Consider the following 57671-nt stretch of genomic DNA (forward strand, 5'->3'; position numbering starts at 1 on the left):
CCGTCGCGGCGCCAGTGTGGTAAGGCGCAATGCCGTCACACCGCGCACGTGTTGCGGGCGGCATGCTGCGCAAACCAGGCAAACAATGAGGCGCAATGCCATACGTTTGATGTCCCCTGCCATTGCCCGCGCCGCGCCTGCTTCCTACACTGTGCTTACTTTCAACGCAAGTTACCAGGAGCATGGGAATGAGTCAGATCGTATGTGTGGCAGGGGTCGGCATGGTGCCATTCACCAAACCGGGCGCCAACGAACCGTATCCGGACATGGCCGCCAAGGCCGTGCGGGCCGCCTTGCAGGATGCCGGCATCGGCTATGACGCCATCCAGCAGGCGTATGCAGGCTACGTCTATGGCGATTCGACGGCGGGCCAGCGCGCGCTGTATGAAGTGGGCATGACGGGCATCCCCGTCATCAACGTCAACAACAATTGCTCGACCGGCTCCACCGCCCTGTTCCTGGCGCGCCAGGCCGTGCAATCGGGCGCGGCCGACTGCGTGCTGGCGCTGGGCTTCGAGCAAATGAGCCCGGGCGCGCTGGGCACGCATTTCCCCGACCGCCCCAGCCCGTTCGACAAATTCGAAGCCATGGCCGATGAACTGGTCGGCAATGGCGACATCCCGCTGGCGCTGCGTTACTTCGGCGGCGCCGGCCTGGCGCACATGAAGGAATTCGGCACGCCGTTGAACACCTTCGCCAAGATCCGCGCCAAGGCCAGCCGCCACGCGGCCAACAACCCGCTGGCGCTGTTCCGTACCGTGGTGACGGAGGAAGACGTCATGAACGCGCCGGTGGTGTGGCCGGGCGTGATGACGCGCCTGATGGCGTGCCCGCCCACGTGCGGCGCGGCGGCAGCCATCATCTGCTCTGAAGCATTCGCGAAAAAGCATGGCTTGAAGAGCGACGTGGTGATCCTGGCGCAAGCGATGACGACCGACAAGCCGGTGGCGTTCGACGCGCGCGACATGCGCGAAGTGGTGGGCTTTTCCATGACGCAGGCGGCCGCCGGCCAGGTCTATGAAGCGGCCGGCATCGGCCCGCAGGACATCGACGTGGTGGAATTGCACGACTGCTTCGCCCACAACGAATTGCTGACCTACGAGGCGCTCAACCTGTGCCCGCGCGGCGGCGCGCAACAGTTCGTCGACGATGGCGACAACACCTATGGCGGCAAGGTCGTCACCAACCCGTCCGGCGGCCTGCTGTCGAAGGGCCATCCGCTGGGCGCCACCGGGCTGGCGCAGTGCACGGAACTGGTCCAGCAATTGCGCGGCCAGGCCGGCAAGCGCCAGGTGGAAGGCGCCCGCCTCGCGCTGCAGCACAACCTGGGGCTGGGCGGCGCCTGCGTCGTCACGCTGTACGGCAAAAACTAAGACTTTTTCAGGAGACAGGCAATGGGCAACAACAAGCTGGAAGGCAAAGTAGCACTGGTAACGGGTTCGGGCCGCGGCATCGGCCGCAGCGTGGCGTTGCAACTGGCGGCGCAAGGGGCGCGCGTCGTCGTCAACGACCTCGACGCCGATCCCGCGCACGCGGTGGTGGAGGAAATCAAGGCGGCCGGCGGCGACGCCGTGGCGTGCTTCGGCAGCGTCACCGCGACCGACTTCGCGGAACGCTTCATCAAGACCGCCGTCGACCAGTACCAGGGCATCGACATCATCGTCAACAACGCGGGCTACACGTGGGACAACGTGATCCAGAAAATGACGGACGAGCAGTGGTACGCCATCATCGATTGCCACCTGACTGCGCCGTTCCGCATCCTGCGCGCCGCCTACCCTGTGCTGTCGGCCCAGGCCAAACAGGACGCGGCCGAAGGCCGTGAAGTGTTCCGCAAGGTCGTCAACGTGTCGTCGATTGCCGCCAACGGCAACGCGGGCCAGGCCAATTATTCAGCCGCCAAGGCGGGTATCGTCGGCCTGACCAAGACCTTGTCGAAGGAATGGGGCCGGCTGAAGGTCAACGTCAATTGCGTGGCGTTCGGCCATATCGAGACCCGCCTGACGGAACCGCTGTCCGGCAACGAAAGCAAGACCGTCAACATCGAAGGCCGCGAAATCAAGGTCGGCATCGGCGAGCAGGTGGTGGAAATGTCGAAGAAGATGATCCCGCTGGGCCGTCCCGGCAAGCCGGACGAAGCGGCGGGCTCGATCCTGATGCTGTGCGGTCCGGAGTCCGATTACGTTTCCGGCCAGTTGCTGGTGTGCGGCGGCGGCCTGGCCGGCCTGTAACAGGGGGACCGCATCATGCTGCCACAACTGCATCAACACGCGTGGATGGACGCGGACATCGAAGCGTTCCGCAATCAGGTCCGCCGCTACGTGCGCGCGGAAATGGTCCCGCACCTGGACGGCTGGCGCAAGCAGGGCTATATCCCGCGCGACGTCTGGCGCCCGTTCGGCGCACTGGGTTTCATGCTGCCGGAACTGGGCGAGGAATATGAAGGGCCGGGCGCCACCGTGGCATACCAGCTGGTGGTCCAGGATGAACTGGCCAGGGCGGAAGTGCCGGCCAACACGGCCGTGCACACGATTGCCGCCCATTACATCATGGACTATGGCACCGAAGAACAGAAACGCCGCTGGCTGCCGAAAATGGCCAGCGGCGAGATCCTGGCCGGTATCGCGATGACGGAGCCGGGCTGCGGATCTGACCTGAAAGCCATCCGCACCCGCGCCCGCCGCGATGGCGACCATTACGTGGTCGATGGCGCCAAGACGTTCATCACCAACGGCTACACCGCCAACCTGCTGGTCGTGGTGGTGCGCACCGGCGACGCGGGCGCGAAGGGCATTTCCCTGCTGGTGATCGAGACGGAAAACCTGCCGGGCTTCTCCGTGGGCCGCCGCCTGGAAAAAATCGGCATGCACGCGTCGGACACGGCCGAACTGGCGTTTGAATCCATGCGGATTCCGGCAGCGAACCTGCTGGGCGGCGAAGAGGGCCAGGGCTTTGCCCAACTGATGAGCCAACTGGCCTACGAACGCATGCTGCTGTGCGTCCCGGCGGCGGCCGTCATCGAACGCGCGGTGGAACTGACGGTGGAATACACCAAGGAGCGCAAGGCGTTCGGCAAGTCCATCGCCGACTTCCAGAACACGCAATTCAAGCTGGCCGAATGCGCCACCATGGCGCACGTGGTGCGCACCTTCGTCAACGATTGCGTACAGCGCCTGCTGGACGGCAAGCTCGATCCGGAAGCCGCCTACATGGCCAAGTGGTGGTGCACGGAACAGCAGTGCAAAGTGACGGACGAATGCCTGCAACTGTTCGGCGGTTATGGCTACATGGCCGAATATCCGATTGCGCGGCTGTATGCGGATTCCCGCATCCAGAAGATCTACGGCGGCACCAACGAGATCATGAAGGACTTGATTGCCCGTAAAGTGCTGGACTGACCTCGTCCCTGCGCGGTAAGGATTCGGCTTGCCTTTGCCGAGGCGGTATGCGTTAATTCGTATACTTTATTTAATTGGTTTACCGCGCATGAGCCTCGTCGTCCAGACCCTTTCCGAACAAATTTTCACCTTGGTCCGCGACCGCATCATTGCCGGCCACATCCCGTCGGAAACGCCGATCCGGCAGGATGCGCTGGCCGCCGAACTGGGCGTCAGCAAAATTCCCCTGCGCGAAGCGCTGGCCCGGCTGGAACAGGAACGGCTGCTGGTGTCGCATGCCAACCGCGGCTTCTTCGTGCGGCCGCTGAGCGCCGCCGAGGCGGAGGAAGTGTTTGCACTGCGGTTGAAGCTGGAACCTGACGCGGTGGGCGAAGCGTGCAAGGTCGCCACGCCGGAAGACCAGGCGGCGGCCCGGTTGGCGCTGGAAGCGCTGGATAAGGTCATGGTCACCAACAAGGACCTGGTGGGCGGCCACAACCGCACCTTCCACATGTCGCTGGTACAGCCGCTGGCGCGCCCGCTGACGATCCAGATCATCGAGCGCCTGCACCTCATTTCCGAACGCTACGTGCGCAAGCACCTGGAACCGGCCGGCCGCGACGACCGCGCCCACAAGGAACACCTGGCGATGCTGGAACTGTGGTCGAAGGGACAGGCCAAGGCCGTGGCGGGCATGATGCATGACCACATCGCGTCGACCCTGGAAGATTTGCGGCGGGAATTCAAGAACTGACAAGAAAAAAGGCGGGGCTTGTGGCCCCGCCCCTTTCACACTAGAACTACACTACAACGACAACGGTTGTACCGTTTATTTCAGTTTCAGGCTGGGGCGCGTCGCCGCAGCTTTTTCCACCATGGCCGTCACTTGCGCGCGGCGCTCGCCGGTCAGCGGCAGGCGCGGCATGCGCACGCGCTCCGAACCACGGCCCATGATCTGTTCCGCCAGCTTGATGGACTGCACCAGGTCATGTTCCGCATCGAGGTGCAGCAGCGGCAGGAACCAGCGGTAGATATCGCGCGCGGTGGCGATGTCGCCCGCTTCCAGCGCTTCCACCAGCATCACGGATTCTTTCGGGAAGGCCGACGTCAGGCCGGAAACCCAGCCTTGCGCGCCCAGCAGCAAGCCTTCGAACGCAACGTCGTCCAGGCCCGCGAACACCACGTAGCGGTCGCCAAAGGCGTTGATCAGGTCGGTGAAACGGCGGGTGTCCGGCGTCGATTCCTTGATCGCCACGATGTTCTTGATCGGACGCAGCGCTTCCAGCACGTCATTGGTGATGGTGACGCGGTAGGCCGGCGGATTGTTGTACAGCATGATCGGCAACTCGGTGGCCTGCGCCACGGCGGTCAGGTGCGCCACCAGTTCTTCCGCCTTCGGCACGTACACCATGGCCGGCAGCACCATCAAGCCGTCCGCGCCGATGGCTTGCGCATCGCGCACCCATGCCTGCGCCAGCGGCGTCGTCAGTTCCGACACGCCGGTTACGACCGGCACGCGGCCCTTGACCACCTCGACAATCGCTTTCAGCAGCAAGCGTTTTTCTTCCGCCGTCAGGGAATTGTTTTCCCCGCAGGTACCCATGGCGATGATGCCGGTCACACCATCGCGTATCAGATCATCCACCACACGCTGGGTCTCAGCGTAGTCGATCGACAGGTCTTCCTTGAATTGCGTCGTTACGGCAGGGAAAACACCGCGCCAGTTAATTGCCATTGTTGCCTCCTTTTAAATTCATCAAACTCAACCAATACGTATATCGTATACGATTTTAGATAAAACGCCAAGCTGCATTTCACGCTGATTTACGAATAGCAGTCGTTCTTCGCCTTGCCGGAGGCGTCCAAGGTGATGCGCGCGGCGTCCATGCGGGCCGCATGCATGTAAAACACGTCGGCCGCGATATGGTGGTTGTCGCCATACACTTCCGCCAGCAGCGCGTAGATGTCCGGGTCGCGGGCCTTCAAGTCCTGGTCATTGACCACGGTGACGGTGTCCGTGATGTACGCCTTGTTGGAGTTGAACCAGTATTGCGTACCTTCCGCCCAATACTCTTCCAGCGTATTGACCATATAAGCGCCCTGCCACAGGCGTTTTTCCCTGGCGCGCGCATAGGCCGCTTCCAGGCGGGCGATCAGGCCCGGATCGGTGGTGCGCAGCGCCCACATGATGTTGTGCGAGAACTCGTGCACCATGATGTTTTCGCCGTAGTAGCGCGTCTTCGGCACGCCCATGATGTTTTCCGCGGCGCCCGTGGTGAACAGGCCGCCCATGCCGCGCGCCCGCGCATTCCAGTATTCGCGGTCGGTCATCAGGCCGATGGTCTTGGCATAGTCGCGCACTTCGCACTTGGTCAGGCGGGGATCGTCGATGGCCGGCTTTTTCCAGTCGCGCTGTTCCGGCAAGTCCGTCGTCCCTTCCGAGATCGCCATCACGCCGACGCGGGCGCCCTGGCGCACCAGTTCGTCGCGCACGTCGGGACGGTGCGCCAGCATGGCGATCACGATGTCGCGCGCCGCCAGGATCGCCTCGTCGGGAACCTGGCTGGAACCCGTAACGGGGATGCCCTGGGCATTGGCATACTTGGCGTAGAACGGATCGAGGCCGAGGCGGGCCGGCGGCGTGGTGATGCCGCCCGCCTGCGGGGCGACATTGGCGCAGGCCGACAGGCCGACCGCCAGTGCGGTGGCGGCCAGTGCGGCGGCAGGACTGAATTTGGTCATTTTTTTCATCAGAATTTGTGGGTCAAACGAACGTAGTAGGCGCGGCCGATCGGGTCGGACAGGCGCGGGTCATAGCCGGTCTGCGGGTTGGCATTCTGGTTGGAGAACGGCGGGTTGGTGTTCAGCAGGTTCTTGACGCCGGCCGTGATGGTGGTGTTCTTGAAGCCGGTATACGCCGCCGACAGCGCCCACACGGAATTGGGCGACACGTCGCGCACGTATTGCGCCGCCACCGCGTTCTGGTCCGTGTAGCCAGACGTATAGCGCTGCGACAGGGTCGCGCTTAACGGCCCGTTCATCCAGCGCAACGAGAAGTTGTGCTTCCAGCGCGTGGCGCCGTTGTACACGCCGATGCTTTCGAACGGCTCACTGTCCGGCGTGGTCTGCCACACATTGCTGGTGACGTAAGTGCCGTTGAACCACGTGTCGAACCAGCCGACCGGCGTGTGCGGGAAGCGGTATTGCAAGGTCAGGTCGATGCCGCTGCTCTTGCGGATACCCAGGTTGGCCAGAGACGACAGGTTGACGTAGTCCAGCGCGGTGCCATTCGCGTTGTAATGGAAGCGGTCGCGGTACTTGTCGAATTCGGAAAACATTTCCGCTTCGGTCAGCGCCGAGCCGATGCCGTCGGTGACCTTGATGTGCCAGTAGTCGACCGACGCGGTCAAATCCTTGACCGGTTCGATCACGACGCCGTACGAATACGAGCGCGACTTCTCCGGCTGCAGGCCGGGATTGCCGCCGCTCTTGCCCGGCTGGACCGAGTGGCACGCCGTCAGCGGATTGACGCCGGCCTTGGCCACGCCGTTCGGGCACAGCAGCGGGTCGTCATAGGCGCCCACGGTATTGGTATCGAACAGCGGCGAGTGCAATTCATACAGCGTCGGTGCGCGGAAGCCGGTGCTGGCCGATGCGCGGAACATCACCTGTTTCGCCGGCTGGAAGCGGATGCCGATCTTCGGATTGAAGGTGCTGCCGGCGTCGCTGTACTTGTCGGAGCGCGCCGCCAGCGTCACTTCCAGCGTCTTGTGCAGCGGCGCCGCCAGTTCCGCGTACACTGCCGACAGCTTGCGCGACGTATCCTTGTCCTTCACGCCAAACAGGCCGGTGGCGCGGTAGATCGACGCCTGGTCCACGACCGGATGGTTGACGGTATAGCTGGAATGCTCGGTGCGGTGCTCGGCGCCGACCGCCAGCGCCAGCGCGCCGCCCGGCAGCGCCATCAACTCGCGCGACGCGCGCACGTCGACGCCGACGTTGCGCGCCCGGGCCGTCAGCGCATTGCCGATCAACAGCGCGTCTTTCAGGTACGCCGCCCCTTGCGCATCCTGCACGCCGAACGGATTGAGCGTGCCGGCATCGATGCCCGGCTGGATCAGCGCATCCTTCACGTAGCCGCCGATGAAGTCTTGCGTGACCTTGGTTTGCGCATAGCTGGCGCCACCCACCAGGTCCCAGCCAAAGGCCGAACCTTCGACGTTGAACACCATGCGGTCGGACACGCCGAGGTTTTCCGACGTGCGCTGCCCCGCTTCCAGCGGACGCCAGTTGACCGTCAAGTCTTCGCCCGTCAGGCCGCTGACGGCGGGATTGCCCCCTGCCCCGCCCGGATACCATTTGTTGGACGCGCGCATTTTCAGGCCGGTCAGCGGCGGCGGCGCGATGCGGCTGATGTTGGTGCTTTCCGAGTGCAGGTAATCCAGCGTGGCCAGGCCGTATTCGCCGAAACGCAGCGCGCCCTTCACGTACGCCGTGACCTGTTTGGTGTCGGGGATATCGTCGACCAGGCGCGCATAATCCTGGCGGCACGTGCCCTTGTCCTTCACACCGTTACCAGCCTGCGGAACCGTATCCGGCGCAAAACAGCCGGTGGCGAAGCGCGGGTTGCCGGTGATGCCGTTGGCGGAAAAGAAGTTGGCGGGGAACGTGGTGCCGCTGGTCTTGTTGATGCCGTGATCGGGCTGGATGCCGGTCGACGAATATGGCCGGTCGATGGAGCGCACGCGGGACTGGTCGTGGAAATCGAGCACGCCGAACACGTTGTAGCCGTCTTTTTCCAGGTCGCCGAAACCGCCCAGCACGTTGGCGCGTTTTTCGCGGCCGCCGGTCTGCTGCGGCACGATGGCCTCGGCGGTGACCGATACACCGTGGAATGAACGCTTGGTGATGAAGTTGATGACCCCGGCCACCGCATCGGTGCCGTAGAGGTGGGACGCGCCGTCGCGCAGCACTTCCACACGGTCCAGCGCCGCGAACGGGATCGCATACAGGTCGACGCTGCTGCCGTCGAACGGGTGATTGGCCAGGCGGCGGCCATTGAGCAGCACCAGCGTGCGGTCGTCGCCCAGGCCGCGCAGGTTGGCGGACGATTTGCCGCCGCCATCGAAGCCGATGCTGGTGCTGCTGACCGTCACCTGCTGGTTGGCGGCCACCGAATTCAATACTTCCTCGACCGTGGTCATGCCCTTGCTGGCGAATTCCTCGGCCTTCATCACCGTGACCGGCAATGCGGATTCGCCGTCGATGCGCTTGATCGACGAACCGGTCACGGTCACGCGCTGGACCGCCTGTTCCTGCGCCAGCGCGGCGCCACTGCATGCCAGCAGTACCGCAAGATGGATACGTTTTTTCTGCAACATGATGTCTCCCTGTGATTTGACGTCTTATAAAAACTGCTGGGTTCCATCTTGAAATGTTCAAGGAAACCCTTCGCGTCAAATCCTGCGGAAGGAGCACAAAACCGCTTCAGCGTATCCTCATGCTGCCATCATGTCGTCCGGCGCATGGCGCGCCAGTTGCCGGAATGCCGCCGGCGCAATGCCATAGCGGCGCGCAAAGGCGCGCGCGAAATGGCTGGCATTGGTGAAACCCAGTTCCATGGCGACGTCGATCACGCGCGCATCGCTGTCGAGCAGGGTTTCGCGCGCCCGTTCGAGGCGCAGCTTCATCAGGTATTGGTGGGGCGGCAGGCCGACGGATTTCGAAAACTCGCGCGAAAAGTGCGACTGGCTCATGGCGCACGCATCGGCCAGCTCGACGACGGAGATCTCGTCCGCCAGCCGCTCCGCGATATAGGCCAATATTTTTTGCAGGCGCGAACCCGCCAGGCTGCCGGTGGCCGATGCGGCGGGCAATTGCGCATGCTGCTGCAGCAGGTAGGCCACCAGCGCCGACGTCAAATGGTCGCGGAATTGCGGCGCCCAGCTGCCGGCCAGCGTATCCGCCTCCAGCAGCTTCATGGTCAAGTCCATCACCACGCGGTCCGGCGCGAACCAGTTGTTGGCCAGCGTGGACAAATCCTGCCCGCTGGCCGCCACCATCGCGTGCACCGTCGCGGTCGGGATAAAGATGTTGACGATGTCGCAGCCGCTCAGGCGGTGCCAGCGCCCTTTCGCGCCCGGCATGCAGACGCGAAAGCGGTTGGCGCCGATCACGCCGCTCCACACCGGCGCGTTATCTTTCCAGATTTCGGACTGCACAGGCTCGAGCTGGATGGCGACGCGGTAACTGTCGGGATGCGGCACCAGCGTGCGGACCTCGGTATCCGGCCGGTCCGCGGTCCAGCGCACGATCACCGCGCCAGACCCGGGCAGCGGCCCGATGCAGGCGCGCAGCGGGTCCGTGGCGCCGCTGAGGCGAAACCATTCCTGGAGCGCGCGGGGGTCGTCCCAGCGGCAAGCGTCTGTGAGCTGAGCCATGATTTGCCACCTCTAAAATCGTATACCGTATAATAAGGTAACAATTCAGCTGGAACAAGACACACCTGTTGCAAAAAAACATGCTCAAGCGCGGTCAAGCATAATTAATGGGAAAAGTCCGACAACAGCCTGCGCAAGGCGCGACCATCGCCGCGGAATACATGCAGCGCGTTGGCCGGCAGCGAAAACGCCACGGTCTGCCCTGCCCGCAAACTTTCGTTCTGCGTCTTGGCGACCAGCATGGACGATACGCCCGGCCATTGCAGGTGTACATAACTGTGTTCTCCAAGCGCCTCGACATGCACGATCTTCGCTTGCCACGCCCCTTGTCCCAGCACCAGGTGTTCAGGGCGAATACCCAAGGTCAGCGCGGCGCCCGGCGCCAGGTCCGAGCCATCGACGGCGGCGGCGCAGGCGCGGCCCTGCAACATAACGGTAATACCTTGCGGTTCGACGGCAATCAGGCTGGCGTCAAGGAAATTCATCGCCGGAGTGCCAATGAAACCCGCCGCGAACACATTGGCGGGATGATGATACAGCTCCAGCGGTGTGCCGATCTGCGCCACGTTGGACTGGCCCGGCGCCTCGGCGGCAGGCCGCAGCAGGACGATCTTGTCGGCCAGCGTCATGGCTTCCACCTGGTCGTGCGTAACGTAGATCATACTGGCCGAATTCAGGTCGCGATGCAGGCGCGCGATTTCCAGTCGGGTTTGTGCCCGCAGCGAGGCGTCCAGGTTGGACAGCGGCTCGTCGAACAGGAAGACCTTGGGCTTCTTGACGATGGCGCGGCCGATCGCCACCCGTTGACGCTGGCCGCCGGACAGCGCGCCCGGCTTGCGCTCCAGCAGCGTATCGAGCTGCAGGATGCGCGACGCATCCGCCACGCGGCGCTTGATCTCGGCCTTGTCCAGCCGCTGCCTGGTCAGGCCGAACGCCATGTTGTCGTATACCGTCATGTGCGGGTATAGCGCGTAGCTCTGAAACACCATGGCGATGTTCCGCTCGGCCGGCGCCACGTCGTTGATGGTTTGACCGTCAATGCTCAGAGTGCCCGAGCTGACCGGTTCCAGTCCGGCGATCAGCCGCAGCAGACTGGACTTGCCACAGCCCGAGGGGCCGATGAAAACGCAGAATTCACCGGGTGCGATGCTCAGGTTGATGTCGTGCAGAACGTGCTGGCCGTTGTAGGCCAGCGCGATATTGTGGAGGCTAACTTGCGTCATAGGGTTCTCTTTTACTTGATGCCGCTGGACTGGTCGTTGATGCTCAGGAAGCGCCGGTTCAGCACGATGTATATGAACAGGATCGGCAGGATGGAGATCACCGAGCCCGCCATGACCAGGTTCCACGACGACGACTTGGCATACTGCTTGGCCACCGCGTTCAGCCCCTGCGTCAGCAGATAACGGTCGACGCTGGAAATGAACAGCAGCGGTTTCATGAACTCGTTCCAGATGCTCATGAAGACAAAGATCGCCTGCGTCGCCAGCGCAGGTTTGGCCATCGGCAAAACAATGCGGAAGAAGCGGTCGAATGGTCCTGAACCATCCAACGTGGCGGCCTCCTCGATCTCAACCGGGAAGTTGATGAAGAACTGGCGCATCATGAAAATATAGGCAATCGACACCGCCGAAGTCAGAATCACCGACAGGTGGGTATCGACCAGGCCCATACGCGCTACGATCATGTAGGCCGGGATCATGGTCACCTGGCTCGGCACCATCACCAGCAGCATCAGCGTCTGGAACAGCAGGCCCCGGCCACGGAAGCGAAAACGCGCGAGCGCATAACCTGCCATGGTGTTGAACACGAGATTGAGCAGCGTGACGGCGAGCGCCACCGAGAACGAATTCCACAGCCACTGGTAGAACGGGCCGCGCAGGATAGCCTCATAGGCCGCCAGCGTCGGCGCCTGTGGCCAGATGCTTCCGGCGACAGCGATTTCGAGAGGGCTCTTGAGCGAGGTCAGGATCGCCCAAGCAAAGGGCGCCAGTGTCAGCAAGCTGTAACCGGCCAGCACCGCGTACAGCGCGCCGGCAGCGTATGAAGGACGTTTCATCGGTTCACTCCATCCGGCCGCACAAACCGGTTCAGTATCAGTGTGGCGCAGAATATGATCACGGTCAGCACCACCGCCAGCGCGCAGGCCAGCCCCATGGTGTTGTAATTCTTGAAGGCGAAGTGGTAGATCAGCAGCGTAAAAGTCAGCGTCGCGTTCTCCGGCCCGCCCTCGCCACCGGACAAGATGAAAGCCTGGTCGAACACCTGGAAGCAACCGATCAGCCCCATGGTCAGCACATAGCAGGTGATAGGCGTCAACTGCGGCACGCTGATTTCCCAGTGGCGGCTGACAGGGCCGGCGCCATCCAGCAGCGCCGCCTCGTACAGCGAGGCAGGTATTTCCTGCAACCCAGCCAGGAACACCACCATGAAGTGGGGGATGGTGGAGAACACATTCATCAGCATGATGATGCCCAGCGCCCACTGAGGATCGCCCAGGAAGTTGATGCTGTGGCCGAACTGCTCTTGCAGGAACCTCACCACCAGCCCGTTGTTATTGAACAACCACATGAAGATCATCGTCATCGCCGCCGATGAAGTCAGCGTCGGCAGGAACAGCAGCGTGACGAAGCCGCGCTTGAAACGGATCTTGCCATTGATGGCGCACGCCAGCGCCAGCGCGATCATTGTCTGCAGCGGCACCACCACCGCCACATAGACCATGGTGTTGCGGCACGCCGCCCAAAACTTGTCATCCTCGACCAGGTAGGCCAGGTTGCGCAAACCGACAAAGGTATGGCGGCCCGACACCAGGTCCATCTTCTGTACCGAGACGAACAATGCATAGGCGATCGGCATCAGCGTGAACAGGCCGACCACCAGCAGCGCCGGCAGCAGGAAGGCATAAGCGCCGAGGGTCGCGCCGCGCGGCAGGCGCGCGCGCCACGGCCGGGGTGTCTCAGCGCCCGGCATATTGGGGATGGCGGATGTCATCGCTGGCGCTCGATTTCGCGGTTGGAAACGGTTTCGGCCTTCTCCAGTGCCTGCCGCAGCGGCTTGTTGCCGTTAAAGGCGGCCAGGAACTGGTTACCGAAGTTGGTGTTCAGAACAGGCAGTTCGATGCCGCGCGACCAGACTGTCGCATAGGCGGCGCCGGCCACGTGGGCCGCCAACGCGGGAGCGTTGCGCACCTGCATGGCAGTCTCCACGCTGCGCCGTGTCGGCAACGTACCTGACGCGGTGGCCCAAAGCCGCATGCCGGGTCCGGTCATGTAGCGCGCGAAACGCACGCCGGCCGCCTTGTTCCTGGCGCCTCGCGGTACCGCATAACCAACCACGAAGGCCATCGTCTGCTTGTGCTGGTTCACGGTCGGCATCTCGCGCGCGATAAACGGGATGCCGCCGTAATCATGCTGAAGCGCGGCTTGCACCCAGTTCCCCTCCATCATCATGACGGTCCGCTGCGTGCCGAAGGCGGCGCCCGGCCAGTCGGCCCCCAGGTCATCCTTAGGCGAGTACAGGTACTTCTGCGCGTGGCCGGCGACCAGCTGGTTCAAGTAATCATAGGCAGCCGCATTGCCGGTGAAGTGGGCATGGCCGTCGGCGCCGATCAGCGGCTGGCCCGAGGTTTCCAGCGCCGCCAGATGGCGTGCCAGATCCTTCTCGACGATCATGGCCGCCACCCCGCGCGGCAGCCTGGCCTGCAGCGACCGGGCAAAACGCATCAGGCCATTGAAGTCGCCAGGCACATCGTCCGGACGGTAACCGGCTTGCTTCAGCAAGCGCGGGTTCAGGTACAACGCCAGTGTCGAATAATCTTTGGGCAGGCCATACAACCTGCCATCGCCGCCGCGGAACGCCTGCAGGAACTGTGGGTAGAAATCAGCCTGGTCGGCGGGGCCAAGGTCCAGCGGCTCCAGCACGCCGCTTTCAATCAGGACCGGCGCTTCGGCCGCGTCCAGGTAACACACGTCGGGTGGATTACCTGCCGCAAAACGCGACTTCAGCACGTCCGGATACTTGTCTTCGATGACCTGCTTGCGCACCGCGATGCCGGTGCTGCTGGTGAAAGCGGCGGCGGCCAGGTCAAAGGCCGCCACCTCGGCGGGCGACGAACCCCATACCGCCACGGTGACCGCCTCGGCTGGCCATGCCCGCGCCGCCATGGCCAGCGCGATGCTCAGTACGGCCACGCGCAGGCGGCGTGATTGATCGTTCATTGCTTGGTCTCCTGATACTGCGATGGCCGTGATCGGCACATTATGTTGGTTGTCATCGGGAGGCGGGGCTACGAGGGCATTGTAGTCGCAGCCGCTGGCGCTTGAACCGCCAGGTAGACGGTACTCCACAACTGGGCGGCGTTCGATTCGTCGGCGGTGGCGGCGCCCGGCCCGAATGGCAGCATGCGGTAGCAACCGTCGGTCCAGGTCCAGGACCATAGTTCGCAATTGCTTTGTGACTGGGTCGGCAGAATGACCTCCCACAACGCCTGCCGCGCCTCGGCCAGCAGCGCGCGGGTGCTGGCGGGCAGATCGCGGCGGGCCAGTTGCTGTGCCAGGCCAGCTGCCAGCAGCGCCTGTTGCCACGACCACACCACGGCGCCGTGGTAGCGGTCAGGCCCGAACAGTGGCTGCAGCGCGGTATCGGCGTAGGCGCCATTGGCCACCAGCAGGCCGATGCCGGTCATCAATCCGGCCGGGAACGGACGCATGATGGCGGCCAGTTCGCGCTCGATCAATGCCGCCGGAGGCTGTTGCAGCAACAGTGCGAACCCGAGATCGGAATGCTGCACCGGTATCGGCAAACCATGGGCATCCAGCGCGATGGCGCTAAAGACCAGCTCCTCGTTGCCCAGGCTGGCCAGGGCCGGCGCCGCGTCAATGCCGAGTTGATCCGCATAGCTGCGCACACTGTCGCGCGCCGCCGCCGCGCTGCGCCGCACGGCAAAGTAGCCAGGCACCTGTTGCTCCCATACCTGCGCCAATCCGGCCGCCACCGCGTCATCCCGCAGGTAGGGCGCCAGCAGGCCGCTGGCGTGCAGCGCCGCGATGGCGCGCAGCGCGGCGGGAACCAGGATGGCGTTGACGTTATACGAGACCACTCCGCCGCCGAGCCCGTCGGCGCTGTCGCGCCAGTCGCCGGTCACCTGCCCCGGCTTCAGATGGATCAGCGTGTCGATGCCAGGCCGCTGCGCATAGGCGTCGGCCAATCGCTGCACAAGGCTGAAGTTGCGGCACAGCGCAACCCCGCGCGGCTGGCCATCGGCGCCGGGTCCGGCCAGCCATTGCGCCGCGCGCGCCCCGCCGCCGGCATGCTCCAGCAAATATGCCATGGCCGCCGGCGCCAGCATGAAATCGTCGTCGACCATCTTGTAGTCGTAGACCGGCGCGCCGCCGCTGCCGTGCAGCAGAGCGAACTCGCCGATGTCTTCCTCATGCGCGACGGCGCCATGGATATCGAGCCGGTCCAGCACCGATGCCAGACCAGCCTCGGTGGCCTGTCGGGTCAACGCCGGCATCAGCAACAGCAGCGACATCAGGGTATCCCGCCCAAAATAGGTATTGAAGCGCCACGAGCCAGCCAGCAGCTTGTCGCCATAGCTGAGGAAGGTCAGGCTCTGGCGCGCGCGCAGCGTACCGGCGGCGGGATCGCGCAGCAGCCAGGCAGGCTGCACGGGCGCCGGCGCCGCTTCAGCCGACAGTGTGGTCAGCCGCAGCCGCAGCGTCTGCCCGGGCTGCGCGCGCAGGGTGATGCGGCCATGCGCGTCGGTGTCGACGCTGCCGTTCAGCACCTGCAGCACGATGGCGTAGCCGGCCGTGCCATCGAGGCGGTCTCGCGACCAGCGCACGCTGTCGGTCGTGAAACTGACCCGGTTGTGTATACCTGGCGGCAAACTGCGATCGTGTTGATAGTCGCGCAGGACGCGGGCCGAGCTGAGCACGGCTCCGCTTACCGTCAGCACGGCGCAGTCGGCACCGATATCGGTGGCGATGCCATACAGCGGGCGCCCCTGGTCATCGCCGCCTTGCACGGCTTGCATCTGCTCGGCGCCGCTCCAGTGCACCGGAGCGGCGTCCGGCTTGAACCACAAGCCGGTAGCGCTATTTCCGGCCGGGAACGCGGTCAGCAGGCGTGGCGCCGGGCCGGACGTCAGCAGCAAGTGGGCGGCAACCGGCCCCTGGCGCAGGAATTCATTGGCAACCAGCCCTTCCGGCAGCGAGAAACGCAGGGCTGGTTCGGCAGGAGCAGGCAGCGGGTAAATCGGATCCATCGAAGAGTTCCCAAAAACAGGTGTAAAAAGACTGACGGCGCGATCGCCGGCCAGCATGAATAACATGGTAAAAAGGTGCAGGCTGTTCACCTGCCCGGTGGCGCGGTCATACGCTGCTGAAAAAAAACCGGCCGGCACAGGGGACGGGCGCCGACCGGCAAAGACCACGACACTTAGAACGATGCTGTCAGGCTAAACTGCATGTTGCGCCCCAGGATGGCGCGCGCGAAGAAGTACTTGCCGCTGGCGACTTCGGTGAACCCCGCGCGCGGATTACCTTCGGTCAGGCCGATGGTGTTGGTCAGGTTCTGCACGTTGAAGTTCAGCGATAGCGCTGGCGACAGCTGGTAACTGGCGCCCACATCCAACGTATGGTAAGCCGGCAGTACGAAGGAATTGGCGGCGTCGGCATAGCGCTTGCCAACCTGGTGATACGACAGGTAAAGCTCACCCTTGTTATCCGGCAGCAGCAGGGTCGGCGTGATGGTGTAGTTCTGGTCCGGTGAGCGCTCCGGATGCGAACCCAGGCTGGCGGTATTGACGGTGGCGGCCGATGGACCGTTGACGCTCTTGATGTTCATCGACGATTTCTGGACCACGCCGCTCAGGTTGATGCGGGCATAGCGCAACGGCTTCCATTGCAGTTCGTATTCCAGGCCATTGACGATGATATCGCCGCCAACGCGGGTTTCCAGCGTATCGCCCTCGAGCAGGCGGCTGAACTGGTAGTCCTTGAAATTGGTGCGGAACGCCGTCAGCGAGGCGGAGAAGCCGCGCCGCTGGTAGCGCGCGCCGAGTTCACCGAAGCCGATGCGGGTCACCGGATTTTCATTGTTGGCCTGGTAGCTTTTCGAATATCGTGCGTAAACGGCCAGGTTGTCATTGATCAGGTAATTGCCGCCGGCGGTGACCGAACTGTGGTTGCTGGAGCCGTTGTCGACGTAATCATATTGGCCATTGAAAGCCGGCATGGTGTTGTTGACCATGATATTGTCGGCATCGCCGCCATCCGGCCTGGTCGAGCCGGGGATCGTCACGACCGAGCCCTGCGGACGCCACGCCCGGTATCGGAAGTGCTCAAGGCGCGCGCCGGCGTCGAGGCGCAGGCGTTCGTTGACCTGATACTCGTCGTTCAGATAGAGGTTCGACGACGACAGCGAGGAGCGGCTCAGGCCGACACCCCACGGGTTGTATTCCAGTACGCTCTTATCGGTCAACTGGCCGACCACCTTGCCAGCGGCATCGATGGCGACTATGTCGAGACGGGCCGGGTTGTTCTTCACCTCGCCCAGGAAACGCGTATTGCCATCGTTGCCATTCTGTTCATTCTGGTCAACGGTCAGCAAACCGGCGGTCAGGCTGTTACCGGCCGTGGTCCAGGTCAGACTGAGGTCGTTGACGAAATTCTGGCGGTAGGCGCGGTTCTTGGCAGAGATGTTGTCGGTCAGCAGGCCGTTACCACTGACATCAGCCAATTTAGCGCCGGAGTAGATGACGCCGCTGGCCACGCCGCGGATGGCCGGCGTGGTCCCTGGGAAGCGCTTGAGCATGGCCTGGATGTCGGCGTTGGACGCCGGATTCAAGCGGTCCGCAGCCGTGCGCAGGCTGTTGTTATCGAAGGTGAAAATGGAGTTGAACTCGTTCTTGAAATCGGTGTAGCGCCCTTTGGAGCGCACCGTGAAAGCGTCGTTCAGGCGCTTTTCGAAGTTGTAGCCGATCGAAGTCGACTTGGTGGCGATGCCATCGTTCAAATCGTTGGTCTGAAGGCCATTGGTATTGCGCCCGTACTGCACGCCGTTGTCGGCGCTCAGCAAGGTGCCGTAGTTGCCGTTGAAACCGGGAACGGGTTGCGGGTTGGACGGGTTCTGGAACGGGGTCGGCAACAGGAAGGTGTTATGGTCGTTGACCACTTTGACGTTGACGCTGAATTCGCCATCGCCCCATTTGCGGCCCACGTAGGCGCGCAGCAATCCGCCATGATCGGCGGTAAAGCCGATGTCGCGCACCGAGTCGGAGGTGCGGTAAAAACCACCGAAGCCGGCGTACCAGCCGTTGCCGATCGCTCCGCCGTAGCGCAAGTCGATCCGCTTGGTGCCATAGTCGGAACCGGTCAGGCGCAGAGCGCCTTCCGGTTCTTCCTTGGAACGCACCGTAATGAAATTGACGGTGGCGCCGGCGCCATTGACGGTCAGGATACCCGAAGTGCCGCCGCGCACGGCCTCCATGCGGTCGATTGACAGTTCCTGCTTGAGTATGGTGTCGGCCAGGCCGGGATGGTAGAACACCGGCAGTCCGTCCTCGGAGAGCTGGACAAAGTTCTGGCCGCCGCCCGCCAGCCCGCGCACCGTGTAGTTGTTGGACACTTCGCCGCCGGAGTCCTCCACCATCATGCCCGGAATCAGTTCAAGCGCACTGGCCGTGCTGCGCGGTGATTTGCGATCGAGATCGGCCCGGTCGGCGCTGGTGACGGCCACCGAGCTTTCGCGCACCGTGCGCTTGAGCGAGGTACTGCCGGTGACCACCACCTTATTCAGTTTGTCGTCCGCGGTACCTTGATCGGTGCCGCTGGCACTGCTATCAGGCGATGGGACGGCTGCGCCATCCTGCGCCTGCACCTGCTGGGTCAACGCCCAGACGGCCAAGGTGATGGCGGACAGCAAAAAGCGTTTGTGATTCTTCATTTGATCTCCGTTTATTGTCTTTTTTGGCGACTACTTTATCTATGAGGCAATCCGATGCAAATCGGAATCGATTCTGACCAACCTATGCATTTTCTCCGAATTTCCAGCTGGGCAACCGGTTGTCTAATTTTGAGCAACCGGTTGCTCAACAATTTCATTATGCAACGGCGCAGGTTTGTTTGCAATTTTTTCCTATTTTGCAGCGCAACATCGCGGCACTTGCAGCGGCACGGACAAATGGCGGTATCATGCCGCTTTGGGATGACCCGCCAAGGCCAGGGAGAACAGTAGTGAAGATGACGTTGGACCAACTTGCATTGAATCTCGGCGTGTCGAAGGGCACGGTGAGCCGGGCCCTGAACGGCAAAGGACGCATGGCGGAGGAAACCCGCCAGCGCATCCTGGCCGCGATGGACGCATCCGGCTACACCCCGGACCCGACCGCACGCGAGCTGAGTCGGCGTTCGGGTCACAGCGTTGGCATCTCATTGAACAAGGGCGGCTTCGGCCCCTACTTCACCTCGTTCTGGCGTGCCTTGGTGCAAGTGGCCGGCGAACGCGGCACCCGCTTTGTCGAGATGAGCGCGCCGCTGGAAAGTTATGCCCGCCTGCCGGACGCGGTACTGTTGCATAACACGGACGAAGTGCAAGAGCGTCTGGCGCTGCTGGCCCGCCGCAAGGTGCCGGCGGTGGTGCTGGGGCACCAGCCTGATGCCGCTTATGTGGTGCCAGACGATGCCGGCGGTGGCGCGGCCGCCACCCGCTGCCTGCTGGAATTGGGACACCGGACGATCGGATTCGTCGGCATGCAGACTGCGCAGCAGTCCGATGTTGATCGCCGCCACGGCTACCGCACCGCGCTGGCGGAAGCCGGTATCGCGCCGCGCCCGGAATTGGAATTGGACGGGCAATTTTCAGTGCTGGGCGGCTATCGCGCGGTGCGGCGCGCGTGTGAGGGCGGATTGCGCTTCACGGCCTTGTTCTGCGCCAGCGACGAAATGGCCGTCGGCGCCATCGGCGCGCTGGAGGACCTGGGTCTGAAGGTGCCAGAGCAAGTATCGGTAGTTGGCTTCGATGGCCTGCCTGGTATGCCATACGAATTGACCACGGTGGTGCAGGATATCGAACGCATCGCCGTGGAAGCCATTACCCTGGCCGAACAGCTGATTGACGGTGGACCACGACGCGAGATCGTGGTGCCGGTGACGCTGCGTCCAGGCACTACCACTGCGGTTTGCATGCCGACCGTATGACGCGGGGCAGTATTATGACCCAGCCGTATCCAACAGCGCTTCCACTGCACCTGCACTACTTTTTACTGGCCAGGAGTTCCGGTGAGTATTCATACTGGAGCATTTTTCCCAGTTTCAGGGATTTGACATAGGTGGACAGGGCGCCTTAGTTCAGCCATTCCCGAAGCAATCGCAACTGACTTTCCACCTGCTGAGAAATGTCGTCCAGCATCCGCCTTGATTTAATCATCGCCAATGCCAGGCGGTCGAAATCCCGGTCAATGATGTGCCTGAGCAGCTCGATGGTTTCGTCACTGGCCAGCCGCACCATATCTTTGCCTAGCAGCGCAATCCCGGCCCGTACAGGATCATAGTCCACCGCCTCGATGATGGCCGCTTCCTCATAGATGCGATCGGCGTTTCCAGCATCGACGTAATGCGTCATCAGATGAAAGAGATCAATCGCATCCTTGGCGTTCTCCTTACCCCGCTCAGACCATGCCACCAATTTCAACACGGCCAGGCCTGGAAGCGACACCACTTTGCCAGTGCAGTCCTGCGCAAAGTTGACTTCCTCGGCTGCAGCAATCGCGTCGGTGTATCCCGCCACATTCATCATGACCTGCATGTCAGGTGGCCATGCGATTTCATTGCCTTGTGCGACGCCGCCAAACGGCACCAGGTCGACAGGCACGCCAGGACGCCCCGACTCGCCCTGATAAACCAGGCATTGCGGCGCCTTGCCCGCACTGAATTGGGCAGTCGCCAGCAATCTCTGTCTAAGCGCCTCGAATTGCTGCCAATCCTTGACGGCCACGGCGAAGTCCACGTCGCGGGTCGCGCGGTCCGGCGCCAAGCCAAATACATGCTTGAGCAGGATATCGCGCCCCGTTGCGCCTACCAGCATGTAATCGATACCTGCCGCCTGGGCGCTGGCCGCGACCGCACGCAGGATCTCGATGGTGATCGCGTCGATCGGGAACTCTGGTTTAACCGAACGTGGGGTCAATCCATTTCTCCTTGATGAGGTCGGCAGTCTCGTACGTCCTCGGGTCCAGCAGCGCCAGCAACTCCGCATAAACGACGATAGGCGGTGCGATTCCCGGCCTGGTTTCCAGGTCAGAATGCCAGAATTTTTCAAGCAATTCGACACTCCCGTTGGGGTCGGGCCTGAGCCGATGATGCTTGACCAGTTGACGGGTGGTGTCGTCCACCTTGTCAGCGCGGACATAGATGGCTTGCGTGGCAGGTTTCAGGTAGTTGGTCAAGGCATGCGCGGCGACCTCCCCTCCCCATACGGCCGCGCAATCCGCCAGGCTTTCTTGCATCCACCACTCGCGGTCGGGTGGACTGAAGCGGCGGCGCAACAATTTGGGGCGCAGCACGGATGGGTAGTTGATTGCCCATTCGTCGAGCAAACGCATGGGCTCCAACAGTTTCCGTTGCTGAGCGCTACCTTTGTTGATCAGGTAGCCACGGCGCGCCAACTCATCAATGGTGTTGTTGGCCGTTCCCAACGACACACCTGCCGCGGCGGCGATGTTCTTGAACGTCGCATTGACGAGATGCGGCGCCCCGAGCAAAGCCAGGGCCACGCGCAAACTGGCCGCATTGGCGATGCCTTTGGACGCCCGTGGCGTCCGCTGTTTGTCTTCTTGCCGTTCACCGCTGACAAATACAAACAAGCCCGGGCCACGAAGGTAGGCATTGCCATGCGTGTCGATGAACTGCTGGCCAATCTTGCGACAATACTCGGCAAGTTCCCGGCTGAGGTAAGGCGCGACCAACACGCCCTCAGTGCCAAGGTCGCTAAATTGCCGCCGGACCTGCTCGACCTGGGCCTTGCGGTCGATGAAGGATTTGCACTCGACCAGGTAGTGGTGTGTTTCGTTTTCGACGTGCAGGTCGATCCGCGCGTCCACGACATAGGATCTGCCAGGAAGAACCTCGACGGCATTGGTAACGCCACCGATACCGGTATGGGCCTGCAGCGCCGCCAAGGCTTCCTCAACCTGCTTACGATCGCGTTCCAGGGTATGTCCGAGAGTGTTCATCTTGACTTGAATTTCAATTTTTTTTATTTTTCACGGATCGTGAATAAGTACATTTTATGAAAATCCATGGAAATTTTCAATCAATGTAAATATTCACGTCCCGTGAAAATCAAACATAAATGAATTTCAACTCAAATGCCATGTTCATCAAGCAATAAACGAGTACATCCCAGCGAGTACGTTTTGCCGAGTGCGCCTCGCCCCTCAATGGTGCAGCCCGCACATTGTCGGTGCAACCGAACGGGGCATCGGTATCCGAACGTGCACCGAAATAGCCGGAATTGAGCCCAAATTAGCCGCTTCCTGGATGGCACACATCCTGCTTATAGGTAGGCAAGCGAGAGGCGCGGCAGACTTTGCCAGTAGCGCTTCTTGAGCATGGACGCTAGGGTTCCGGTCGCCACCGCGCGATGTCTGGACCGAGAGCATCCGGCTTCGAAAGCAGTTGGTTCGGAGCTCCACGGAGGGATAAAAGCCCGGGAGGTCGTCACATTCGCAATGTGATGCTCGCCTCTCGTCCTTTTAATTTCCTCGGAGGTTTGCTCATGCGATTCGCCTTTTCTCCGCGCGTTCTGCGCAATCTACTCTCTTCCCTCCTCAGTGTGACCTTGACGCTGGGCGCGCTTGCCCCGGCTGCGGCAGAAGTCAAAGTGGGCGTCTCCGATTGGCCTGGCTGGGTGGCCTGGTACGTCGCCGAACAGAAAGGCTTCTTTGCCGCGCATGGCGCCAAGGTCAAGCTGGTGTGGTTTGCCAATTACAGCGATTCCATCTCGGCGCTGTCCACCGGCCAGCTCGATGCCAACTCGCAGACCTGGTCCGATACCATGACGCCGTTGGCCAAGAAGGTCAAAGTCAAAGCCATCCTGGTCAACGATAACTCGGCCGGCAATGACGCCCTGATGGTCGGCCCGAAGACCCGCAGCATCGCCGACCTGAAAGGCAAATCCATCGCACTGGAACAGTTCAGCATTTCCCACTTCGTACTGGCCAATGCGCTGAGCCGAAACGGCCTGTCGGTCGGCGACGTCAAGATCGTCAATCTCTCCGCAGGCGATGCGGCGGCAGCGTTCATGTCGGGCCGCGTCGATGCGGCAGTGGTGTGGAATCCGTGGGTGTCGCGGATTGAAAGCAGCGGCAAGGGCCGCGCGCTGTTCACGTCCAGGGACATGCCCGGCCTGGTGCCGGATTTACTGGTCGCGCAGGATAAAGCCCTGGCGGACAAAGCCCGGCGCGCGGAACTCGTGGGCATGATCAAGGCGTGGTTCGACACCGAGGATTTCATCCGCAACCACCCGGCGGAAGCATTGCAGATCATGTCCAAAGTCGTGAGCATGAAACCCGCGGAATACCAGGTGTTCCTGCCCGGGACGCGCTTCTTCAACCCGGCGGACAACCTGGCGGCCATGGACCCGGCCAATCCCAAATCGCTGGTGGCGGTGGGCCCGACCATCCACCAATTCCTCAGTGCGAACAAGCTGGTCGAAGGCGCGGTCGACTTCGGCGGCGGCATCGACAAGTCCTTGCTGCTGGACGCCCTGAAAAAATAAGAGGCTGCCATGTCGAACATGAATGACCGCCCGGCCCAGGCGCAGGAGCCGGTGCGCGTGCGCAACCGGCGTTCCCCGTGGGCAGTGGGTGGGGAGTTGCCGCGCGGCGTGCTGCTGGCCCTTGCCGCCACGGGTTTTCTGCTGCCGTGCGCCGCCTGGGTGCTGATCTCATCCAACGGCTGGGTTGACGCGGTGTTCTTGCCGACCTTGCAGCAAGTCCTCGCCAGCGTACAGACGTGGGCGCTGGACGGCGACCTGGCAGCCGACGTGGGCATCAGCATCAGCCGCGTGTACGGCGGCTTTGCGCTGTCGGTCCTGCTCGCGCTTCCGCTCGGCATACTGCTGGGCGCTTTTCCGCCCGCCCGCGCACTGCTGGAACCGGTCATCGACTTCAGCCGTTATTTGCCCGCGGTGGCGTTCATTCCCCTGATCATGCTGTGGGTCGGCATCGACGAGAGCGCCAAGGTGACAGTGATTTTCATCGGCACCTTCTGCCAGATGATCCTGCTGATTGCCGGCGACATCATGCGGGTGCCGACGGCCCCCATCGAAGCGGCCAGGACCATGGGGGCCACCAACCAGGAAGTGATCCAGCACGTGCTGATTCCAGCCGCGTGGCCGGCAATGTTCGACACGCTGCGCGCCATGATGGGGCTCTCCTGGACGTACCTGGTGGTGGCGGAACTGGTCGCGGCCAGTTCCGGCCTGGGCTTTTCCATCCTGAAGGCGCAGCGCTTCCTGCAGACCGACAAGATCTTCGCCGGCATCTTGCTGATCGGCCTGGCCGGCCTGTTGACCGATCAAGCCTTCCGTTGGCTGCATCGCAGGGCGTTTCCCTGGCATCACTTGCGGACCTGAACCATGACAAACCCTGTGAACAAAATCAGCATCCGCCATCTGGACAAGCATTACGGCGCCGGTGCGCGCCGCACCCAGGCACTACACAACATTAACCTCGATATTGCTGCCGGTGAATTCATCACGCTGGTCGGCGCCTCCGGTTGCGGCAAGTCGACCTTGCTGCGCACGCTCGGCGGCCTGGAGGAATATTCGATTGGCAGCCTGGCATGCAACGGGCGGCCGGTGGATGGCCCGGGACCTGACCGCGCGATGGTATTTCAAAGCTACAGCCTGTACCCATGGCTGACGGTGATGGAAAACATCCGTTTTTGCCGGAAGTTGCACTTTCATCGCGATAACACGACGTCCGCCGACGTGGAGCAGGCCTCCGGCCGCAGCGACGCGCTGCTGGCGCTGATGGGACTGTCGCACGTCAAGCACGCTTATCCGGCGGAGCTGTCGGGCGGGATGCAGCAGCGGGTCGCCATCGCGCGCGCCCTGATGGTGCGCCCCGACGTGCTGCTCATGGACGAGCCGTTCGGCGCGCTCGACGCGCAGACACGCGAAGTCATGCACGACCTGATGCGCTACCTCTATTTGCTGGAAAAGACCACCGTGGTCTTCGTCACGCACGACGTGGAAGAAGCGATCTACCTGGGACAACGCGTGGTGGTAATGGCGCCGCGTCCAGGCCGTATCGATTCGGTGTTCGACGTGCCCTTCGGCCCCGACAGGCATCAGGACTTGAAGCTGGCCCCGGAATTTACCGAACTCAAACGCCGGATCCTGGACCGCATCCGCGAAACATCCGGCATGAAGACCGACCTCGAACAATTGAAGAAACTCACGGAGCATCAACATGGAAATTAAGACGCCGCATCCCGACGCTTCGGCATTGCTGTGGAGTGAGGACGTTCCCGGCGGAAGCCACCTGTCGTTTTGCGTCAAGCGCGGCACCACGCTGCGCTTTACCGACCAGGAAGGCGCCGCGAACGTTGCCCTGCTGCTGTACCGCGCCGATGAACGGCTGGAGCGCCTCAACCTGCCGGATACGCTGAAGGCGCAGCATACCGCCCACCTGACGGCAGGCCACGTGCTGTACTCGGACATGGGCCGGATTCTCGCCGCCATCACCAGCGATACCGTGGGCTGGCACGATCCCCTGTGCGGCTTTTCCGACGCCGCACAGGTACGGGAAAAATACGGCGAGGGCCGCTACCAGGAACGGCGCAACGCCATGTACCGCAACGGCAGGGACAGCCTGCTGATCGAGCTCGGCAAGTGGGGCCTGGGTTGGCGCGACCTGATGCCCAGCCTGAACCTGTTCTCGAAAGTCAGCGTGGACCAGGACGGCCGCTTCGTCCATGCCCCCAACCATTCCAGCGCCGGCAGCCACGTCGAGCTGCGCTTCGAGATGGACACCCTGGTCGTCCTGTCGACCGCGCCGCACCCATTGTCGCCATCACGTGAGTACGCCCCGGGCGGCGTTGCCATCGTTGCGTGGCACTCCGGCGTCGCGGGGCCTGACGACAAGTGCCGCCTGTCCTGCCCTGAAAACCAGCGCGGCTATACCAATACCGAACGCGTCTACCGCTAGGAAAATCACCATGCACACACTGCAGACCAGCACCTTCGATCCCGCCCACGCGGTGTTCGACTATACCCACGCGGCCGGCGAGCCCTGGACCCACGTGGTCAAGCGCGGCCAGACATTGCGCATCATCGACCTCGAAGGCAACCAGGCGGTCGATACGCTGTTTTACAACGAGCACGATACGACCGAGAGCTACAGCGCCACCGATACGCTGCAACGGCAAGGCAGCGTCTACCTCGGCGCCGGCTCGGTGCTGCGTTCCAATCGCGGCAACGCGATGCTCACCATCACCGCCGACACCTGCGGCAGGCACGATACGCTGGGGGGCGCTTGCGCGTCCGAGAGCAACAGCGTGCGCTACGCCGCGGACAAGAAATACATGCACAGCTGCCGCGACAACTTCCTGATCGCCCTGACGCGGCTGGACCGTGGCATGGGCAAGCGCGACCTGGCGCCCAATATCAATTTCTTCATGAACGTGCCGGTCACGCCGGAGGGCGGGCTGACGTTCGAGGATGGCTTGTCCGCACCGGGCAAGTATGTCGAGATGCGCGCCGAGATGGACGTGCTGGTGCTGGTCTCCAATTGCCCGCAACTGAACAACCCCTGTAACGCTTACAACCCGACGCCGGTGCGCTTCGTGGTGTGGGATGCGGAGGCCTAAGCGATGTTCACAAAAATCCTGATCGCCAACCGTGGCGAGATCGCCTGCCGCGTAATCCGTACCGCCCGTCAAATGGGCATCAAGACGGTGGCCATTTATTCCGAAGCGGATCTGGAGTCATTGCACGTGCGCCTGGCCGACGAAGCCGTTTGCGTGGGCCCCGCCGCCGCAAGCGACAGTTACCTGAACGCCACCGCCGTATTGAACGCGGCGCGCAGTACCGGCGCGCAAGCCATCCACCCTGGCTACGGTTTCATGAGCGAGAACGCAGGCTTTGCGGAAGCTTGTGCCGAGGCCGGGATCGTCTTCATCGGCCCGCGCCCGGGCCAGATGCGTGAATTCGGCCTCAAGCACACCGCCCGCGCGCTGGCGCAGCAAGCCAGCGTGCCGCTGCTGCCGGGCACCGAACTGTTGCCGGACCTGGAAACCGCGCTCGACAGCGCCCGGCGCATCGGCTACCCGGTCATGCTGAAGAGTACCGCCGGCGGTGGCGGCATCGGCATGCGCCTGTGCGCCGATGTCGAGGAATTGACATCCGCTTATGCGTCGGTGAAGCACCTGTCGGAAAACAATTTCAAGAACAGCGGCATGTACCTTGAAAAGTTCGTCCGCAATGCGCGCCATGTCGAAGTGCAGATCTTTGGCGATGGACGCGGCAACGTGGTCTCGCTGGGCGAGCGCGATTGCTCGGTGCAGCGCCGCCATCAGAAGGTGATCGAGGAAACGCCCGCCCCCGGCATCAGCGCGGCCACCCGCGCGGCGCTGGCCGACACCGCCGTGCGGCTGGCGCGCTCGATCGCCTATCTTTCCGCGGGCACCGTGGAATATGTGCTGGACGCGGACAGTGGTGAATTCTACTTCCTGGAGGTGAACACGCGCCTGCAGGTCGAGCATGGCGTGACCGAACTGGTATTCGGCGTGGACCTGGTCGAATGGATGATACGCGCGGCAACCGCCGGTTTCGAACTGCCTCCCCAGGAAAGCTTGCGCAGCAACGGCCACGCGATGCAGCTGCGGGTGTACGCCGAGGATCCGGCCAAGAACTTCCAGCCGTCATCCGGCGTGCTGACCGAGGTGCAATTCGCGCCGGGACTGCGCGTCGATACATGGGTGGAACGCGGCGTGACCGTCAGTCCGTATTACGATCCGCTGGTGGCCAAGCTGCTGATCCACAGCGCCAGCCGCGCGGAATCCATCGCCACGCTGCGCAGCGCGCTCGATACCACGCGCATCGACGGCATCGAGACCAACCTGGCCTATCTGGCCACGATCCTGGACTATCCGCTGTTCCAGCAAGGGCGCCAGACCACGCAATTCCTGGCTTCCATGCCCTACCAGCCGCGCACCATCGACGTGCTGGACGGCGGCATCCAGTCCACGCTGCAAGACTATCCCGGCCGCGTGGGCCTGTGGGCGGTCGGCATTCCGCCGTCCGGCCCGATGGATGCCTACGCGCACCGCTACGCCAACCACCTGCTCGGCAACGCCGCCACCGCCGCCGCGATGGAGATGACGCTAAAGGGCACGACGCTGCGCTTCAACTGCGCCACCCACATCGCGCTGGCCGGCGCCGACATGCGCGCCACGCTGACCGGCGCCGGCGGCGAACGTCCACTCGCCAACTGGCAGGCGCACAGCGTGCAGGCCGGCGACACGGTGCGGCTGGCGGGGATCAGGGGCGCGGGATTGCGCGCCTACCTGGCCGTCAGCGGCGGCTTCGATACGCCGCAGTATCTGGACAGCCGCTCCACTTTCACGCTCGGCAATTTCGGCGGCCACGGCGGCCGCGCGTTGCGCAGCGGCGATGTGCTGAAGCTGCACGCGGCGCACGACCTGCCGCCGCAACGACCGGCCCACGCCGTGCAGGAATACAGCCACCACTGGGACATCGCCGTTCACTACGGCCCGCACGGCGCGCCGGACTTCTTCACCGATGACGATATCGCCATGTTCTTCGGCACGGACTGGGAAGTGCACTTCAACTCCAGCCGCACCGGCGTGCGCCTGATCGGTCCAAAACCGCGCTGGGCGCGCACCGATGGCGGCGAAGCCGGCCTGCATCCATCGAACATCCATGACAACGCCTACGCCATCGGCTCCATCGACTTTACCGGCGACATGCCGGTGATCCTCGGGCCGGACGGCCCGAGCCTGGGCGGCTTCGTCTGCCCCGCGGTCATCGTCTCGGCGGACCTGTGGAAAATGGGCCAGTTGAAACCGGGCGACAAAGTCCGCTTCATCCGCGTTACGCCGGAACAGGCGGTGACGATGCGCGCGGCGCTGGAAAGCAGTTTGGAGCTCGGCACCGCGCTGCCCGCGCCGGTGCGCACCGGCGAAGGTGACAACTGTCCCGCCATCGCCGGCCAGGGCGCCTACAGCGACGGCACGCGCGTACTGTACCGCCGCGCAGGGGACGACTACCTGCTGGCCGAATTCGGCGACATGGTGCTGGACATCACGCTGCGCTTCAAGGTGCACGCGCTGATGCAGGCCATCGAGCGCGCCGCGCCGGCTGGCGTGATCGACCTGACGCCGGGCATACGCTCGCTGCAAATCCACTTCGACCACCGCAAGCTGCCGGCAGCAAGGCTGATCGGCCTGATCGACGGCGTGCTCCGGGATGCGCCCTCGGTCGATGAAATCGTGGTGCCATCGCGCATCGTGCACCTGCCACTGGCATGGAACGACTCGCAAACCCAGCTGGCAATCCAGAAATACCAGACCACGGTACGGCCGGACGCGCCCTGGTGTCCCAGCAATATCGAATTCATCCGCCGCATCAACGGCCTGGCCAGCGAGCAGGATGTCTACGACGTGGTGTTCGGCGCCAGCTACATGGTCCTGGGCCTGGGCGACGTCTACCTCGGCGCGCCGGTGGCGACGCCGGTCGATCCGCGCCATCGCCTCGTCACCACCAAGTACAACCCGGCGCGCACGTGGACGCCGGAAAACGCGGTCGGCATCGGCGGCGCCTACATGTGCGTGTACGGCATGGAAGGCCCGGGCGGCTACCAGTTCGTCGGCCGCACCGTGCAGATGTGGAACCGCTACCGCCAGACCGACAGCTTCCGCGACGGCCATCCGTGGCTGCTGAGGCTGTTCGACCAGATCCGCTTCTACGAAGTCAGCGAAGAACAGCTGCTGCGCCACCGGCAAGACTTCCCGCTTGGCCGCTTCGACATCCGCATCGAGGAAACCACGTTCTCGCTGGCCGACTACAACCGCTTCCTGGCGCGGGAACAAGAGACCATCACCGTCTTCAAGGAGCGCCAGCAGGCGGCCTTCAACGCCGAGCGCGAACGCTGGATCGCCAACGGCCAGGCCGACTTCGTGGGGGAGGAAGCCGCCGGCGGCGACAGCGAAGGCGCCGAGCTCCCTGTCGGTTGCGAATACCTGACGGCGGAGGTACCGGGCAGCGTCTGGCAAATCCTCGCGGAGCCGGGCCAGGCGCTCGCAAGCGGCGATCCCATCGCCATTTTCGAGTCCATGAAGATGGAAATTTCCCTCAGGGCCGGCGCCGCGGGCGTCGTCACCGAATGGCTGGTCGCCAAAGGCACGCCGGTCAATGCCGGCCAACGTATCGCAGTTTTCAAACCTCACGCAGCAGACTAATAGGAGCGTTACATGCTTTATCGCCAAATCACTGTTTCCGCTGTTACCGCCATGATCGTCACGTGCACCAGCGTTGCACTGGCGGAGGATACGGTCCCTGCCCCGGCCTGGACCGGCCACGTCGACCTGGTCAGCCGCTATGTCCTGCGGGGCGTCACCGAAACCTACGGTCCCGGCGCGCCGCTGGGCAACCCGGGCGCGGATGCGCCGGAATCGCGCCGTCCGGCGCTGCAATGGGGCGCCGACTGGTCCGATCCTTCCGGCTTGTATGCGGGCTATTTTGGCAGCATGATCAATTATTCGTACAAGCAGCTGGGCGAGTCGTACAGCAACCGCAGCATCACCGATTTCCAGCATAAGAAATCCGTGGAGAACGATCTCTACGGGGGCTACAACGGCAAGGCCGGCGATTTTTCGTACACGGTCGGCGTCACCGGCTATGTCTATGTCAACGGCAAGCATTCGAATGCGCTGGAGACCAAACTGGCGGCCAGCTATGGCGAATTCACGCTGGGCGCACAGACCTTGCTCAGCGACGTCGTGTGGGGCAACAAGGGCGATACCTACTGGACACTCAACCTGACCCACCCGCTGCCGTATGCGCTGACGCTGAACGCATCGCTGGGCTATTACACGTATCGCAAGCAAGGCAAATTCCTTGGCTCGACGGATACCGCGCTGGGCGTGGCCTGCCCTGCCGGCCAGAGCTTCTTCGACAACGGCTGCCTGCCGGGCGGCGCACCGGTATCGGGTGGATTCCGCCACCTGATCGTGGGCGTCAGCCAGCCGATCGGCGAAACCGGCGTGACGTGGACCCTGCAGGGCATCCTCGGTGGCGACAACCGGTTCGGCGTCAAACAAAAGAATCAATTGCTGGCATCCGTCAGCTACGCCTTCTAAGCCGGGGACCGCATGAACATCGCACAAGAATTGCTGCGCTGGTGCTGGAAAACGTTGCTCTTGATTGCGGCGCATCCGCGCGGCGCTTGCGGGCCCCGCTATGGCGCCAACACGGAAAACCGGCGACATCTGCCTTGAACAACACAGGATATCCATATGAATTCCACTGCCCCTACCACCCAGGCCTCGCCCGAATGGATCATCAAGTTCGATACGCCGATATATACCGACGCCAATGCCGATGCCGTGCCGTCCAGGCCCTTGCCTTTGGCGGGGCTGCGGTTCGCCGTCAAGGATAATATCGACGTCGCTTCTGTCCCCACGACCGCCGCCTGCCCCGCTTATTCGTATACGCCTGCCAGTCATGCCCACGTCGTCGAGCGCTTGCTCCAGGCGGGGGCCGGCATCGTTGGCAAGACCAACCTGGACCAGTTTGCGTGCGGCCTGAATGGCTCGCGTTCACCCTATGGCGCGGTCCCCAACAGCTTTAATGCCGATTACGTCAGCGGCGGTTCCAGTTCCGGATCCGCATACGCTGTCGCGACCGGCCAGGTGGACTTCTCGCTGGGTACCGATACCGCGGGCTCCGGCCGCGTGCCCGCCGGCCTGAATAATATCGTGGGCATCAAGCCATCGCGAGGCCTGTTAAGCGCGCGCGGTGTCGTGCCCGCCGCGCCCAGCGCGGACTGTGTGTCGATCTTCGCCCGCACCGTCGCCACCGCCGTGCAGGTGCTGCAAGTGGCCCGCGGATACGACGCCGCAGACCCGTATTCGCGCCAACTGGACGTGTCGCAAAGCCCCTTCCCGCCCCGCTTCCGTTTCGGTGTGCCGGATGTCCTGAACTTTTTTGGCGACGCCGCAGCGGAAAGTGCCTTCGAGGACGCGGTAAGCCGGCTGGTTTCGCTGGGTGGCGTCCAGGTGACGATTGCCTACGCCCCCCTGGCGCAGGCGGCAAGCCTGCTGTACGACAGCGCACTGGTTGCGGAACGCTATGCGGCCTTGCGCGAATTCGTCGATGCGCACGATGCCGACATCATCGAGCCGGTGCGCGGCATCCTGACGGGTGGCCGGAAGTTCAGCGCGGCGGACCTGGTCGATGCGCAGCGCCGCTTGCGGGAACTGGCGCAACGGGTGACGCCGATGTGGGACGACATCGACGTCTTGCTTGTCCCGACGGCACCGACGCACTACACCATCGCAGAAATGCAGGCGGACCCGGTAGCCCTCAACCGCAACCTGGGCGCATACACCAACTTCGTCAACCTGCTCGACTATGCCGCCATTTCCGTCCCCAGCAGCATCCGCGCCGACGGACTGCCGTTCGGCGTCACCTTCATTGGACCTTGTGGATCCGACCTGCGCATCGCCGACCTCGGCCAGCGCTACCACCACGCGACGGGCCTCGGCATGGGCGCCACCGGAAGGCCGCTGCCGCCGGCAGTCCCCCTGTTTGACGCGCCCGCACCGGCCACCGTGCGGGTGGCGGTCGTCGGCGCCCATCTCTCCGGCATGCCGCTCAACAAGCAGTTGACCGAGCGCCACGCGGTGCTGGTCGCCGAGACGCGCACCGCGCCGGACTACCGCTTATACGCCTTGCCGGGCACGACGCCCCCGAAACCGGGCATGGTCCGCGTCGCACCGAATGAAGGCAGCGCGATTATCGTCGAGGTCTGGGAAATGCCGGTGGAGCACTACGGCAGCTTCGTCGCCATGATCCCGTGGCCATTGGGCATCGGCACCATCACGCTGGCGGACGGCTCGTCGGTCCAGGGCTTTGCCTGCGATGCGCTCGCGCTGGCGAGTGCCGAGGACATTTCGCATTACGGCGGCTGGCGCGCTTATATCGCGGCAAGGTAACGGCGAGGACAGACAAATGCAAACCCATCATCTGAAACCTGTTCCGCTATATCGGCAGGCGGCCGCGACTCCCGGTCCAGCCGCGACGTGGCCTGTCGACGACGTACTGGCGCTGTTCGAATTGCCGTTCACCGACTTGATCCACCAGGCGCAGCAAGCGCACCGCGCCAACTTCCCGACGGGCGAGATCGAACTGGCCACACTGCTGTCGATCAAGACCGGCGGCTGCGAGGAAGACTGTGCCTACTGCCCGCAAGCGGCACGCTACGATACCGGCGTCGAAGCCAGCAAACTGCTTGACCTTGACACCGTGCTGCAGGCGGCCAAGGAAGCCAGGAACAACGGCGCCACCCGCTTCTGCATGGGCGCCGCCTGGCGCAGTCCGAAGGACCGCGACATGGAAAAAGTCGAGCACATGGTGCGCTCGGTGAAGGCGCTGGGCCTGGAGACCTGCGCCACGCTGGGCATGCTGGAAGCGCACCAGGCGCAGCGCCTGAAGGATGCGGGCCTGGATTACTACAACCACAATCTGGACACGGCGCCTGATTTCTACAACAGCGTGATCTCGACCCGCGATTACCAGGACCGCCTGGACACGCTCGGCCGTGTCCGCGAAGCCGGCCTGAAAATATGCTGCGGCGGCATTGTCGGCATGGGCGAGACGCGCGTGCAGCGCGCCGGCCTGATCGCGCAATTAGCCAACCTGAATCCTTATCCGGAATCCGTGCCGATCAACCACCTGGTGCAGGTGGCAGGCACGCCGCTGTATGGCCGGGAGCCGCTGGATCCGTTGGAGTTCGTGCGCACCATCGCGGTGGCGCGCATCACCATGCCCAAGGCGCGCGTTCGCCTGTCGGCAGGTCGCAGGGAACTGGGTGATGTGGTGCAAGCGATGTGCTTCCTGGCCGGCGCGAACTCCATCTTTTATGGCGACAAGCTGCTGACCACGGACAATCCGGAAGCGGAGGATGACAGGGCGCTGCTTAAAAAACTTGGGCTGCAAATGGCTGGGCAATCGTGAATTGGGAAAATCCCCCGATGAAGCACAGAGCTTCCTGGTCAGTTAAACCACGGCAGCGCTGAACGACTCGGGCCGCCGCGCAAGCAGATGCGACAGTCGTTGAAGCCCGGCCTGCAAGCGTCCACGGTCCTTGATGCTGCCCAAGGAAATCCGGATGGCATTCACGGATCCGCTGCCGGTTGCGAATGCCTCCGCCGGCGTGACCGCGATGCCCTCGCCGTCGGCCACGCGCGCAAGCTGCGACGGGCTCCAATACGCCGGCAACTCGAGCCATACATGCAGGCCATCACCAAAGCCGCTGTACCGCCCCGCCAGAATATCCCGAGCCATCCGGTGGCGCAGGCGCGCCTCGTTGCGGACGCCTTCCAACAATCTGTCGGCCGAACCGTCGAGGATCCATTGCGTGGCCAGTGCGGCCGTCAGGGGAGCAACCATCAGCGCAAAGGATCTGAGCGCGGCCAAGAAACGCTCGCGCTGGTGCGGGTCGCGTATCAGCACGAAGGCCACACGCAAGCCGGGCGTCAGGCATTTCGACAGGGTGGCGATGTAGTGCACGTGTTCCGGGGCATACGTGGCAACCGGTGGTGGCGGCGCATCGGCCAGCAGCCAGTAGGGATCGTCCTCGACGATGCGTACATTGCAGCGCTTCGCGATGCCGGCGAGCTCCTTGCGCCGGCGTTCCGGAATGGTGGTGGCGGTCGGGTTCTGCAAGGTCGGATTGAGATAGACCAGCCCGGGCTTGTGCCGGCGGCACGCTTCCTCCAGCATCTCGGGCACCATTCCGTGCTTGTCCACGTCCACCGCAACGATGCGCCGGCCGAATTGGGTCGCCGCGGCACGCAAGCCGGGGTAAGTCGTCGGCTCCGCCAGGATGATATCGCCAGGCTCCGTCAGCGCAAGCATCGATGCGGCGATCGCCGCCTGCGCGCCCGGACAGACCACGACCTGCCGGGAATCCAGATGCCCAAACATCGGTTCGAGCCATTTGGCGCCAGCTTTCCGGTCGGAGTCGCTTCCCCCGGCCAGGTGGTAAGTCATCAGCAATTCATTATTTGCCCGCATCAGTACTTGAGACAAACCTTGTTTCAACAGGTCGTCGAAGTCCACGCCATCCGGCGGCGGCGGAGTATTCATGCTCAGGTCGAGGATCGAGGTCAATTCGACTTTCGGCGCCGCGACATAGGTGCCGCGAGCACCGCGGCCCTCGAGCAAGTTGCGGCGCCTGGCTTCGTCGTATGCGCGCGTGATCGTCGTCAGGTCGACGTCCAGCTGCGCCGCCAACTGGCGCTGCGGAGGCAGGCGGTCACCCGGCTTCAGCGCGCCGTCTGTCACCGCCGCCTGCAACGCATCCGCAATTTGCAAAAAACGTGGCTCACCGTGCGCCGCCAAGCGCGGCAACCACGTTGGCGAATTTTCATCTTGTATGGTTTTCACCTGGGACATTTTGTCTCAATGTATGGATATTGCTTTTAGGTAGTATGCCTCAGGATGTGTAGCGGCAGCATCCTTGCATGGCCGTCGCTGCCGTTTTCTCAAGTAATCGCCTGGAAATACGCAAAATGATGGATTGGGTCCCTGTAGTCTTCGTTACGTTCAAATTCCTCGTGCTCGGCACGGGCATGTTCTTCGCCATCAAGTGGCATTACGATCAAGGGAAGAAGGGGAAAGAACAGGCGGACGAGATGCGCGCGGTGGTACGCGCGGGCGGCAAGGTGGCCGTCGTTTTCGCGCTGTCGCTCCTGGGCCTGGGGCTCGTCACCTTCGTCGCTGGCAGGATGCTTGGTTTGGACTTGAGCTTTCCATAGTCGGCCGATATCCAGTGATGCGGCAGCAATTTCCCGATGCGGGTGTTGGGCGGCATCGGCATCGCTGCAAGCTGTTAGATACTTGCCGACAGGACTCTGGCCAGCGGCTGCATGATGGCCAATATATTGTCCATTGGTGTATTGTTTTTGTTCTTAAGCGCCAAAATAATATCCATTAAAAACTCACCACTGGCGCCTCCGCCAGATACGAAAAAGGCCAGTCCGAAGACTGGCCTATCCGTTGGATCTATTGGTCGGGGCGAGAAGATTCGAACTTCCGCCCCCTTGCACCCCATGGGCCTTCATTCCTGTCCAGTATGGTCTCGCACAGGTCAGCAATGCCCTGCTCAGCCTTTCTATGCGGATTTCGTCGTCCAGAAACGACTTTTCGACTATACAAACGGCTAAAAATATTTATTTTAAATTCCTTGCATTAATTTTTATTTTCTTATTGCATTGATATTTTTTTAGAATATATAATTCGCAGCGTTTGCAGAGGGCGCCTTATGCAAACATCGTGCACTTCACTGCCTGAACAGGGAATTGTGAAGTTAATAATATAGCAATAAGGATTTATACCAATGCGATATATTAAGAAGGACGAACTGCAGCTCGTTTCTGGCGCAGGAGCGGGGATAGGTGGCGCAGTCGCCGGCGCAATTACCGGCGGAGCCGCCGGCTACGCAGCCAGCGGTGGTTCGGTGAGTGGCGCCGCCTGCGGCGCCATTGCTGGTGCGGCTGTTGGCGGTATCGGTGGCAATGGCACCTCGCAAGCTACCATTGGCGGCGCGGCCGGCGTGTTTTGCTCGCGGCCGCCTTCGCCACCACCGCCACCGCCACCACCACCGCCACCACCGCCATTACCGCCAAAGGCACCTGATTAAATAGGATAAAGGACGCCGATAAAAAATGGCGTCCTTAAGCTTCGTAGATAAGTCGGGATACTGCCGCACCCAATTAAAACCGACATTCAGTCGGGGGCGATGGAAAAGATAAATGCGACGGTAACTGTGCATTTTTTCCGGTGTATTTATCCTGTCCGGCGGTATGTGGCGCTATCCCGGCAAAATTTGATAATTCCTCGCCTTATTTAATCTCGCGGATTTACCGGGTAAAAGCATTTAATAAGACCACTGGTTTTGGCTGCATGGCGTTTTTTAGGTAGTTTTATTTTGTCCTCATCTTTGTTTCGCGATGAAGTCCTGGATTCCGATCACAAACGTGCACTGGGTCAGGTGGTGTTAATCCAGCCGCTGTCGCACACCCTGCTGGTGATCGTCGCTTCCTGCATCTTGGTCGCGCTTTGTCTTGCCCTGGTACTGTGCCATTACACCCGTAGAACCGAGGTCAAGGGAGTGCTGGAGCCGCGCGACGGCGTCGTCAAGTTGTACGCTCCCCAGAACGGCCGCCTGGTGACATCGCATGTCCGTGAAGGACAGGAGGTAAGGAAGGGGGAAGTGCTGCTGATTTTTACCTCGGATCGTGGCACGGCGACCGGACAGGTGATGGAAGAAAACGAGGATGCGCAACTGAAGATACGACTGGGTACGCTTGAAAAAGAGCGCCGGGAAACGCGTGTCCTGCAGCAGGCAGATTCCGCCGTGTCAAGCGAGGGACTGGCGTCGCTGCGTCGTGCGCAGGAAAACTTGATCTCCCAGATAAAGGTGCAGGCGAACCGTGTGCAAGTCGTGGAAGATGGGCTGGCGAGGTTCGAGAAACTGCAGCAGTCGGGCTTCGTCCCGGAATTGCAGGTGCAAAGCAAGCGCGAAGAGATGCTGGATCAGCAGTTGCGCCTGCAGGCAATGCAAAATCAAAAGATTACCAACGACGCCGAAATACACCGGGTCGCGCGGCTGCTGGCCGTGGCACCGGCCCGGGAGGCCGTAGCAGAGGCGCAGTTCGCAAGGAATATTTCCTCGACACAGACGGAACTCAATAATCACATCGGGGGTCATGCGTGGTCATTGCTGGCGCCCTGCGATGGGGTGATCGCCTCGTTTTCCATTAACAAGAATCAAACCGCATCGGTAGGTGTGCCTTTAATCACTATTATTCCGAGGAACAGCCAACTACAGGCCCATCTCTACGCTCCCAGCCGCGCCCTGGGGTTCATAGGCCCGGGGAAGCATGTCAAGATGAAGCTCGATGCCTATCCTTATCAGCGCTTTGGCATGCTCACCGGCCAAGTTGAATCGATGGCGGGCACCCCGGCACTGTTGAGTGAAATTTCCAGCAGCGCGCGCCTCATTCCTAGCGGCATAAGCGACGAGCCGGCCTATGTCATTCAAGTCCAGCTGGATCAACAAACCATCCATGCCTACGGCCTGCCGCGGGCGCTCAAGCCCGGCATGCAAATCTCTGCGGAGATCGAACTGGACACCCGACGTCTTTACGAATGGATCATGGAACCGCTGTTGAGCAGATGATGCAACTTAATTTCAGTATCGCCCGTAAGCTTCCCTTCATACTGCAAACGGAAGCATCCGAGTGTGGGCTAGCCTGCATAGCAATGATTGCCTCCTATTTGGGGCACCATGTCGACTTGCCAGAAATGCGCAAGCGCTTCCCCGTTTCGCTGAAAGGAACAACGCTGGCGCAACTGATCGCCATCTCCGAGCAGCTAGGCATGTATACGCGCGCACTCCGGGTCGATCTCGATGAGCTGGCGCAAGTGCAAACGCCGGCTGTCCTGCACTGGAACCTGAATCACTTCGTCGTCCTGAAAGCGGTTCGCGGCGAATGGGCGACAGTGCATGATCCGGCGGTAGGGGATGTGAGAATCTCCATGAAGGATGTGTCGCGGCATTTCACCGGCGTCGTGCTGGAGTTGACCCCTGGCATGACATTCACGCGCAAGGCGCGCCAGCCGCCGATCCCCCTGTCTCAGCTTGTCGGCAATCTGGTCGGGCTCAAACGCAGCCTGGTCCATCTCCTTGTCCTTGCCGTTGTACTGGAAGCCGTGGCGATGGTGATGCCTGTGCTCAGCGAATGGATCATGGACGGCGCCATCGTCAGCGCGGATACGCACCTGCTGACCCTGCTTGGCATGGGGCTGGTGTTGCTGGGGACGACTAACGCAACGATTGGCGTCTTGCGTTCCTGGATAGGGCTGTACATCAGCACGACATTTAATTTGCAATGGATGTCCAATGTCATGGGACATTTGCTGAAGTTGCCGGTGAGCTACTTCGAGCGCCGCCATCTGGGGGATATCGTGTCCCGCTTCGGCGCCGTCCATGCCATTGAACAAACGTTGACCAACTCGGCAGTGGAGGCTGTCCTCGATGGTTTGCTGGCGCTGGGTACGTTCGTCATGATGACGATCTATAGCCCCAAGTTGGCCGCGGTGACGCTTTCCGCCGTGGTGCTGTACGGCATCTGGCGGTGGGCGCGTTTCGGCGCGCTGCGCATGGCCCAAATGGGCGTGATTGCAAAGAATGCCAAGGAACAGACTTATTTTCTGGAAACGATACGCGGTGTCCGCAGCATCAAGCTGTCGAACCGGGAGCAGGCGCGCAGAAATAACTGGATGAATTTATGGGTGGATGCCACTAATGCGAACCTGGGCACGCAGAAATTGAATCTGATGTTCAATGTCAGCTGGTCCTATTTGGCCACGCTGGAACGGGCTGCTGTCTTATGGCTGGGAGCATCCGCGGTGATCGAACACGCGATGTCGCTGGGGATGCTGTTCGCGTTTCTCACGTATAAGGAGCAGTTTTCTTCACGCGTTAATCTGCTGATTGATCGCGTTATTGATTTTCGCATGTTGCATCTGCAGGCAGAACGTCTTGGCGATATCCTGTTGACGGCGCCCGAGGAGTCGCATGCCTACCGCAAGCATGACATTCCTGACGATCTGACGCTGACACTGGATAACATCACATATGGTTACTCGGATGATGAGTCTATTCTGGATGGCGTCAGTCTGGAAATCAGGCCAGGGGAATGTGTGGCAATTACTGGCGCATCCGGCAGCGGAAAATCCACCTGCTTCAAAATTATGCTGGGAATATTGGCGCCGGTGGCTGGACAGGTCAAGCTCGGCGGAATAAATCTCAGCCACATTAGTCACGCCCAATACCGGAGTCTGATCGGCACGGTAATGCAGGACGATCAACTGTTTGCGGGTACCGTCTTTGATAACATTAGTTTTATGGACGAAAAACCTGTTGAGGCTTGGGTAAAAGAATGTGCGGTTATCGCGGGGGTTCATGATGAAATCAACACCATGCCGATGGGTTACCATACGCTGATAGGCGACATGGGTACGGCCTTATCGGGCGGACAACAGCAGCGTATTTTACTGGCGAGAGCATTGTATCGCCGGCCTAAAATCCTGTTCCTTGATGAGGCGACCAGTCATTTGGACATCGAAAATGAAGCCCGCATCGGAAAAGCCATCTCAGAACTCAAGATTAGCCGGGTAATGATCGCGCATCGCCCGCAAACGATAGCCATCGCGGACCGGGTATTAAGTTTGCAAAATGGCAAATTGATAGCGGTTCCCAAGGCGGCAGTTGCGCAGGCACCCGCATTGCAGGTTGGGCACGCCTAGGCTGGCTCGGCTAGCTCTGCGCCGGGAGTCCCGCGCTTTCAAGCGATGAGGAAATTGAATTTATTTACGATGTATAGCCAGGAGGTGTCGATGTATCTTGTTAATGATGGATTGCGAAGGAATTACTTGTTTTCGGTGCCTGTCATTGTCTTGGCCCTGATTAGCTATCTCCCGCTTACTCGCGCCGCCGGCGTAGTTTTTTCTGAGGTGGCCGGCAGTTTAATTGCAGCGGGGCTGGTTAAGGGGGCTATTATCGGTGGAATTATTGAAATTTATTCTATGCTGGCCGCGCTGTTATTGAAAATATGCTTCAGGAACTTGTGGGAAAAATTATCCGATCCACCAGTGAAACCTACTAGCGCCCGCAATGATGTTTTTTAAAAATATATTAGCGGCTATCTCAATTGGTTTGCTCGGTTGCATCAACATTGCCTACGCTGGCGATGACGGCACAGATACATCTTTTACCCATGAGCGCTTTGTTGGGCATTATGTGGTAAATAAGGATGGCAGCTATGTGCAAACCACAGAGCATGTCTTGTTGATTAAGGAAGAGCGGGCGGTCAAGGCGTTGGCGCAGCAACCGATCATTTATAACAGCTCCCTGCAAAAAATCGAGGTAGTGCAAGCCTATACGCAAAAACCGGACGGGCGCCGCGTCTTGGTCAAGCCGGACCAGATAAAGGATCAGCAGGAACGCATCTCGACCGAAGCACCGATGTTCCAGGATAGCCGGGTGAAGGTGCTGATATTTCCGGAGGTGGCCGTCGGAGACCGGCTGGTCTACACCTATAGGGTGATATGTACCCAGCCTTTATATCCCGGCCAGTTCGAAGACGTCACCTTGGGTGAATTTAATGCGGTCGGACGGATGAGCATGACCTATGACATGCCTGAAGAATTGCCCTTGTATGCGGATAGCATGGGCTTCCGCGCTGCGCAGCCGGTAGCCGGAGCGGGCCGGAAAATCTATCGCTGGGATTACGTGCCGGGCGAGAACCAGCCTATCGAGGCCGGTGCGGTGGCCTACACCGATTATGGCCGCAGATTGTTTGTTTCTACATTTGCAGATTACGCTGCCCTGGCGCGAGCCTATGATGTGCGGGCCAGCAGCAAGGTCATTGTCGATGCCAGGATAACTGCGCTTGCTAAACAGATAGTCGGCAATCTGGCCGATCCAGGTGCAAAGGCCAGGGCAATTCATAATTGGGTACGGCAAAATATTCGCTACGTTGCGGTTTATGTGGGGCCGGGTGGCGTGGTACCCCATTCATCGCTCACCATCCTCGACAATCGCTATGGCGATTGCAAAGATCACGTTACCCTTATGGAAGCCCTGCTCCAGGCAGCAGGCATCGACAGTACACCGGCGCTGATCAACCAGGGGCCTTCCTACAAACTGCCTTCGGTCCCGACCACGTTCAATCACGTCATTACCTACGTGCCTGGCCTGGACTTGTACCTGGACTCCACTTCCGCTGCCACGAGTGAAAATTATTTGCCCGACGGCGACATCGATAAAGCGGTATTACTTACGCATACAGGTACCATCGCACATACACCTCGGCAACAGTTGCACCTGATTAAAAATGAATCAGAAATCGAGGTGCTGGGCAATGGTACGGCAAATTTCGTGCAGCGCCAGACCACCCGGGGCAAGGCGGCGGGCGAAGTGATTTATTTTGTCGATAATGCCATGCAGTCGGACCTGGACTATGTGGTAAAGAAATTGGTCTCATCCAAGGGAAAGAACGGCGCGGGAAGTATAAAAAAAGTCGAGGCCAGCGCCGCCCGGGATAACGTGACAGTCGAACTCAGCGGGCATGAAAACGAGTTCGTGGACTTGCCTGGGCCGGTTGCCATTACCTTGGATAGCAGTCTGACCAATGATTTGCGCAATAGCTTGACGCCGCTGACGATAGCAGGGAACAGGAGCCAGGATTTCATTTGCCTGAACCTGGCAGTGGAAGAGCGCGCAAGTTATACGTTGCCTGCGACTCTGAGCGCGCTGGCTTTACCGAAATCCGTCTCACTGCAAGACGATAATTTTGAGTATCGGTCCGAATATTTGATGGAATCGGGCAAGATTGTCGTAAAACGTATTCTCGGGTTCAAGCATCCTGGCGCCGTGTGCACAGCCAGCGAATACCATTCTATGTTTGGCATCCTGACGCGGATTATCCGTGACTTGAGGAGTCAGGTCATTTTGCAAAGCGCGGCACGCTAGCAGGCTGCTGAAATACCGCCTCGGTAAGTCATCCGCCGAGGCGGGCCAATGTTATCCTGACCTCCCCGATTCCGCGCCCTGAAAATCCATGCGCGGCGCCAACACCTTCACTGAAAGCTTGTTCACCATGCGTGAGCTGGAGGACTTCAGATCAGCGGCTGGTTCACTTCGGGGTAAAGGGCAGGAAAAAGGGTATTGAGTGCATTCAACGGCAACCCCATGCGAACGGGGCCCACCCGGTGATCACTGACAAGCAAGCCATCGTCGAGCAGCTTGGCCATCAGCGAGCGCGCCGTACGCTCCCCCAACCCGGTCATCTGGGCAAACTCGCCACGGGTGACGGGCCCCAAGGCAAACACATGGAACAGCGGCAAGACCGCTTCGCGGCGGTAGCCCTTGTCCGCAATGCTGCGCTGGATGACCAACGCTTCGATGCGCTGGCGCACACCGTCGAGGTCTAGTAGCTTCGACATGTAGCTGACCTGGTCGTGGCAAACATCCAGGAAGTAATGCAGCCAGGTCGAGAAGCCCTTCTCGCTGAGATTGCCCCTGCCATCGAGATCACCCTGGCGCATCATGTCCGCCGCCTGCAACGCAGCGTAGTACCTGGACGTGTCACGAGCGAAGCCACGGCTTGGAGACCACAAGCCTTCCGACAGCTTCCATAAAGCGCAATGTGTCTGCAAGCGCGTCGCCCGGCCGTTCCCATCAGCAAATGGGTGTACCCATGCGCCACGTTGATGGGCACAGGCGGCGGCGATCAAGGCACTTTCCCAGCCGCGTGCCACGCCATACTGCTGGTCCATCCGGTGCAGGAACTTCGGCACCGACTGCGCGGTGGGAGCAACATGCTTCCCGACCTCGACGTCCTGCAATCGCAACTGGCCTGGAACGATTTCCATCCCGTCGTCGGACAATCGATCCTCTACCGCCAAGCGTTGGTACATTTCACGGTGCGCCATGATCAAGAAAGTCGACGTCAGCGGTAATTGTGTGTGCAACTCCCCTTCCAACGTTCCCTCGGCCGCGATATGAGCCAGCGCGATGCGCTGCAGTCGCGCTTCATCAGGCCGCTGGGAAAAATCGTTTGCTAGCGCCCTGGCGATGTTCAGCGGATGCGTGCTTTGCCCCTCGATCCGATTGCTGTAGTAGGAATTCATCTGCCGCACCAGCGCCCGGATGGCGGATCGGGTCGTGGCATGGGCTTTTTCCGTCAACTTCACGGATGCCACGACAATATTTTCAGCAACGGGATGCAAATCCCGCCACAGCCGGTCACTTGGCCATGTCGGTTCGAACTGGTGAATTTCACTGAACATTTTTGCCGATCTCATTGCCGATCCAAACTTCTCACAAGCCTATGATTCTAATCGATTAATTTAACAATATCCTGGTGCATGTATAATTTTTTTGCCGATCTTTTTGCCGGCAACTGGAACTCCGCCACGATAGCTGGATCGAAGGCATCCGGCGATGTGGCCGGCAATGATGTGAATTGGAATGCGGAAGTGGGATGCGGAAGTGGCCGCAAGTAGCAGCAGAAGCACTGCCAGGATTTTTTCTTACCAAATTTCTTACCAACTGCACCACATACGAAAAAGGCCAACCCAAAGGTTGGCCTAACTCGTTGAATCCATTGGTCGGGGCGAGAAGATTCGAACTTCCGACCCCTTGCACCCCATGCAAGTACGCTACCAGGCTGCGCTACGCCCCGACGACTGGCGCATTATAGCAGGCGTCTGAAAAAATGTAATGGGAACGGCAAGTTTTCCGGCAAAATTCTCTTGCAGAAACCAGGCCCATTACAGCATGAAAGGAGCACCGCCATGACCACCGCCGCCCTCGCCCGCGCCGCCGAATTGATCGCCGATGCCGACGCCCTGCTGGTCACCGCCGGCGCCGGCATGGGCGTCGATTCCGGCTTGCCGGATTTTCGCGGCAATGAAGGGTTCTGGAACGCGTATCCCGCGCTGGGCCGGGCGAAGATGGCGTTCACCAGCGTGGCCGCGCCCCGCACTTTCCGCACCGATCCGCAGCTGGCCTGGGGCTTTTATGGCCACCGCCTGGCGCTGTACCGCGCCACCGTGCCCCACGCGGGCTTTGCGCTGCTGCGCGCCTGGGGTGGCAACATGGTTCACGGGCTGGGCGTCTTCACCAGCAATGTCGATGGCCAGTTCCAGGCGGCCGGATTCGATCCGCAGCGCATCGCCGAGTGCCATGGTTCGATCCACCATTTGCAATGCATGGAACCGTGCACGCACGACATCTGGACTGCCGACGCCTTCGCGCCGCAAGTCGATGCGGAGGCCTGCCGCATGACGAACGACGCGCCGCGCTGCCCCCATTGCGGCGGGCTGGCGCGGCCGAATATCCTGATGTTTGGCGACTGGGAGTGGCTGGAACAGCGCTCGGAAGCGCAGCAGGGTAGGCTGCTGCGCTGGCTGGCCCATGCGCGCCGGCCCGTCGTGGTGGAACTGGGCGCGGGCACGGCGATACCGTCGGTGCGGCATTTCGGCCAGCGCGTGGTGCACGACTGCGGCGGGCGCATGGTGCGCATCAATCCGCGCGAACCGGACGTGGCCGATGCGCGCGATTGCGGCATAGCGCTGGGTGCGCTGGCGGGGTTGCAGGCGATCGATGCGCTGCTGAAGCGCCCGCAATAACGTCAGATGATCGTCAGACGATCTTCACCACCAGCGGCGTCAATCCGGCGATTTCACCGACCAGCGTCTGGCCCCGCTGCACGGCGCCCACACCTTCCGGCGTACCGCTGAACACCAGGTCGCCCGGCTGCAATTCCCACAAGGTCGACAGGTTGGCGATGGTTTCCGACAGCGACCAGATCAGGTGGCCGATGCTGCTGGACTGGCGCACCTGGCCATCGACCGACAGCGCGATCGATGCCTGCTCGATGCCCGGCACCTCTTCCGCGCGGTGGATCAGGCCGATCGGCGCGGAATAATCGAACGCCTTGCCCACTTCCCACGGGCGGCCAGCGTCTTTCATTTGTCCCTGCAAGTCGCGCCGCGTCATGTCGAAGCCCACCGCATAGCCATAGATATGCTGGCGCGCCTGTTCGACCGGGATGTCGCGCCCGCCCTTGCCGATCGCCACCACCAGTTCGCACTCGTAATGGTAATTGCTGGTTTGCGGCGGATATGGCAGTTCCGTCACGGCGCCCGGTTTGGCGGGCACGATGGCGGCGTCGTCGCCGGGTTTGCAAAAGAAGAATGGCGGTTCGCGGTCCGGGTCGGAACCCATTTCACGCGCGTGGCCCGCGTAATTACGGCCCACGCAATACACGCGGCGCACGGGGAATTGCGCATCGCTGCCGGCGACCGGCAAGCCGACCACGTGGCGGACCGGGAAAACATAGCTGGAACTCATGATCGATCCTCGTTCAGGAAAACAGCATGGCCCGCAACGCGTTGCGGACCGACGCGACGATGGCCGGGCGGCCGGCGTCGGGGTTGTGGATGGCCCGCACGTGCAAGCCATGGAATATGGCAATCACCGCTTCCATCAAGCCATCGAGCGTGTCGTCGCTGGCGTCGAGCTGGTGCCGCTCGCGGGCGGTCTTCAGGACATTGCGGAAGTACGTGCGCGAGCGCAGGTCGGCATCGCGCACCACGGCGGCAATCGCGGGATTGCGCGACGCTTCGGCCCAGATTTCCAGCTGCAACGCGATGCGGTCCGAATCCACATGGTCCGCCACGCTGCTTTCCGCATCGTCGACCAGCCCCATCAAAGGATCGGCGCGCTGTTCAAGGTCACGCAGGATGGCGGAGACGCGTTCAACATTCTGCTCGACAAAGGCCGCGATGATGGCATCCTTGCTGTCGAAGTAGTTATAGATATGGCCGGCGCTCATGCCGGCGGCTTTCGAGATTTCAGACATGCTGGCGCCGTGGAACCCACTGCGTTTAAAACAGATGGCGGCCGCATCGAGCACCTGTTGGCGGCGCACTTGCGCGCGCTCAGGGTCGTTGTGTCTTTTTTCGTTGTTACTCATGCAAGAGTGCCCTTTCGTGCCTGTACTGTGGACAAGGCGGCACGTTTTGTCAATTTCGGCAAGTCCCTTACGCGGTTTTGAGATATCATAAAAACAATATGTTTCACGCGAGGAGGCAACCCAGATGATCGCCAAGACCGCACCAGCCGCCGCCCCCATCATAGAGCTGCGACAGGCCACGCCGGCCGACCAGCCCTTCCTGCACCAGCTGTATGCCAGCACCCGCCCGCCATCCCGCTTGCGCGCCTGCGACGCCGAAGCCGAAGCCCTGCTGGTGCACGTCCAGTTCCTGGCCCGGCAAACCGACTGGGGCCGCCGCTTCCCCGGCGCGGACGTCACCATTATCGTTGAACATGACCGGCCCGTAGGATGCCTGTACGTGCATTACACCGAACACGAGGTACGGCTGGTCGACCTGAGCCTGCTGCCGGAATTCCGCCGGCGCGGTATCGGCAAAGGCTTGCTGCGCGGCTTGCAGGCGCATGGAGAACGGCTGGGATTGCCCGTGCGGCTGCATGTCACGCTGGGCAATCCATGCCAGCGGCTGTGCCAGCGCTGCGATTTCCTGTTCATGGGAATCGTTGGCGGCCACGCGGCGCTGGAATGGAAGCCCGCATAAGCGATATAAGCGTCCTTACTGCGCACCGCCGCCCAGCACCTTGTACAGCGTCACCTGGTTCGATGCGCTGGCCAGGCGCGCGGTGATCATCGCCTGCTGCGCTCCGTACAGCGCGCGCTGCGACACCAGCGCGTTCAGGTACGATTCGCTGCCCTTGCTGTAGCGCGCTTCATGGATGCGGAAGCTTTTTTGCGCCGCATCGACCAGCGCGGCCTGCGATGCCAGCCGCTCGCCGAGCGTGCCGCGCTGCGCCAGCGCGTCGGCCACTTCGCGGAATGCCGACTGCACGGATTTCTCATAGCGCGCCAGCGCGATATCGCGATCCGCCTGCGCCACACCCAGCGTGGCGCGGTTGGCGCCGCCGTCAAAGATCGGCAAGCGCACGGACGGCATGAAACTCCATGTCCCCGCCCCCGCCCTGAACAGCGACGACAGATCGCCGCTGGCCGCGCCTGCCGCCGCCGTCAGTGAAATGCTGGGGAAGAACGCCGCGCGCGCCGCGCCGATATTGGCGTTCGCCGCCTGCAACGTGCGTTCCGCCGCCAGCACGTCCGGACGGCGGGCCAGCACTTCCGATGGCACGCCCGCCGGCAATTCCTTCACTGCCGCCACGCCGGCCAGCAAATCCGGTCCAGCCAGCGCGGTTGCCATCACCGGCGAACCGGCAGCATCGGGGGCAAGCGCGCCAGCCGGAACGCCTGCCGCGCCGCCGCTCGCAGTGGGCGCTCCCATCAACTGCGTCGGCACCGGCGCCCCCGCCAGCAACGTCAGCGCATTTTCATCGGCCGCCACCTGGGCCGTGTACACGGCCATATCGTTGCGCGCCGCTTCCACACTGGTCTGCGCTTCGTGCATGTCGAGGCCGGACGTGGCGCCCGCTTCGAAGCGGCGCTTGCTCAGCTCATAAGTGATTTGCTGGCTTTTCAGGGTATCGGCCGCGAGACGCAACCGTTCGCGGTCGGCCTGCAATGCCAGCCACGCGTTCGCCACGTCCGCCACCAGCGCAATCTGCTGCGCGCGGCGCGCCTCTTCCGTGCCCAGGTATTGCTGCAACGCCGCTTCCGACAGGCTGCGCACCTTACCAAAGAAATCCAGTTCATAGGCCACATTGATATTGGCCGAGTACTGGCGGTTCGTGTTGCCGTTGGCGTGCTGCGCGTTCTGCCCGCCGGATGCGGACACGGACGGCACTTGCGCCGCGCGCTCGATGCCGTATTGCGCACGCGCCTTGTCCATGTTCAGCGCCGACACGCGCAAGTCGCGGTTGTTGGCCAGCGCCAGCGCAATCACGCCGCGCAGCCGCTCGTCGGCAAAGTAATCGCGCCACGCGATGTCATGGGCCGCTGCCGCGCCGGCCGCGACCGGCGCCGGCTGGTAGGCATCGCCCTGCGGCCATGCGGCGGTCACCGGCGCGGCCGGGCGTTCATAGACCGGCGCCAGGCTGCACGCGGACAGCAGCGCCAGCGCGGCCAGGGAAATCAAGCTTCGTTTCATCATCACACTCCTTCCGGTGCGGGTAAGCCCGCTTTGGCGGCGCGTTTGGCAAACAGCCCGCGCACCAGCACAAAGAACACCGGCACAAAGAAAATACCCAGGAACGTCGCCGTCAGCATGCCGCCCAGCACGCCGACGCCAATCGCGTTCTGGCTGCCGGAGCCGGCGCCGCTGGACAGCGCCAGCGGCAGCACGCCGAGGCCGAACGCGATCGACGTCATCAAGATCGGCCGCAGGCGCAAGCGCACCGCCTGCAACGTCGCGTCCTTCAGCGCCATGCCCTGCTCCTGCAATTCCTTGGCGAATTCCACGATCAAAATCGCATTCTTGGCAGCCAGGCCGACCACCGTCAGCAAGCCCACCTGGAAGTACACGTCGTTCGACAACCTGAAACCCCACGTCGCCAGCACGGTGCCGATCACGCCCAGCGGCACCACCAGCAGCACGGAAAACGGCACCGACCAGCTTTCATACAGCGCGGCCAGACACAGGAACACCATCAGGATGGACAGCGTGTACAGCACCGGCGTCTGCGAACCCGAGTCGAGTTCTTCCATCGACAAGCCGGTCCATTCGAAGCCGATGCCGGGCGGCAGCTGGCCAGCCAGCTTTTCCATTTCCGCCATGGCGGCGCCGGAACTGACGCCCGGCGCGGGCATGCCCAGCACTTCGACGGACGGCGCGCCGTTGTAGCGCTCCAGACGCGGCGACGCATACACCCACTGGCCGCTGGCGAACGCGGAAAACGGCACCATCTCGCCCTGCGCATTGCGGACAAACCATTTATTTAAATCTTCCGGCGCCATGCGCGAATCCGGCTGGCCCTGCATGAACACTTTCTTCACACGGCCACGGTCGACAAAGTCATTGACGTAGGCGCTGCCCCAGCCGGTCGACAGCACGCGGTTCACGTCCGCCACCGACAGCCCCAGAGCACCGGCGCGCTGCTGGTCGATGGTGATCTTGTATTGCGGCGTATCGTCCTGGCCGTTCGGGCGCACGCCCACCAGCAGCGGGCTTTTCGACGCCATGCCCAGCAACTGGTTGCGGGCCGCCATCAGCTTGTCATGGCCCACGCCGCCCTGGTCTTGCAGCTGCATGTCCCAGCCACCCGCATTGCCCAGTTCCAGCACGGCCGGCGGCGTGAAGGCAAACACCATCGCATCGCGGATTGTCGCAAACGCGCCCATGGCGCGGCCCGCCACGGCCTTGGCGCGGTTGGCCGCGCCGGGACGTTCCGCCCAGTCCTTCAGGCGCACGAACGCAATGCCCGTATTCTGGCCATTGCCGCCAAAGCTGAAGCCCGCCACCGTGAAGATCGACGCCACGTTGGCCTTTTCGCCCTCCAGGAAGTGCTGCTCGACCTGTTCGATGACTTTCAATGTGCGCTGCTGCGTGGCGCCGGCCGGCAATTGCACTTGCGCGAACAGCACGCCCTGGTCTTCTTCCGGCAGGAACGACGATGGCAGGCGCGCGAACAGCACGGCCAGCACCGCCACCAGCACCGCATACAGAGCCATCGAGCGGCCGCCACGGCGCAGCATGGCGCCGACCCAGCCCTGGTAACGGCTGCTGCCCCGCTCGAACGTGCGGTTGAACCAGCCAAAGAATCCAGTGGCTGGCGCGTGGTGGCCAGGCTTGAGGAACGTGGCGCACAGGGCCGGCGTAAACACCATGGCCACCAGCACCGATAAGGCCATGGCCGCCACGATGGTGACGGCGAACTGGCGGTAAATCACGCCGGTGGAGCCGCCAAAGAACGCCATCGGCACGAACACGGCCGACAGCACCAGCGCAATGCCCACCAGCGCGCCCGTGATCTGGCCCATGGATTTCAACGTGGCGTCTTTCGGCGACAGGCGCTCTTCCGTCATCACGCGCTCGACGTTTTCCACCACGACGATGGCGTCATCGACCAGCAGGCCGATCGCCAGCACCATGGCGAACATGGTGAGCGTATTGATGGAATAACCCAGCGCGGACAGCACACCGAAGGTGCCCAGCAAGACCACCGGCACCGCCATCGTGGGAATCAGGGTGGCGCGGAAATTTTGCAGGAACAGATACATCACGAGGAACACCAGCACCACGGCTTCCAGCAGCGTCTTCACCACTTCCTCGATCGACAGCTTGACGAACGGGGTGGTGTCGAACGCGACTTCGGCCTTCATGCCGGCCGGGAATTGTTTACTCAATTGATCGATCTTGTAACGGATCGCTTGCGCCGTATCGAGCGCATTGGCGCCGGTCGCCAGCTTGATGGCGACACCGGTTGCCGCGTGGCCGTTGAAGCGCGCCACCGTGTTGTAGTTTTCACTGCCCAGTTCCATGCGGGCCACATCGCGCAAGTGCACGGTGGCGCCGTTGGTGCTCGTCTTCAGCAGGATCGCGCCGAATTGTTCCGGCGTTTGCAGCCGGCTTTGCGCAGACACCGTCGCATTCAATTGCTGGCCCGGCACGGCAGGCGCGCCACCCAGTTCACCGGCCGATACTTCCGCGTTTTGCGCCGTGATGGCAGCCGACACGTCGGCTGGCGTCAACTGGTAGCTTTGCAGCTTGGCGGGGTCGAGCCAGATGCGCATCGCGTACTGCGAACCAAACAGCGTCACGTCGCCCACGCCGGCCACCCGCGACAGCGGATCGATGACATTGGCCGCGACGTAGTCGCCCAGGTCCGCCTGCGTCATCGTGCCGTTTTCCGACACGAAGCCCAGCACCATCAGGAAGTTCTTGGTGGACTTCGACACCACCAGCCCTTGCTGCGTGACGGCGGCGGGCAACAGCGGCGTGGCCAGCTGCAGTTTGTTCTGCACCTGCACTTGCGCGATATCGGGATTGACGCCGTTGGCGAACGTCAGCGTGATACTGATGCCGCCCGTGCCGTCGCTGCTGGAACCCATGTAGCGCAAGCCATCGATGCCTTTCATTTTTTGCTCGATGACTTGCGTGACCGCGTCTTCCACGGTTTTCGCGGACGCGCCGGGATAGCTGCCGCTGATGGTGATCGCGGGCGGTGCAATGCTGGGGTATTGAGACACCGGCAGGCGCAGGATCGCGATCGCGCCGGCCAGCATGATGACAATGGCGATCACCCATGAAAAGATGGGCCGGTTGATGAAGAAGCGTGCCATGGCGGCTCCTTAACGCGCCGTGCGGCCGTTGTTGCCGGCGCCGGATTGCGTTGCCTGTGCCTGCGTTGCCGCCGCGGCTGCCGGCGCACCTTGCGCAACAATGGCGGTAGCGCCCGGCCTGACCTTTTGCAGGCCGTCGATGATCACGCGGTCGCCCGCCGCCAGCCCGGACTTCACTTGCCACTGGCTGCCGATGGCGGCGCCCGTGGTCAGCACGCGCTGTTCGACCTTGTTGTCGCGGTTCAGCACCAGCGCCGTCGCTTCGCCTTTCGGGTTGCGCGTCACGCCCTGCTGCGGCACCAGGATCGCCTGCGCATCGACGCCGCTTTCCACCACGGCGCGCACGAACATGCCGGGTAATAAATCGTGTTTCGGATTCGGGAACAGCGCGCGCAGCACCACGTTGCCGGTGCCCGGGTCGACGCTGGCGTCGGCAAATTGCAGCTTGCCTTCCTGCGCGTATCGGCTGCCGTCCGGCAGGATCAGCGTGACTTTCGCCTGGCCGCCCTGCTTCAGGCTGCCCGCTTCCACGTCGCGCTTCAGGCGCAATACATCGGCGCCGGACTGGGTCACGTCGACATAGATCGGATCCAGTTGCTGCACGGTGGCCAGCGCCGTGGCCTGGCTGGCCGTCACCAGCGCACCTTGCGTGACGGACGAGCGGCCGATGCGGCCGCTGATCGGCGAGGCGACTTTCGTGTAATCGAGATTGATGCGGGCCGATTCCAGCGCGGCATTGGCCGCTTCCACTTCCGCCTGCGCCTGCCCGGCGGCAGCGACGGCGTCGTCATAGTCCTGGCGGCTGACGCCTTCGATCGCCACCAGTTCCTTGTAGCGGGCCACTTTCGGCGTGGCGGCGGCGAGGTTGGCCCTGGCCTTGGCCAGCGCGGCTTTCGCGGAATTGAATGCGGCCTGATAGGTGGCGGCATCGATCTGGTACAGCGGGGCGCCCGCTTTCACGTCCGCCCCTTCGGTGAACAGGCGCTGGCGGATCAGGCCGCCCACTTGCGGCCGCACCTCGGCCACCTGATAGGCGCTGGTACGGCCCGGTAATTCCGTTGCGACGGTGACGGCTTGTGGCGTCACCGTATGCACAGCCACTTCGGGCACCGGCGCTTTCGGCGCCGGTGCTCCAGCCGTGGATGGATTGCAGCCGGCGGCCAGGGTGGCGGCAGCCAACAGGATCAATGAATGAGGTTTCATGTTAATGACTTTCGGGTTATTTCTCATTTATAGAATGAACGATCATTCTAAGTAAGTCAAGTTAACGTTTCCTTAAACCAATATCAATCTGGCACGGGTGAAAAAAAAACCCGCCGGTTGCCCGGCGGGTCGAAGCCGTGGTCGGGACCGGCCACGGGTAAGGGAACGGTCGTCCCTGCTGAACGGGTATTACAGGCGTTATTTCACCGGTTCGGCGTCCAGCACCACCGACTGGAACGTCAGGTGCGAGGCGGATTCAAAGCCGGAATCGATGCCGACCACCAGCCACAGCTTGCCTTCCGCATCGGCCTTCACGGTCAGCGCTTCCTTGCTCTTGAGGGTCTTCGATTCGAACACCGCCTTGCCGCAATCGGGCACGCTGTTGCCGATGGTGCCCAGCACCTGCCCTGCCTTGCCGCCGCCGCCCTGGTTGCCGCGGTCGATGTTCAATTCATTGCGGCCATTGTTGATGACGGATTTCGGTTCGATATCCGATGCGGCGCCCACCACCCACACGGATTCGCCGGGCGAACCGCCCACGCCCATGCAGCCGGTCGGCACGTCGGTGGCGAACTTCACGGTGAAGGTCACCTTGTAGCTGGCCGACGGCACGAAACCGCCGAATTGTTTTTTCACATACAGGAACAAGTCGTCGCTGCGGTTGGTGCCGGCCACGTAATAGCCTTTGCCGGACAGCGGCGCGCTCAATGCGCGCTGTTCGAACACGAGGTTTTCCGGCTTGTCGGCGTCCGAATAGTCGCTGGAATCGCCTTTCCAGCCGTCGATGCCCTGGTTGAAGTCCGCCGTGATTTGCACGGCTTTCAATACGGGCGGCAGCGCGCCCTGGGGCGGCATGGCATGGTTGTCACCGCCGCAGGCGGCCAGCAGGGCCAGGGTGGAAACAGCGGCGGCAGTCTTGATCAGGTGTGTCATGGTGGTGGATTCCCCAGTTGTCCGGAAGCCCATATTGTAAGAATCGCAGGCCCGGAATAACCGATGGTTTTGTAACCACATATATGTAGTAAAACGCTACAAGCTCATGATAATTAAGTACATTTTTTAGACAAACTGAATCGGACATAGCCCTTTTTACAGTTGCTGTATTATCGGAAAGACACAATTCCTGAATGAACGATCATGGAACAAAACAGCGAATCCGGACGCTTCCTGTCTTCCGGCGTGCCCGGCCTGGATACGATTTTGTCCGGTGGATTCACCCGCGACCGGCTGTACCTGGTGGAAGGCGAACCGGGCACCGGCAAGACCACATTGGCCCTGCAATTCCTCACGGAAGGCGTGCGCCTGGGCGAATCCGTGCTGTACATCACGCTGGCGGAATCCTCGGCGGAACTGGCCGCCGTCGCCGCCTCGCATGGCTGGGACTTGAGCGGCATCCACGTGGAAGAAATCATCACCGACCAGAATGCGCTCGACCCCAGCCAGCAATACTCGATCTTCCACCCGTCGGAAATCGAACTGGGCACCACCACGCAGCGCATCCTGGCCGCCATTGAAAAATACCAGCCGACCCGCGCCGTGCTGGATTCGCTGTCCGAGTTGCAGTTGCTGGCGGAAAGCGCGCTGCGCTACCGGCGCCAGGTGCTCGCGCTCAAGCAATATCTGGTCAGCCGCAATTGCACCACCATCTTCCTGGACGACCGCACGGCGCTGAACACGGATTTGCAGGTGCGCAGCGTGGCGCACGGTGTCATTACACTGAGCGTGGCCGACCAGGCTTACGGCAATGACCGGCGCCACCTGCGCATCGTCAAATACCGGGGCATCGCGTTCCGCGGCGGCGCCCACGATTACCGCATCGTGCATGGCGGCCTGCGCGTCTATCCGCGGCTGGTGGCGGCCGATACCCGCGTGCGCAAGATGCACCATCAATTGTCGACCGGCCTGGCGGAACTGGACACCATGCTGGGCGGCGGAATCGAGGAAGGCACCAGCACGCTGGTGGCCGGTCCAGCCGGCGCGGGGAAATCCACCGTGGCCGCGCAATGCGTCGCCGCCGCCGTCAAGCGCGGGGAACGCTGCGCCATGTTCCTGTTCGAGGAGTCGCGCAACAACATGCTGAACCGCTGCGATGGCATGCAACTGGGCTTGAACGATGCGATTGAATCAGGCTTGCTGGTGGTACAGCAAGTCGATCCCGCCGAACTCACGCCCGGCCAGTTCAGCCAGGCCGTGGTCGACGCGGCCGACCGGGGGGCGCGCGTCATCGTCATCGACAGCCTCAATGGCTACATGAATGCGGTACCGGACGAACGTTTCATGGGTACGCACCTGCACGAATTGCTGACGTACCTGGGCCAGCGCGGCGTCGTCACCATCGTGGTGGGCGTGCAGGCGGGCCTGATCGGCGGCAGCATGACTTCCTCGGCCGACGCGAGCTACATCGCCGACAACGTCGTCATGTTGCGCTACTTCGAAACGGCGGGCGAAGTCCGGCAAGCGATCTCGATCTTCAAGAAACGCGGCAGCACCCATGAACGCACGTTGCGGCGCTTTTGCATTACCGCACAGGGTCCGCGCGTCGGCGCGGTGCTCAGCGGCTTTCACGGCGTGCTGACCGGCGTGCCGACACTGGTTGCCCCGCCGGACAACAACCCTTAGCGAGAGGCCATGGAAAAGCGCATCCTGATCTATGCCCCCGGCGGCCAGAACGCCGCGCTGACGGAAAAAGTGCTGGCCATGGCGTACATACCCTCGTTCATTTGCGCCACGGTGGCGGATTTGCGCGAACAGTTGCAACTGGGCGTGGGCGCCGTCGTGACGGTGGAGGAAGCGCTGTCGGCCAGTGGTTTCCGCGTGCTCAGCGACTTCGTCACGCACCAGCCCAACTGGTCGGATTTGCCGATCCTGTTGCTGGCGCAAAAAGGCGGCGATTCGCTGCTGGTGCGGCGTGCCGTCGCCAGCCTGGGCAACCTGACGTTGCTGGAGCGGCCGGTGCGCACCGTGACCTTGATTACCGCCGTGCAGGCGCTGTTGCGGGGGCGGGAAAAGCAATACCAGGTACGGGAAAGCAATCAGCGCAAGGATGAATTCCTCGCCAGCCTGGGCCACGAATTGCGCAATCCGCTGGCCCCGATCCGCACGTCGGCCACCTTGCTCACCCATTTATTCCCGCAATCGGAGCCGGCGGTCCGCATCAAGGAAGTGGTGGAACGGCAGGTGGTGCACCTGACCCGTCTCGTCGACGATTTGCTGGACGTGGCCCGCATCACCAGCGGCAAGATCCAGTTGCAGCGCAATACCTTCAAGTTCAGCGAAATCATGCGCCACGTGATCGAACTATGCATGCAGTCCGCCATTTCAAAGCGCATCCACCTGGACCAGGACTTGCCCACCGATGCGATCATCATGGACGTCGATTATTCGCGCGTGGTCCAGATTTATTCGAACATCCTGTCCAACGCCATCAAGTTCACGCCGCAGGGCGGCCAGGTCGGTGTACGGGCATGGAAGGAAGATGGCGCGCCGGGCGTTCCGGCGACGATCTGCGTCAGTATCCGCGACACCGGCATCGGCCTCGATGCGGACGCGATCCCGAAAATCTTCAACCTGTTCGAGCAAAGCCGCACCGTCAGCGGCCAGATGTCCAGCGGCCTGGGTATCGGCTTGTCGCTGGCGCGCCAGTTCGCGCACATGCACGGCGGCACGGTGGAAGCGTTCAGCGCTGGTCCGGGACAGGGCAGCGAATTCGTGATCCGCTTGCCGCTGCCGGAACAAGCGCTGGCGCTGGCGCCGGCCGCCTGCCCCCGCGAGGTGGATGCATCCGGCGCCCGGCCCAAGGTACTCGTGGTGGACGACAACCGCGATGCGGCCGAGTCGCTGGCGGCACTGTTCGAGATGGAGAAATATGACGTCGAACTGGCGTATGACGGCTACATGGCGGTTGCCGCCGCCCAGCGGCTGCCGCCGGACCTGGTCATCATGGACCTCGGCATGCCCGGCATGGATGGTTACGAAGCGGCGCGCCTGATGCGACAGCATCCGGGTGCGGAACACATGGTGATGGTGGCGCTGACGGGATGGGGACAGAATGAAGCACGACGGCGGGCGCTCGATGCGGGCTTCGACTGCCACCTGACGAAGCCCGTGGACATCAACGAATTGCTGCGCCTTGCCGCGGAACGCATCGCCAGGGCCGACGCGTAACTACCGCACCGTCACTTCCAGTCGCCCCGCAACTGCGCCACCTGCGTGCGCAGCAATTCCGGCGTCACGTCGTGCGGTTCAACCGGCTGGCCCACGGCCAGCGCCAGGCTGGAGCGCCAACCCTTGCGGAACGCGCGTTCAAACACATTGTCCTGGCTGCGGCTCAGCAAATGCCCCCACAGGCCGCGCAGCGCCATCGGGATCACCGGCACCTTGCTGCGCTCGACGATCTTGGCGATGCCGCCCTTGAATTCATTCAGTTCGCCGGTGGACGTCAGTTTGCCTTCGGGGAAAATGCAGACCAGGTCGCCCTCGTGCAGCGCCTGCGCGATATCGACGAACGCCTTTTCCATCAGCCACGGGTCTTC

General features: G+C 62.1%; 44 protein-coding genes, 1 tRNA gene and 1 riboswitch (1 of these 46 running past the window's edge). Of the genes, 23 read left to right on the plus strand and 22 right to left on the minus strand.

What is annotated here, in order from left to right:
• The first annotated feature begins 188 nt into the window (after positions 1-188).
• The 4 genes from GJ700_RS24615 to GJ700_RS24630 all read left to right on the plus strand — a co-directional run bounded on the left by GJ700_RS24615 (position 189) and on the right by GJ700_RS24630 (position 4131).
• Complete coding sequence (locus tag GJ700_RS24615; RefSeq protein WP_154378930.1) at positions 189-1373, plus strand: lipid-transfer protein; 1185 nt, start codon at positions 189-191, stop codon at positions 1371-1373.
• A 21-nt stretch (positions 1374-1394) separates the two neighbouring features.
• Positions 1395-2231: an SDR family NAD(P)-dependent oxidoreductase gene (locus tag GJ700_RS24620; protein ID WP_154378932.1), complete on the plus strand. Its 837-nt coding sequence runs from the start codon at positions 1395-1397 to the stop codon at positions 2229-2231.
• Between the two features lie 15 nt (positions 2232-2246).
• Positions 2247-3398, plus strand: coding sequence for an acyl-CoA dehydrogenase family protein (locus GJ700_RS24625; RefSeq protein WP_154378934.1), 1152 nt, complete (start codon positions 2247-2249; stop codon positions 3396-3398).
• Between the two features lie 88 nt (positions 3399-3486).
• Positions 3487-4131 carry a GntR family transcriptional regulator gene (locus GJ700_RS24630; RefSeq protein WP_154378936.1) on the plus strand — a complete coding sequence of 215 codons (645 nt, stop codon included), beginning with the start codon at positions 3487-3489 and terminating at the stop codon, positions 4129-4131.
• A gap of 75 nt (positions 4132-4206) precedes the next feature.
• On the opposite strand, the gene GJ700_RS24635 is transcribed toward GJ700_RS24630, so the two are convergent.
• From GJ700_RS24635 to GJ700_RS24675, 10 genes are all read right to left on the minus strand, one after another.
• The gene (locus GJ700_RS24635) at positions 4207-5112 is read right to left on the minus strand and encodes a dihydrodipicolinate synthase family protein (protein WP_154378938.1); all 906 of its coding nucleotides are present in this window, start codon (positions 5110-5112) and stop codon (positions 4207-4209) included.
• 89 nt (positions 5113-5201) lie between these two features.
• The gene (locus tag GJ700_RS24640; RefSeq protein WP_229507226.1) at positions 5202-6119 is read right to left on the minus strand and encodes a hypothetical protein; all 918 of its coding nucleotides are present in this window, start codon (positions 6117-6119) and stop codon (positions 5202-5204) included.
• Between the two features lie 8 nt (positions 6120-6127).
• Complete coding sequence (locus GJ700_RS24645) at positions 6128-8758, minus strand: TonB-dependent receptor (RefSeq protein WP_154378940.1); 2631 nt, start codon at positions 8756-8758, stop codon at positions 6128-6130.
• Positions 8759-8875: 117 nt separating this feature from the next.
• A complete protein-coding gene (locus tag GJ700_RS24650; RefSeq protein ID WP_154378942.1) occupies positions 8876-9817 on the minus strand; it encodes a helix-turn-helix domain-containing protein in 942 nt (313 codons plus the stop codon).
• A gap of 104 nt (positions 9818-9921) precedes the next feature.
• Positions 9922-11040, minus strand: coding sequence for an ABC transporter ATP-binding protein (locus tag GJ700_RS24655; protein WP_154378944.1), 1119 nt, complete (start codon positions 11038-11040; stop codon positions 9922-9924).
• 11 nt (positions 11041-11051) lie between these two features.
• Positions 11052-11876 carry a carbohydrate ABC transporter permease gene (locus GJ700_RS24660; RefSeq protein WP_154378946.1) on the minus strand — a complete coding sequence of 275 codons (825 nt, stop codon included), beginning with the start codon at positions 11874-11876 and terminating at the stop codon, positions 11052-11054.
• On the minus strand, positions 11873-12811 hold the full coding sequence (locus tag GJ700_RS24665) for a carbohydrate ABC transporter permease (protein ID WP_229507227.1): 939 nt from the start codon (positions 12809-12811) through the stop codon (positions 11873-11875). The genes GJ700_RS24660 and GJ700_RS24665 overlap by 4 nt, the downstream gene beginning before the upstream one ends.
• Positions 12808-14037 carry an extracellular solute-binding protein gene (locus GJ700_RS24670; protein ID WP_195764006.1) on the minus strand — a complete coding sequence of 410 codons (1230 nt, stop codon included), beginning with the start codon at positions 14035-14037 and terminating at the stop codon, positions 12808-12810. Before GJ700_RS24670 ends, GJ700_RS24665 begins: the two co-directional genes overlap by 4 nt.
• A 68-nt stretch (positions 14038-14105) precedes the next feature.
• Positions 14106-16088, minus strand: coding sequence for a hypothetical protein (locus GJ700_RS35055; RefSeq protein ID WP_195764007.1), 1983 nt, complete (start codon positions 16086-16088; stop codon positions 14106-14108).
• A 173-nt stretch (positions 16089-16261) separates the two neighbouring features.
• Entirely contained in the window at positions 16262-18769 is a 2508-nt protein-coding gene (locus GJ700_RS24675) for a TonB-dependent receptor (protein WP_154378950.1), read from the minus strand.
• Between the two features lie 296 nt (positions 18770-19065).
• Between GJ700_RS24675 and GJ700_RS24680 the strand changes: the two genes are divergently transcribed.
• Entirely contained in the window at positions 19066-20022 is a 957-nt protein-coding gene (locus GJ700_RS24680; RefSeq protein ID WP_154379153.1) for a LacI family DNA-binding transcriptional regulator, read from the plus strand.
• A gap of 145 nt (positions 20023-20167) precedes the next feature.
• Here the strand turns inward: GJ700_RS24680 and GJ700_RS24685 are convergent, their stop codons facing one another.
• Together GJ700_RS24685 and GJ700_RS24690 are read right to left on the minus strand one after the other, a co-directional pair.
• Positions 20168-21010, minus strand: a complete 843-nt coding sequence (locus GJ700_RS24685; protein WP_195764008.1) for a nucleotidyl transferase AbiEii/AbiGii toxin family protein — start codon at positions 21008-21010, stop codon at positions 20168-20170.
• Positions 20991-22055: a type IV toxin-antitoxin system AbiEi family antitoxin gene (locus tag GJ700_RS24690; protein ID WP_154378954.1), complete on the minus strand. Its 1065-nt coding sequence runs from the start codon at positions 22053-22055 to the stop codon at positions 20991-20993. The genes GJ700_RS24685 and GJ700_RS24690 overlap by 20 nt, the downstream gene beginning before the upstream one ends.
• A gap of 374 nt (positions 22056-22429) precedes the next feature.
• A riboswitch (guanidine-I (ykkC/yxkD leader) is annotated at positions 22430-22540 on the plus strand.
• Between the two features lie 60 nt (positions 22541-22600).
• On the opposite strand from GJ700_RS24690, the gene GJ700_RS24695 reads away from it, so the two are divergent.
• The 9 genes from GJ700_RS24695 to bioB all read left to right on the plus strand — a co-directional run bounded on the left by GJ700_RS24695 (position 22601) and on the right by bioB (position 34090).
• Positions 22601-23602, plus strand: a complete 1002-nt coding sequence (locus GJ700_RS24695; protein WP_154378955.1) for an ABC transporter substrate-binding protein — start codon at positions 22601-22603, stop codon at positions 23600-23602.
• Between the two features lie 9 nt (positions 23603-23611).
• Positions 23612-24460, plus strand: a complete 849-nt coding sequence (locus tag GJ700_RS24700) for an ABC transporter permease (RefSeq protein ID WP_229507228.1) — start codon at positions 23612-23614, stop codon at positions 24458-24460.
• Positions 24461-24475: 15 nt separating this feature from the next.
• Positions 24476-25312 (plus strand): ABC transporter ATP-binding protein, encoded by an 837-nt coding sequence (locus tag GJ700_RS24705; protein ID WP_371868112.1) that lies wholly within the window; start codon positions 24476-24478, stop codon positions 25310-25312.
• A complete protein-coding gene (locus tag GJ700_RS24710; protein ID WP_154378959.1) occupies positions 25302-26039 on the plus strand; it encodes an urea amidolyase associated protein UAAP1 in 738 nt (245 codons plus the stop codon). The genes GJ700_RS24705 and GJ700_RS24710 overlap by 11 nt, the downstream gene beginning before the upstream one ends.
• Positions 26040-26049: 10 nt before the next feature.
• The gene (locus tag GJ700_RS24715) at positions 26050-26700 is read left to right on the plus strand and encodes an urea amidolyase associated protein UAAP2 (protein WP_154378961.1); all 651 of its coding nucleotides are present in this window, start codon (positions 26050-26052) and stop codon (positions 26698-26700) included.
• A 3-nt stretch (positions 26701-26703) separates the two neighbouring features.
• Positions 26704-30312: an urea carboxylase gene (gene uca / locus GJ700_RS24720; RefSeq protein WP_154378963.1), complete on the plus strand. Its 3609-nt coding sequence runs from the start codon at positions 26704-26706 to the stop codon at positions 30310-30312.
• A gap of 12 nt (positions 30313-30324) precedes the next feature.
• Entirely contained in the window at positions 30325-31212 is an 888-nt protein-coding gene (locus GJ700_RS24725) for a TorF family putative porin (RefSeq protein WP_154378965.1), read from the plus strand.
• 156 nt (positions 31213-31368) lie between these two features.
• Positions 31369-33069, plus strand: a complete 1701-nt coding sequence (gene atzF, locus GJ700_RS24730; RefSeq protein WP_154378967.1) for an allophanate hydrolase — start codon at positions 31369-31371, stop codon at positions 33067-33069.
• Between the two features lie 16 nt (positions 33070-33085).
• Positions 33086-34090, plus strand: coding sequence for a biotin synthase BioB (bioB, locus tag GJ700_RS24735; RefSeq protein ID WP_154378969.1), 1005 nt, complete (start codon positions 33086-33088; stop codon positions 34088-34090).
• A 42-nt stretch (positions 34091-34132) separates the two neighbouring features.
• Here bioB and GJ700_RS24740 read toward each other — a convergent pair whose 3' ends face one another.
• Positions 34133-35533 (minus strand): aminotransferase-like domain-containing protein, encoded by a 1401-nt coding sequence (locus GJ700_RS24740; protein ID WP_154378972.1) that lies wholly within the window; start codon positions 35531-35533, stop codon positions 34133-34135.
• A gap of 116 nt (positions 35534-35649) precedes the next feature.
• Between GJ700_RS24740 and GJ700_RS24745 the strand changes: the two genes are divergently transcribed.
• The 5 genes from GJ700_RS24745 (at position 35650) to GJ700_RS24765 (ending at position 42680) form a co-directional block, all read left to right on the plus strand.
• Positions 35650-35895 (plus strand): hypothetical protein, encoded by a 246-nt coding sequence (locus GJ700_RS24745; RefSeq protein ID WP_154379157.1) that lies wholly within the window; start codon positions 35650-35652, stop codon positions 35893-35895.
• A 1139-nt stretch (positions 35896-37034) separates the two neighbouring features.
• Positions 37035-38321: an HlyD family secretion protein gene (locus GJ700_RS24750; protein ID WP_154378974.1), complete on the plus strand. Its 1287-nt coding sequence runs from the start codon at positions 37035-37037 to the stop codon at positions 38319-38321.
• Positions 38321-40453 carry a peptidase domain-containing ABC transporter gene (locus GJ700_RS24755; RefSeq protein ID WP_229507237.1) on the plus strand — a complete coding sequence of 711 codons (2133 nt, stop codon included), beginning with the start codon at positions 38321-38323 and terminating at the stop codon, positions 40451-40453. Before GJ700_RS24750 ends, GJ700_RS24755 begins: the two co-directional genes overlap by 1 nt.
• A gap of 90 nt (positions 40454-40543) precedes the next feature.
• On the plus strand, positions 40544-40834 hold the full coding sequence (locus GJ700_RS24760) for a hypothetical protein (RefSeq protein WP_154378977.1): 291 nt from the start codon (positions 40544-40546) through the stop codon (positions 40832-40834).
• Positions 40821-42680, plus strand: a complete 1860-nt coding sequence (locus tag GJ700_RS24765; protein ID WP_154378979.1) for a DUF3857 domain-containing transglutaminase family protein — start codon at positions 40821-40823, stop codon at positions 42678-42680. Before GJ700_RS24760 ends, GJ700_RS24765 begins: the two co-directional genes overlap by 14 nt.
• 146 nt (positions 42681-42826) lie before the next feature.
• Here the strand turns inward: GJ700_RS24765 and GJ700_RS24770 are convergent, their stop codons facing one another.
• Both GJ700_RS24770 and GJ700_RS24775 read right to left on the minus strand, forming a co-directional pair.
• Entirely contained in the window at positions 42827-44014 is a 1188-nt protein-coding gene (locus tag GJ700_RS24770) for a Fic family protein (RefSeq protein WP_229507229.1), read from the minus strand.
• A 303-nt stretch (positions 44015-44317) separates the two neighbouring features.
• Positions 44318-44394: transfer RNA gene (locus GJ700_RS24775), tRNA-Pro, on the minus strand.
• Positions 44395-44506: 112 nt separating this feature from the next.
• On the opposite strand from GJ700_RS24775, the gene GJ700_RS24780 reads away from it, so the two are divergent.
• Positions 44507-45343 (plus strand): SIR2 family NAD-dependent protein deacylase, encoded by an 837-nt coding sequence (locus GJ700_RS24780; RefSeq protein WP_154378981.1) that lies wholly within the window; start codon positions 44507-44509, stop codon positions 45341-45343.
• Between the two features lie 13 nt (positions 45344-45356).
• Here the strand turns inward: GJ700_RS24780 and GJ700_RS24785 are convergent, their stop codons facing one another.
• The gene (locus GJ700_RS24785) at positions 45357-46067 is read right to left on the minus strand and encodes a fumarylacetoacetate hydrolase family protein (protein ID WP_154378983.1); all 711 of its coding nucleotides are present in this window, start codon (positions 46065-46067) and stop codon (positions 45357-45359) included.
• A 13-nt stretch (positions 46068-46080) separates the two neighbouring features.
• A complete protein-coding gene (locus tag GJ700_RS24790) occupies positions 46081-46692 on the minus strand; it encodes a TetR/AcrR family transcriptional regulator (RefSeq protein ID WP_154378985.1) in 612 nt (203 codons plus the stop codon).
• A gap of 124 nt (positions 46693-46816) precedes the next feature.
• Here GJ700_RS24790 and GJ700_RS24795 point away from each other — a divergent pair, with 124 nt between their 5' ends.
• On the plus strand, positions 46817-47311 hold the full coding sequence (locus GJ700_RS24795; protein ID WP_154378987.1) for a GNAT family N-acetyltransferase: 495 nt from the start codon (positions 46817-46819) through the stop codon (positions 47309-47311).
• 15 nt (positions 47312-47326) lie between these two features.
• Here GJ700_RS24795 and GJ700_RS24800 read toward each other — a convergent pair whose 3' ends face one another.
• The 4 genes from GJ700_RS24800 to GJ700_RS24815 form a co-directional block, all read right to left on the minus strand.
• Positions 47327-48808 carry a TolC family protein gene (locus GJ700_RS24800; protein WP_308700716.1) on the minus strand — a complete coding sequence of 494 codons (1482 nt, stop codon included), beginning with the start codon at positions 48806-48808 and terminating at the stop codon, positions 47327-47329.
• Complete coding sequence (locus GJ700_RS24805; protein ID WP_154378989.1) at positions 48808-51936, minus strand: efflux RND transporter permease subunit; 3129 nt, start codon at positions 51934-51936, stop codon at positions 48808-48810. Before GJ700_RS24805 ends, GJ700_RS24800 begins: the two co-directional genes overlap by 1 nt.
• Before the next feature lie 9 nt (positions 51937-51945).
• Positions 51946-53139, minus strand: coding sequence for an efflux RND transporter periplasmic adaptor subunit (locus GJ700_RS24810; protein ID WP_154378991.1), 1194 nt, complete (start codon positions 53137-53139; stop codon positions 51946-51948).
• Positions 53140-53337: 198 nt separating this feature from the next.
• Positions 53338-54072, minus strand: coding sequence for a hypothetical protein (locus GJ700_RS24815; RefSeq protein WP_229507230.1), 735 nt, complete (start codon positions 54070-54072; stop codon positions 53338-53340).
• 204 nt (positions 54073-54276) lie between these two features.
• On the opposite strand from GJ700_RS24815, the gene GJ700_RS24820 reads away from it, so the two are divergent.
• Positions 54277-55758, plus strand: a complete 1482-nt coding sequence (locus GJ700_RS24820; RefSeq protein ID WP_154378993.1) for an ATPase domain-containing protein — start codon at positions 54277-54279, stop codon at positions 55756-55758.
• A 9-nt stretch (positions 55759-55767) separates the two neighbouring features.
• Positions 55768-57303, plus strand: a complete 1536-nt coding sequence (locus tag GJ700_RS24825) for a hybrid sensor histidine kinase/response regulator (RefSeq protein WP_154378995.1) — start codon at positions 55768-55770, stop codon at positions 57301-57303.
• A gap of 11 nt (positions 57304-57314) precedes the next feature.
• Here the strand turns inward: GJ700_RS24825 and GJ700_RS24830 are convergent, their stop codons facing one another.
• A protein-coding gene (locus GJ700_RS24830) for an MFS transporter (protein WP_154378997.1) crosses the window boundary here: on the minus strand, positions 57315-57671 show its 3' end. Its footprint extends 1530 nt past the window's final position; only the last 357 of its 1887 coding nucleotides appear in the window; its start codon lies beyond the right edge, outside the window; its stop codon occupies positions 57315-57317.

Origin of the sequence: Pseudoduganella rivuli (assembly GCF_009674485.1) — a bacterium.
In the GTDB taxonomy this organism is placed as follows: domain Bacteria; phylum Pseudomonadota; class Gammaproteobacteria; order Burkholderiales; family Burkholderiaceae_D; genus Rugamonas; species Rugamonas rivuli_B.

Coding starts and splice junctions, on each gene's coding strand:
- GJ700_RS24655 (WP_154378944.1), bottom strand. CDS start 11,040: ATGACGCAAGTTAGCCTCCACAATATCGCGCTGGCCTACAACGGCCAG.
- GJ700_RS24740 (WP_154378972.1), bottom strand. CDS start 35,533: ATGTCCCAGGTGAAAACCATACAAGATGAAAATTCGCCAACGTGGTTG.
- GJ700_RS24715 (WP_154378961.1), top strand. CDS start 26,050: ATGCACACACTGCAGACCAGCACCTTCGATCCCGCCCACGCGGTGTTC.
- GJ700_RS24820 (WP_154378993.1), top strand. CDS start 54,277: ATGGAACAAAACAGCGAATCCGGACGCTTCCTGTCTTCCGGCGTGCCC.
- GJ700_RS24745 (WP_154379157.1), top strand. CDS start 35,650: ATGATGGATTGGGTCCCTGTAGTCTTCGTTACGTTCAAATTCCTCGTG.
- uca (WP_154378963.1), top strand. CDS start 26,704: ATGTTCACAAAAATCCTGATCGCCAACCGTGGCGAGATCGCCTGCCGC.
- atzF (WP_154378967.1), top strand. CDS start 31,369: ATGAATTCCACTGCCCCTACCACCCAGGCCTCGCCCGAATGGATCATC.
- GJ700_RS24770 (WP_229507229.1), bottom strand. CDS start 44,014: ATGAGATCGGCAAAAATGTTCAGTGAAATTCACCAGTTCGAACCGACA.
- GJ700_RS24695 (WP_154378955.1), top strand. CDS start 22,601: ATGCGATTCGCCTTTTCTCCGCGCGTTCTGCGCAATCTACTCTCTTCC.
- GJ700_RS24700 (WP_229507228.1), top strand. CDS start 23,612: ATGTCGAACATGAATGACCGCCCGGCCCAGGCGCAGGAGCCGGTGCGC.
- GJ700_RS24675 (WP_154378950.1), bottom strand. CDS start 18,769: ATGAAGAATCACAAACGCTTTTTGCTGTCCGCCATCACCTTGGCCGTC.
- GJ700_RS24725 (WP_154378965.1), top strand. CDS start 30,325: ATGCTTTATCGCCAAATCACTGTTTCCGCTGTTACCGCCATGATCGTC.
- GJ700_RS24710 (WP_154378959.1), top strand. CDS start 25,302: ATGGAAATTAAGACGCCGCATCCCGACGCTTCGGCATTGCTGTGGAGT.
- GJ700_RS24815 (WP_229507230.1), bottom strand. CDS start 54,072: ATGACACACCTGATCAAGACTGCCGCCGCTGTTTCCACCCTGGCCCTG.
- GJ700_RS24805 (WP_154378989.1), bottom strand. CDS start 51,936: ATGGCACGCTTCTTCATCAACCGGCCCATCTTTTCATGGGTGATCGCC.
- GJ700_RS24800 (WP_308700716.1), bottom strand. CDS start 48,808: ATGATGAAACGAAGCTTGATTTCCCTGGCCGCGCTGGCGCTGCTGTCC.
- GJ700_RS24765 (WP_154378979.1), top strand. CDS start 40,821: ATGATGTTTTTTAAAAATATATTAGCGGCTATCTCAATTGGTTTGCTC.
- GJ700_RS24615 (WP_154378930.1), top strand. CDS start 189: ATGAGTCAGATCGTATGTGTGGCAGGGGTCGGCATGGTGCCATTCACC.
- GJ700_RS24625 (WP_154378934.1), top strand. CDS start 2,247: ATGCTGCCACAACTGCATCAACACGCGTGGATGGACGCGGACATCGAA.
- GJ700_RS24630 (WP_154378936.1), top strand. CDS start 3,487: ATGAGCCTCGTCGTCCAGACCCTTTCCGAACAAATTTTCACCTTGGTC.
- GJ700_RS24670 (WP_195764006.1), bottom strand. CDS start 14,037: ATGAACGATCAATCACGCCGCCTGCGCGTGGCCGTACTGAGCATCGCG.
- GJ700_RS24640 (WP_229507226.1), bottom strand. CDS start 6,119: ATGACCAAATTCAGTCCTGCCGCCGCACTGGCCGCCACCGCACTGGCG.
- GJ700_RS24665 (WP_229507227.1), bottom strand. CDS start 12,811: ATGACATCCGCCATCCCCAATATGCCGGGCGCTGAGACACCCCGGCCG.
- GJ700_RS24780 (WP_154378981.1), top strand. CDS start 44,507: ATGACCACCGCCGCCCTCGCCCGCGCCGCCGAATTGATCGCCGATGCC.
- GJ700_RS24755 (WP_229507237.1), top strand. CDS start 38,321: ATGCAACTTAATTTCAGTATCGCCCGTAAGCTTCCCTTCATACTGCAA.
- GJ700_RS24785 (WP_154378983.1), bottom strand. CDS start 46,067: ATGAGTTCCAGCTATGTTTTCCCGGTCCGCCACGTGGTCGGCTTGCCG.
- bioB (WP_154378969.1), top strand. CDS start 33,086: ATGCAAACCCATCATCTGAAACCTGTTCCGCTATATCGGCAGGCGGCC.
- GJ700_RS24680 (WP_154379153.1), top strand. CDS start 19,066: ATGACGTTGGACCAACTTGCATTGAATCTCGGCGTGTCGAAGGGCACG.
- GJ700_RS24825 (WP_154378995.1), top strand. CDS start 55,768: ATGGAAAAGCGCATCCTGATCTATGCCCCCGGCGGCCAGAACGCCGCG.
- GJ700_RS24760 (WP_154378977.1), top strand. CDS start 40,544: ATGTATCTTGTTAATGATGGATTGCGAAGGAATTACTTGTTTTCGGTG.
- GJ700_RS24635 (WP_154378938.1), bottom strand. CDS start 5,112: ATGGCAATTAACTGGCGCGGTGTTTTCCCTGCCGTAACGACGCAATTC.
- GJ700_RS24810 (WP_154378991.1), bottom strand. CDS start 53,139: ATGAAACCTCATTCATTGATCCTGTTGGCTGCCGCCACCCTGGCCGCC.
- GJ700_RS24690 (WP_154378954.1), bottom strand. CDS start 22,055: ATGAACACTCTCGGACATACCCTGGAACGCGATCGTAAGCAGGTTGAG.
- GJ700_RS24650 (WP_154378942.1), bottom strand. CDS start 9,817: ATGGCTCAGCTCACAGACGCTTGCCGCTGGGACGACCCCCGCGCGCTC.
- GJ700_RS24660 (WP_154378946.1), bottom strand. CDS start 11,876: ATGAAACGTCCTTCATACGCTGCCGGCGCGCTGTACGCGGTGCTGGCC.
- GJ700_RS24790 (WP_154378985.1), bottom strand. CDS start 46,692: ATGAGTAACAACGAAAAAAGACACAACGACCCTGAGCGCGCGCAAGTG.
- GJ700_RS24645 (WP_154378940.1), bottom strand. CDS start 8,758: ATGTTGCAGAAAAAACGTATCCATCTTGCGGTACTGCTGGCATGCAGT.
- GJ700_RS35055 (WP_195764007.1), bottom strand. CDS start 16,088: ATGGATCCGATTTACCCGCTGCCTGCTCCTGCCGAACCAGCCCTGCGT.
- GJ700_RS24795 (WP_154378987.1), top strand. CDS start 46,817: ATGATCGCCAAGACCGCACCAGCCGCCGCCCCCATCATAGAGCTGCGA.
- GJ700_RS24620 (WP_154378932.1), top strand. CDS start 1,395: ATGGGCAACAACAAGCTGGAAGGCAAAGTAGCACTGGTAACGGGTTCG.